The 57,671-nt window shown below is 45.9% G+C and carries 54 protein-coding genes (2 of these 54 cut by a window edge); 28 read left to right on the plus strand and 26 right to left on the minus strand.

The window, feature by feature from the left end:
- The 4 genes from rlmF to PG915_RS10185 form a co-directional block, all read right to left on the minus strand.
- On the minus strand, window positions 1–948 hold the 5' portion of the coding sequence (gene rlmF, locus PG915_RS10170) for a 23S rRNA (adenine(1618)-N(6))-methyltransferase RlmF (RefSeq protein WP_353496423.1). Its footprint begins 108 nt before the window's first position; only the first 948 of its 1,056 coding nucleotides appear in the window; it begins with the start codon at window positions 946–948; its stop codon lies beyond the left edge, outside the window.
- Entirely contained in the window at window positions 932–1,441 is a 510-nt protein-coding gene (locus PG915_RS10175; RefSeq protein ID WP_353496424.1) for a M48 family metallopeptidase, read from the minus strand. The genes rlmF and PG915_RS10175 overlap by 17 nt, the downstream gene beginning before the upstream one ends.
- A 170-nt stretch (window positions 1,442–1,611) precedes the next feature.
- The gene (locus PG915_RS10180; protein ID WP_353496425.1) at window positions 1,612–2,796 is read right to left on the minus strand and encodes a D-alanyl-D-alanine carboxypeptidase family protein; all 1,185 of its coding nucleotides are present in this window, start codon (window positions 2,794–2,796) and stop codon (window positions 1,612–1,614) included.
- A 233-nt stretch (window positions 2,797–3,029) separates the two neighbouring features.
- Window positions 3,030–4,301, minus strand: coding sequence for a sensor domain-containing diguanylate cyclase (locus PG915_RS10185; protein WP_353496426.1), 1,272 nt, complete (start codon window positions 4,299–4,301; stop codon window positions 3,030–3,032).
- A 264-nt stretch (window positions 4,302–4,565) separates the two neighbouring features.
- On the opposite strand from PG915_RS10185, the gene PG915_RS10190 reads away from it, so the two are divergent.
- The 7 genes from PG915_RS10190 (at window position 4,566) to PG915_RS10220 (ending at window position 10,522) form a co-directional block, all read left to right on the plus strand.
- Complete coding sequence (locus tag PG915_RS10190) at window positions 4,566–4,847, plus strand: hypothetical protein (protein WP_353496427.1); 282 nt, start codon at window positions 4,566–4,568, stop codon at window positions 4,845–4,847.
- A gap of 137 nt (window positions 4,848–4,984) precedes the next feature.
- Window positions 4,985–5,215 carry a hypothetical protein gene (locus PG915_RS10195; protein WP_353496428.1) on the plus strand — a complete coding sequence of 77 codons (231 nt, stop codon included), beginning with the start codon at window positions 4,985–4,987 and terminating at the stop codon, window positions 5,213–5,215.
- Between the two features lie 298 nt (window positions 5,216–5,513).
- Window positions 5,514–6,659 carry an ABC transporter substrate-binding protein gene (locus PG915_RS10200; RefSeq protein WP_418642272.1) on the plus strand — a complete coding sequence of 382 codons (1,146 nt, stop codon included), beginning with the start codon at window positions 5,514–5,516 and terminating at the stop codon, window positions 6,657–6,659.
- A 21-nt stretch (window positions 6,660–6,680) separates the two neighbouring features.
- Window positions 6,681–8,375 (plus strand): ABC transporter permease, encoded by a 1,695-nt coding sequence (locus PG915_RS10205; RefSeq protein ID WP_353496429.1) that lies wholly within the window; start codon window positions 6,681–6,683, stop codon window positions 8,373–8,375.
- Window positions 8,341–8,988, plus strand: a complete 648-nt coding sequence (locus PG915_RS10210) for an ATP-binding cassette domain-containing protein (protein WP_353496430.1) — start codon at window positions 8,341–8,343, stop codon at window positions 8,986–8,988. The genes PG915_RS10205 and PG915_RS10210 overlap by 35 nt, the downstream gene beginning before the upstream one ends.
- Window positions 8,981–9,586, plus strand: coding sequence for a CDP-alcohol phosphatidyltransferase family protein (locus PG915_RS10215; protein WP_353496431.1), 606 nt, complete (start codon window positions 8,981–8,983; stop codon window positions 9,584–9,586). Before PG915_RS10210 ends, PG915_RS10215 begins: the two co-directional genes overlap by 8 nt.
- A 180-nt stretch (window positions 9,587–9,766) precedes the next feature.
- Window positions 9,767–10,522, plus strand: coding sequence for a hypothetical protein (locus tag PG915_RS10220; RefSeq protein WP_353496432.1), 756 nt, complete (start codon window positions 9,767–9,769; stop codon window positions 10,520–10,522).
- Window positions 10,523–10,633: 111 nt separating this feature from the next.
- Here the strand turns inward: PG915_RS10220 and PG915_RS10225 are convergent, their stop codons facing one another.
- Window positions 10,634–11,584 carry a helix-turn-helix domain-containing protein gene (locus PG915_RS10225; RefSeq protein ID WP_353496433.1) on the minus strand — a complete coding sequence of 317 codons (951 nt, stop codon included), beginning with the start codon at window positions 11,582–11,584 and terminating at the stop codon, window positions 10,634–10,636.
- Window positions 11,585–11,677: 93 nt separating this feature from the next.
- On the opposite strand from PG915_RS10225, the gene PG915_RS10230 reads away from it, so the two are divergent.
- Window positions 11,678–13,054: a serine hydrolase domain-containing protein gene (locus PG915_RS10230; protein ID WP_353496434.1), complete on the plus strand. Its 1,377-nt coding sequence runs from the start codon at window positions 11,678–11,680 to the stop codon at window positions 13,052–13,054.
- Window positions 13,055–13,203: 149 nt separating this feature from the next.
- The gene (locus tag PG915_RS10235; RefSeq protein WP_353496435.1) at window positions 13,204–13,551 is read left to right on the plus strand and encodes a YajD family HNH nuclease; all 348 of its coding nucleotides are present in this window, start codon (window positions 13,204–13,206) and stop codon (window positions 13,549–13,551) included.
- A gap of 121 nt (window positions 13,552–13,672) precedes the next feature.
- Here PG915_RS10235 and PG915_RS10240 read toward each other — a convergent pair whose 3' ends face one another.
- Window positions 13,673–14,440 (minus strand): hypothetical protein, encoded by a 768-nt coding sequence (locus tag PG915_RS10240; protein WP_353496436.1) that lies wholly within the window; start codon window positions 14,438–14,440, stop codon window positions 13,673–13,675.
- A 142-nt stretch (window positions 14,441–14,582) separates the two neighbouring features.
- On the opposite strand from PG915_RS10240, the gene PG915_RS10245 reads away from it, so the two are divergent.
- The 4 genes from PG915_RS10245 (at window position 14,583) to PG915_RS10260 (ending at window position 18,626) form a co-directional block, all read left to right on the plus strand.
- Window positions 14,583–15,491 carry a LysR family transcriptional regulator gene (locus PG915_RS10245; protein ID WP_353496437.1) on the plus strand — a complete coding sequence of 303 codons (909 nt, stop codon included), beginning with the start codon at window positions 14,583–14,585 and terminating at the stop codon, window positions 15,489–15,491.
- 226 nt (window positions 15,492–15,717) lie between these two features.
- Complete coding sequence (locus tag PG915_RS10250) at window positions 15,718–16,704, plus strand: putative oxygenase MesX (RefSeq protein WP_353496438.1); 987 nt, start codon at window positions 15,718–15,720, stop codon at window positions 16,702–16,704.
- 43 nt (window positions 16,705–16,747) lie between these two features.
- Window positions 16,748–17,758 carry a methionine synthase gene (locus tag PG915_RS10255; protein ID WP_353498706.1) on the plus strand — a complete coding sequence of 337 codons (1,011 nt, stop codon included), beginning with the start codon at window positions 16,748–16,750 and terminating at the stop codon, window positions 17,756–17,758.
- A 55-nt stretch (window positions 17,759–17,813) separates the two neighbouring features.
- On the plus strand, window positions 17,814–18,626 hold the full coding sequence (locus tag PG915_RS10260) for a sulfite exporter TauE/SafE family protein (RefSeq protein ID WP_353496439.1): 813 nt from the start codon (window positions 17,814–17,816) through the stop codon (window positions 18,624–18,626).
- 74 nt (window positions 18,627–18,700) lie between these two features.
- On the opposite strand, the gene dkgB is transcribed toward PG915_RS10260, so the two are convergent.
- From dkgB to PG915_RS10300, 8 genes are all read right to left on the minus strand, one after another.
- On the minus strand, window positions 18,701–19,507 hold the full coding sequence (dkgB, locus tag PG915_RS10265) for a 2,5-didehydrogluconate reductase DkgB (RefSeq protein ID WP_353496440.1): 807 nt from the start codon (window positions 19,505–19,507) through the stop codon (window positions 18,701–18,703).
- Window positions 19,508–19,659: 152 nt separating this feature from the next.
- Window positions 19,660–20,019 carry a hypothetical protein gene (locus tag PG915_RS10270; RefSeq protein ID WP_353496441.1) on the minus strand — a complete coding sequence of 120 codons (360 nt, stop codon included), beginning with the start codon at window positions 20,017–20,019 and terminating at the stop codon, window positions 19,660–19,662.
- Between the two features lie 231 nt (window positions 20,020–20,250).
- The gene (gene gnd, locus PG915_RS10275; protein ID WP_353498707.1) at window positions 20,251–21,699 is read right to left on the minus strand and encodes a decarboxylating NADP(+)-dependent phosphogluconate dehydrogenase; all 1,449 of its coding nucleotides are present in this window, start codon (window positions 21,697–21,699) and stop codon (window positions 20,251–20,253) included.
- A gap of 95 nt (window positions 21,700–21,794) precedes the next feature.
- Window positions 21,795–23,297, minus strand: coding sequence for a glucose-6-phosphate dehydrogenase (zwf, locus tag PG915_RS10280; RefSeq protein ID WP_353496442.1), 1,503 nt, complete (start codon window positions 23,295–23,297; stop codon window positions 21,795–21,797).
- Window positions 23,298–23,457: 160 nt separating this feature from the next.
- Window positions 23,458–24,459, minus strand: a complete 1,002-nt coding sequence (locus tag PG915_RS10285) for a LacI family DNA-binding transcriptional regulator (RefSeq protein WP_353496443.1) — start codon at window positions 24,457–24,459, stop codon at window positions 23,458–23,460.
- A 190-nt stretch (window positions 24,460–24,649) separates the two neighbouring features.
- Window positions 24,650–25,753, minus strand: coding sequence for a porin (locus PG915_RS10290; RefSeq protein WP_353496444.1), 1,104 nt, complete (start codon window positions 25,751–25,753; stop codon window positions 24,650–24,652).
- 146 nt (window positions 25,754–25,899) lie between these two features.
- Window positions 25,900–26,916 carry a nuclear transport factor 2 family protein gene (locus PG915_RS10295; protein ID WP_353496445.1) on the minus strand — a complete coding sequence of 339 codons (1,017 nt, stop codon included), beginning with the start codon at window positions 26,914–26,916 and terminating at the stop codon, window positions 25,900–25,902.
- Window positions 26,917–27,045: 129 nt separating this feature from the next.
- Window positions 27,046–28,341 (minus strand): MFS transporter, encoded by a 1,296-nt coding sequence (locus PG915_RS10300; protein WP_353496446.1) that lies wholly within the window; start codon window positions 28,339–28,341, stop codon window positions 27,046–27,048.
- Window positions 28,342–28,678: 337 nt separating this feature from the next.
- Between PG915_RS10300 and PG915_RS10305 the strand changes: the two genes are divergently transcribed.
- Window positions 28,679–30,220 (plus strand): sodium:solute symporter family transporter, encoded by a 1,542-nt coding sequence (locus tag PG915_RS10305; RefSeq protein ID WP_353496447.1) that lies wholly within the window; start codon window positions 28,679–28,681, stop codon window positions 30,218–30,220.
- 14 nt (window positions 30,221–30,234) lie between these two features.
- Window positions 30,235–31,605: an L-serine ammonia-lyase gene (locus PG915_RS10310; RefSeq protein ID WP_353496448.1), complete on the plus strand. Its 1,371-nt coding sequence runs from the start codon at window positions 30,235–30,237 to the stop codon at window positions 31,603–31,605.
- 52 nt (window positions 31,606–31,657) lie between these two features.
- Here the strand turns inward: PG915_RS10310 and PG915_RS10315 are convergent, their stop codons facing one another.
- The 5 genes from PG915_RS10315 to PG915_RS10335 form a co-directional block, all read right to left on the minus strand.
- The gene (locus tag PG915_RS10315; RefSeq protein WP_353496449.1) at window positions 31,658–32,131 is read right to left on the minus strand and encodes a DUF2947 domain-containing protein; all 474 of its coding nucleotides are present in this window, start codon (window positions 32,129–32,131) and stop codon (window positions 31,658–31,660) included.
- An 8-nt stretch (window positions 32,132–32,139) separates the two neighbouring features.
- Entirely contained in the window at window positions 32,140–32,730 is a 591-nt protein-coding gene (locus PG915_RS10320) for an HD domain-containing protein (protein ID WP_353496450.1), read from the minus strand.
- Window positions 32,727–33,305 carry a ribosomal protein S5-alanine N-acetyltransferase gene (rimJ, locus tag PG915_RS10325; protein WP_353496451.1) on the minus strand — a complete coding sequence of 193 codons (579 nt, stop codon included), beginning with the start codon at window positions 33,303–33,305 and terminating at the stop codon, window positions 32,727–32,729. The genes PG915_RS10320 and rimJ overlap by 4 nt, the downstream gene beginning before the upstream one ends.
- Window positions 33,305–34,846, minus strand: coding sequence for a transcriptional regulator TyrR (gene tyrR / locus PG915_RS10330; RefSeq protein WP_353496452.1), 1,542 nt, complete (start codon window positions 34,844–34,846; stop codon window positions 33,305–33,307). Before tyrR ends, rimJ begins: the two co-directional genes overlap by 1 nt.
- Window positions 34,847–34,966: 120 nt before the next feature.
- Window positions 34,967–35,296, minus strand: a complete 330-nt coding sequence (locus tag PG915_RS10335) for an STAS domain-containing protein (RefSeq protein ID WP_112461056.1) — start codon at window positions 35,294–35,296, stop codon at window positions 34,967–34,969.
- A gap of 187 nt (window positions 35,297–35,483) precedes the next feature.
- Between PG915_RS10335 and PG915_RS10340 the strand changes: the two genes are divergently transcribed.
- A complete protein-coding gene (locus PG915_RS10340; RefSeq protein ID WP_353496453.1) occupies window positions 35,484–36,350 on the plus strand; it encodes a DMT family transporter in 867 nt (288 codons plus the stop codon).
- Between the two features lie 33 nt (window positions 36,351–36,383).
- Here the strand turns inward: PG915_RS10340 and glpD are convergent, their stop codons facing one another.
- Window positions 36,384–37,916, minus strand: a complete 1,533-nt coding sequence (gene glpD, locus PG915_RS10345) for a glycerol-3-phosphate dehydrogenase (RefSeq protein WP_353496454.1) — start codon at window positions 37,914–37,916, stop codon at window positions 36,384–36,386.
- Between the two features lie 266 nt (window positions 37,917–38,182).
- On the opposite strand from glpD, the gene glpK reads away from it, so the two are divergent.
- The 3 genes from glpK (at window position 38,183) to PG915_RS10360 (ending at window position 41,757) form a co-directional block, all read left to right on the plus strand.
- The gene (glpK, locus tag PG915_RS10350) at window positions 38,183–39,673 is read left to right on the plus strand and encodes a glycerol kinase GlpK (protein ID WP_353496455.1); all 1,491 of its coding nucleotides are present in this window, start codon (window positions 38,183–38,185) and stop codon (window positions 39,671–39,673) included.
- Between the two features lie 194 nt (window positions 39,674–39,867).
- Window positions 39,868–40,314, plus strand: coding sequence for a hypothetical protein (locus PG915_RS10355; RefSeq protein ID WP_353496456.1), 447 nt, complete (start codon window positions 39,868–39,870; stop codon window positions 40,312–40,314).
- Between the two features lie 141 nt (window positions 40,315–40,455).
- Entirely contained in the window at window positions 40,456–41,757 is a 1,302-nt protein-coding gene (locus PG915_RS10360; protein WP_353496457.1) for an alpha/beta fold hydrolase, read from the plus strand.
- Window position 41,758: 1 nt separating this feature from the next.
- Here PG915_RS10360 and PG915_RS10365 read toward each other — a convergent pair whose 3' ends face one another.
- Entirely contained in the window at window positions 41,759–42,655 is an 897-nt protein-coding gene (locus PG915_RS10365) for a LysR substrate-binding domain-containing protein (protein WP_353496458.1), read from the minus strand.
- Window positions 42,656–42,759: 104 nt separating this feature from the next.
- Here PG915_RS10365 and PG915_RS10370 point away from each other — a divergent pair, with 104 nt between their 5' ends.
- Window positions 42,760–44,007 (plus strand): D-amino acid dehydrogenase, encoded by a 1,248-nt coding sequence (locus PG915_RS10370; protein ID WP_353496459.1) that lies wholly within the window; start codon window positions 42,760–42,762, stop codon window positions 44,005–44,007.
- Here PG915_RS10370 and PG915_RS10375 read toward each other — a convergent pair.
- Window positions 44,004–44,669: an HAD family hydrolase gene (locus PG915_RS10375; protein ID WP_353496460.1), complete on the minus strand. Its 666-nt coding sequence runs from the start codon at window positions 44,667–44,669 to the stop codon at window positions 44,004–44,006. The two genes, PG915_RS10370 and PG915_RS10375, sit on opposite strands and share 4 nt — an antisense overlap.
- 195 nt (window positions 44,670–44,864) lie before the next feature.
- Between PG915_RS10375 and PG915_RS10380 the strand changes: the two genes are divergently transcribed.
- Entirely contained in the window at window positions 44,865–45,887 is a 1,023-nt protein-coding gene (locus PG915_RS10380; RefSeq protein ID WP_353496461.1) for an AbrB family transcriptional regulator, read from the plus strand.
- Between the two features lie 27 nt (window positions 45,888–45,914).
- On the opposite strand, the gene PG915_RS10385 is transcribed toward PG915_RS10380, so the two are convergent.
- Window positions 45,915–47,036 (minus strand): PfkB family carbohydrate kinase, encoded by a 1,122-nt coding sequence (locus tag PG915_RS10385; protein WP_353496462.1) that lies wholly within the window; start codon window positions 47,034–47,036, stop codon window positions 45,915–45,917.
- A gap of 227 nt (window positions 47,037–47,263) precedes the next feature.
- On the opposite strand from PG915_RS10385, the gene PG915_RS10390 reads away from it, so the two are divergent.
- Window positions 47,264–48,409: an HD-GYP domain-containing protein gene (locus tag PG915_RS10390; protein ID WP_353496463.1), complete on the plus strand. Its 1,146-nt coding sequence runs from the start codon at window positions 47,264–47,266 to the stop codon at window positions 48,407–48,409.
- Between the two features lie 6 nt (window positions 48,410–48,415).
- Here the strand turns inward: PG915_RS10390 and PG915_RS10395 are convergent, their stop codons facing one another.
- Entirely contained in the window at window positions 48,416–49,165 is a 750-nt protein-coding gene (locus PG915_RS10395) for a DeoR/GlpR family DNA-binding transcription regulator (RefSeq protein WP_353496464.1), read from the minus strand.
- A gap of 30 nt (window positions 49,166–49,195) precedes the next feature.
- A complete protein-coding gene (locus tag PG915_RS10400) occupies window positions 49,196–49,948 on the minus strand; it encodes a glycerophosphoryl diester phosphodiesterase (RefSeq protein WP_353496465.1) in 753 nt (250 codons plus the stop codon).
- A gap of 244 nt (window positions 49,949–50,192) precedes the next feature.
- On the opposite strand from PG915_RS10400, the gene ugpB reads away from it, so the two are divergent.
- The 5 genes from ugpB to PG915_RS10425 are packed head-to-tail and all read left to right on the plus strand — an operon-like array spanning window position 50,193 to window position 55,187.
- Window positions 50,193–51,500: a sn-glycerol-3-phosphate ABC transporter substrate-binding protein UgpB gene (ugpB, locus tag PG915_RS10405; RefSeq protein ID WP_353496466.1), complete on the plus strand. Its 1,308-nt coding sequence runs from the start codon at window positions 50,193–50,195 to the stop codon at window positions 51,498–51,500.
- 57 nt (window positions 51,501–51,557) lie between these two features.
- The gene (gene ugpA / locus PG915_RS10410; protein WP_353496467.1) at window positions 51,558–52,439 is read left to right on the plus strand and encodes a sn-glycerol-3-phosphate ABC transporter permease UgpA; all 882 of its coding nucleotides are present in this window, start codon (window positions 51,558–51,560) and stop codon (window positions 52,437–52,439) included.
- On the plus strand, window positions 52,439–53,287 hold the full coding sequence (gene ugpE / locus PG915_RS10415; RefSeq protein ID WP_353496468.1) for a sn-glycerol-3-phosphate ABC transporter permease UgpE: 849 nt from the start codon (window positions 52,439–52,441) through the stop codon (window positions 53,285–53,287). The genes ugpA and ugpE overlap by 1 nt, the downstream gene beginning before the upstream one ends.
- Window positions 53,288–54,391 (plus strand): sn-glycerol-3-phosphate import ATP-binding protein UgpC, encoded by a 1,104-nt coding sequence (locus tag PG915_RS10420; RefSeq protein WP_353496469.1) that lies wholly within the window; start codon window positions 53,288–53,290, stop codon window positions 54,389–54,391.
- Window positions 54,384–55,187 (plus strand): HAD-IIB family hydrolase, encoded by an 804-nt coding sequence (locus PG915_RS10425; protein WP_353496470.1) that lies wholly within the window; start codon window positions 54,384–54,386, stop codon window positions 55,185–55,187. Before PG915_RS10420 ends, PG915_RS10425 begins: the two co-directional genes overlap by 8 nt.
- A 42-nt stretch (window positions 55,188–55,229) precedes the next feature.
- Here PG915_RS10425 and PG915_RS10430 read toward each other — a convergent pair whose 3' ends face one another.
- Window positions 55,230–56,603 (minus strand): nucleobase:cation symporter-2 family protein, encoded by a 1,374-nt coding sequence (locus PG915_RS10430; RefSeq protein ID WP_353496471.1) that lies wholly within the window; start codon window positions 56,601–56,603, stop codon window positions 55,230–55,232.
- Between the two features lie 251 nt (window positions 56,604–56,854).
- Here PG915_RS10430 and PG915_RS10435 point away from each other — a divergent pair, with 251 nt between their 5' ends.
- Window positions 56,855–57,671 carry the 5' portion of an acyl-CoA desaturase gene (locus tag PG915_RS10435; protein WP_353496472.1) on the plus strand. Its footprint extends 323 nt past the window's final position, so the window shows 817 of its 1,140 coding nt (coding positions 1–817); its start codon is at window positions 56,855–56,857; its stop codon lies beyond the right edge, outside the window.

Raw genomic sequence — 57,671 nt, forward strand, 5'->3', positions numbered from 1 at the left:
TGTCGCACCCAACTTTTCTAGGCGTTTTTGTAATGGACGAATATTGTCCTTCTTGGAAAGAAGGGTCGAGAACCAAATTACTTGATGTGCGAACTTCTTACTCTCGTTTGCCATATTCAGAACAAATGCTTCCTCACCACCTGGACACCAAAGCTCCGCATTCTGGCCGCCAAAATTGAGCCCTTCACTCTTTTTAGCTGGCTGACTCTTTTCCTGAGACAGATCGCCACGCTGTTCTCTATTTTTCGCTAGATTGGCATTCTTGCGCTCAGTCCCCTTCTGGGCATCTTCCGCAGACTTATGGAATGGAGGATTGCAGGTTGTCGCGACGAACACATCACCATGTTGAATCACGCCTTCGAAAATATGTTCACTTTGGCTTTGGTGTCTTAACTCAATTTTTCTCGTCAGTTTACCATTGAGTGTGACATTGTTTTTTGCGCTTTCTAGCGAGCCTTCATCGACATCGCTTCCTACCCAGTTCCAGTGGTATTGCGTCGCACCAACAATCGGATAAATACAGTTTGCGCCAACACCTATATCCAAAGCTGTCACTTTAAGCCGTGCCCTTGCTGGACGTTCTTGCATTAGGTCGTATTGGAGCCATTCGTTGAGTCGGTGAATGTAGTCTGCACGTCCTGGGATTGGTGGACACAAATATCCATTTGGAATATCCCAGTGGCTTAAACCGTAATACGTTTTTAGCAGCGCCCGATTGAGCACTTTTACTGACTCGGGATTAGAAAACGCAATGCTCATATCGCCATGTGGGTTTTTCACCACATGGTCTGCCAATCCAGGTTCCGCTTCAATCAGGCGCTTAAAGTCATAACGGCCTTGGTGTTTGTTGTTTGCATGAAGCCCACTCGCACTTCGCTTGTCGACAACCATTGTCGAGGACTTATCTTGCTTACGAGGTCGTTGGTTAGATTTATTTTGACGAGTCATTGAGAAGTTCTTTATAGATCATAAAAAGGCGCGCATCGAACTCAAGCTGATGGTAGTCAGGTTCCATATGACAACATAGTTGATAAAACGCTTTATCGTGGTTCTTTTCTTTGATGTGGGCGAGTTCATGAACCACCAGCATACGCAGCAGAGGCTCTGGTGCATCTTTAAACACGCTAGCGATGCGGATCTCGTTCTTTGCTTTAAGTTTGCCACCATGTGCGCGAGAGATATAGGTATGCAGACCAAGCGCATTGTTGATGAGATGGATCTTATTGTCCCAAATGACTTTCGAGATAGGCGGCGTTTTTTTCATGTAACGCTGCTTAATGTCCATAGTGTAATCGAAGAGTGCTTTTTCGCTCTTAATTTGATGACGTTGTGGAAAGCGGTTTTCAAACCATTGAATAAAACGCCCCGACGACACCATACCATCGATCTGCTCGACAAGGTGTTGAGGATAACCTGAGATGTACTTGAGATATGGGCTCATAACCATTGCGGTGTTGCTATCAAAGAGCACGCTATTCTAGCGAGGCTAAGAGTTGAAATAAAGAACATATGTAATTGGTCACGAACATTAATGTCGAAACACGCTGCGAATAGATCCCCGCCTGCGCGGGGATGACGGACTTTATAATGCTTACGTCCTATTTGTCTGGACTACTGCTCCCAAAGATCCTTAGCATCAGTGAATAGCGACTTAAACCAAAGAACAACCGTATCCCACACCCGCTTGAAGATAGAGCCTTGTTCCACCGTCGATTTAGCGACTAAAGGTTCCGTGGCAATGTCATCGCTACCTACTTTCCAAGTGACACTGCCGATAATGTCTCCTTGATTGATTGGCGCGATTAGAGGGGCAAATACCTCGACCTCCTTAGAAACGCCACGGCTATTCCCTCGAAGGTAGGTGGCGTAGACGTCTTGTTCAAAGCCTAAAGGAATCGCACTACTTGCTCCCTTCCAGACTTTTGCCGTCACTTCAATCGCATCCGATTCTGCGAGCTGGTCAGTCTCATAGAAGCGGAAACCGTAGTTAAGCAACTGCCTTGATGCTTCAACACGAGTCTGAGCGCTTGGGGTACCCATCACTACCGAGATAAGTCGCATTTGTCCTTGGGTTGCAGAGCTGACCAAACTGTATCCTGCTTCGGAGGTATAACCGGTTTTCCCACCATCCACATTGAGTGAGTTGTCCCAAAGCAATCTATTTCGGTTGTACTGCTTAATGTCTGCCCATACAAATCGCTTCTCGGAGTAGATCTTATAGACCTCTGGCACATCCTCGATAATACGCCTCATCAATATCGCCATATCTTGCGGGGTGGTGTGGATGCCTTGTCCATCCAAACCGTGTGCGTTGATAAACTGAGAACTATTCATTCCTAAGTTAATAGCCCACTGATTCATCAGTGCCACAAAGCCATTTTCAGTCCCAGCAATATGCTCTGCTAAAGCAACCGCTGCATCGTTACCCGATTGAACAATCAACCCTCGCATCAAATCGGCAACCGTTACATCATCACCTGGCTTAATGAACATCTTTGAAGAGTCTGGAAACTTAACTGACCAAGCATTTTCACTAACACCAACCTTGCTATCCCATGCTGTTCGACCAGATGCTATCTCCATACCGACGACATAAGCCGTCATCAGCTTGGTTAAACTCGCCGGTGCGAGTGCAGCATCTTGATTGCCTCCAACGATGATCTCTCCCGACTGATAGTCCATTAGGACATAGCCTTTGGCATTCAATGAAGGTGGGTTCGGTGTGACCAACGCGAAAGCCGTCGCCGATGAGCAAAGCGCTAACGACGCAAGCAAAACAGACATTGGTTTTCTCATCTCACGGACTCCTTATAGTGTGAGTACTTCGCCGTCTCTGCTGGCTTGAAAGGTCAAGCCTCGCCGCCAAATTGGTGGATAAGAATGCAGCAGGATGCGAAGCTAAAAATTGATAACCTCTACCCACAAATTAGAATAAAAACGGCAACTTGGCTTAGTTTTTTTGTAAGAAATTCTGCATCTAGAGAATAAAGTGCAGTTTAAGGAGAGACACCACTATTCGTAGTCTTGCTTCAGTCGCTATCTATATCGAGAAAATAACAAGCGGACCCTTCGCGCGTTTTAGCGACGTACATCGCTTTGTCCGCAACACTCACTGCACGGACACAATTGAGTTCTTGGCTATCACAAAGGGTTGCGCCCAAGCTGACATTAATAGGAATAAGTTCAGACTCACCGATATCAATAGGGTGTGAGGTGACTTGTAGAATATGATGGGCAATGCTTAACACATGTTCACGACTGTTAAGTCCTGGCAATACTATTAAAAACTCATCACCGCCCAAACGGCCGACCAAGTCGGATTGCCGAGTAAAGTCTTGCAATCGCTTAGCGAACTCGGTCAGTATTTTGTCACCCACTACATGACCATGCTGGTCGTTTAAAGATTTAAAGTTATCAATATCTACATACATGAAAGCTATTTTCTCGCCCTTTTTACGGCACTCACCTGCTAGCTGCTTGAGTTGAGACTCTAACAATCGCCTGTTTGCCAGATTGGTGAGTGGGTCGAGGTTTTGCGCTTCAATAGCTTTGAGCTGTTGCTCTTTACGCTCGGAAATATCTCGCACAATCGCTATCAAGTACTGCTGTCCATCAAAGTCAACCATATTCACGCTGGCTTCAATAGGGATCTCTTTTCCATCCTTACGTCTGTGTGTCGCCTCAATGCACGCCTCTCCGTTTAGTCGCATCCGGCTAACGTGCTCGCTCCACGTCGTCTCCTCGCAAAAACGAGGGTTAATATCAATCACCGATAGCTGAAGCAGCTCTTCTTTACTGTAACCAAGTCTCTTATACGCAAGCTCGTTACAATTAAGAATGTGGCCATATTCCATTTCTGCAACATAGATTGCATCTGAGCCCTTTTTGACCATATGGTTCAAGAGTAATTCCGCCGCATGAGACTTCCTCATCGCTGACATATCAACGATCTGAGACACAAAATGATGCACCCTTCCGACTTCATTAACATCAGCAGCAATGTTGAGCTGAGCAACAAGGGTGTAGCCTTTTTTGTGGCGATAACGTTTCTCAATCTGTATTGGAGTGAAAGGCTCTCGACTCAATTGGCTACGAATGCGCTGATTAAGCGCTAAATCATCAGGGTGAGTCATCATCACATCGTTAGACATTAATTCATTGCGTGAATAACCAAGAAATTGGCAAAGTGCAGGGTTAGTATAGAGTAAACGGCCTTTTGGGCAGGTAATGGCGGTTGGAATCGGCGTCACGTCGAACAAACGCGATATAGACTCATCGAGTCTCGCAATAGGCTTGTCCATAAGCTCCCTCCTTACCGCACGTGGACTACAATCATAGTAGCCGAATTGTGCTTTCCTAAACGACAATCGTGTAGCTCCACATCTTTAATCCATTACATATTGCATCAGTTTCAAAAGCTTCTCCCACTCAACAAAGCCGTTATTAACTAAATACTCAAAATTGAGACAATCTCAAACAACTGTTAGTTTTAACTCCAAAGGAGAATATTTTCATCAGTGTCGATCGCCTATGATGTCGCTATCATTTCTTCTCGGTTACTCTGTATGAGTCGCAAACCAACCCTAGCAGAAGCGACACAGCTTCTGATTCAACAAGTCAAAGATGAACTGCCTTTGTATGATCAAGACACCTTCGTTTGTGGACCCAACAATACCTGTATTGGGTGCCCTAAAAAGTTATTGGAGTTGGTGGAAACCGATGTCAGTTATTGGGAAAGTGCATTGGTGCGCAGCATAGCACCAAACTTTGAGCAGTTTCGCCGCTTCGCTAAACTTTGCACTAGCGTAAGACGCGGCCTCGTGCGCAATGGAATTGTCGAGAAATAATCACTCCGACACATCAGATACTATCCACTGAAATTTTTTCTCTCTAGCTCTGGTCTTATATTTCTGCTTCATCGTATCAAGTTCGATAACGCCAAAACCAGTTTCGTCTCATTGAATCAAGGCAAGGAGCACAGAGTATGTCAACTAAGGTCAAACTTTATTCCGGGGAGAGCCGCTCACCACTCTGTCAAGCCAGCCTTGAGTTTTATCAACTCAGCATGCTACTCGACGAGCTTTCATCTGAGACTGAAGTGCAGGAGTGTGACTACGCACGCGTTGATGTTTATGAAGGCGGACATTTAGTACGTTCTTATCGTACTTGTTCAAAAACGCGAGTCGAACGTCTTTTACACCATCATTGGCAATAGGGCACCTAGTGCCATCTCATTGTTTCCCAGCGACAAGTCATTACAAAAAAGCCTTGCTGCTTATTGTTATAATGTTTTTTAACAAATCTTGAAATTTTGCATATCATGCAACGGTCTCGTTCGTTGAATCTAATTTTGTGATAGCCCTATTGTTCGAGCAAAGGGTATTGATAAACGTGCTCTAACCTTTACTATCATTTACTTACACCTAAATGGTTTGTTCCATTTTTTGGCAAGGTTAGCCACACACTATAAAGATACGGACACCAGCATGAAAAATTCTATGTTCAACACGTCAATGTTTTCTTCCGCCGCGTTAATTGCCGTAGCGCTCAGCACATCCAGCGCTTTCGCTGAAGAAAAATCTTGGGAAAACATCGTCAAACAAGCGGAAGGTCAATCCGTTTACTTCCACGCTTGGGGAGGAAGCCAAGAAATCAACCGCTACCTTCAGTGGGCAGGTAAAGAACTAAAGGCTCAATATGGCGTAGATTTCAATCACGTCAAAGTTACCGATATCTCAGAAACGGGTTCACGTTTATTAGCAGAAAAAGCAGCCGGTAAGAGCGACGGTGGCAGTGTCGATATGGTGTGGATTAACGGCGAAAACTTTAAATCTATGAAAGATAATGCCTTACTTTACGGCCCATTTGTATCCACGCTACCAAACTGGCAGTACGTAGACAAATCTCTCCCTGTCGATAGCGATTTCTCTGAACCGACTGAAGGGTTGGAAGCCCCTTGGGGTGTCGGCCAGCTGGTTTTCATCCACGACACGCAAAGCCTGAATAACCCACCAGTGTCTTATTCCGAAATGCTCAATTATGCTAAGGCATTTCCGAACAAGTTAAGCTACCCTAAACCACCTGAGTTTCATGGCACCAGTTTTCTAAAATCGCTATTAATCGAGCTCACCGACAACGATCCATCCTTGGCTAAGCCGGTTTCAGAGGCGGATTTCGAGATTGTCACCCAGCCGCTTTGGAACTATCTAGACGAATTTCATAAAGTCGCTTGGCGCGGTGGTAAGCAGTTCCCTGCAGGCACAGCAGAAACCATTCAATTGCTTGATGATGGTCAGTTAGATCTTGCTCTCACATTTAACCCTAACGCTGTTTTTTCCGCTCAAGCTAGCGGGAATCTAAGCGATACGACAAGTGCTTATGCAATGGAAAGTGGCGCTTTATCCAACATCCATTTCCTTGCGATACCATGGAATGCCAATGCCAAAGAAGGGGCGTTGGTGGCGATTAACTTCTTATTGAGTCCTGAAGCGCAATCTCGTAAAGGCGACATCAACATTTGGGGCGATCCATCTGTCCTCAATAAACAGTACCTAAAAGGAAGCGCCGCTAAGACTCAACAATTTAAGTCAGTAGCAGAGCCTCATCCGAGCTGGCAAAGCGCACTTGAGCAAGAGTGGCTCAAACGTTACGGCAGCTAACGGAAGATTAAGTTAACGATTATGCTAAGGCTGTTGTACGCCATCTTGGTTGTTGTCTGCATTCTCCCTACCATACCCGGTTTGGCGGGTGTGGTAGTGACCTCGCTCGGTTATATTCCTCCGCTCAACCAGAATGAGTTTACCTTTACCGGATTTGAGAGTGTTTTCGCGTGGCAAGGTGTCGAGAAGTCCATCACACTCACTTTCACCACTGCTATTGTGAGCAGCTATTTAGCTTGTTTCCTCTCTTTTTCCATTATCGCAGCAAGTTGGAACAGCCGTTGGTGGAAGAAGATTGAACTGGCGCTATCGCCACTTCTAGCACTGCCGCACGTCGCGTTTGCTATCGGCTTTGCATTTCTGTTCGCACCAACAGGATTTGGAGCACGCATACTTGTCGAGATCTTTGGAATTAGCAGCCAATCTGCGCCTTGGTTGGTAAAAGATCCCTACGGTATCGGCCTGACCTTGATGCTTGCCATCAAAGAGGTTCCCTTTCTTCTTTTGATGAGTATTCCTATATTGCGCCAACTGAAGGTGTGTGAATCATTGAAGATCGCCTCATCGCTTGGTTACTCCGAAGCCGCTGCATGGTGGAAAATCATCCTGCCTCAATGGTTTGCCAAAATTCGTTTTCCAATGCTCGCTGTCATCGCGTATAGCTTGTCTGTAGTGGATGTAGCCTTGATTATTGGTCCGACTAACCCGCCCACGTTTGCTGTTCTTGTATGGCAGTGGTTTAACGATCCCGACCTCAACCTACTTCCAAGAGCCAGTGCAGGTGCCGTGATTCTGTTTGTCATTGCGTCACTGCTGATAGGGTTGGCTAGACTGGTCGAGTTTATCGTCGTCAGATACGCTAATCGCTGGCAATACTCTGGACGTTACGCGATTCGTCTTCCAGGAAAGTCACTGTTTGTGGTTATTGTTGGCATCGTCACCGTTATGATACCGCTCACCATCCTTTGGACCTTTGCTCAACGCTGGCGCTTCCCTGATCTATTGCCATCTCGTTATACCATGAGGTTTTGGGAGTACGAATGGGAAGGAATGACCAGCGTAGTCAGCCAAAGTATGACGATCGCTATAATATCAGCGTCTATTGCACTAATACTTGCCATCGTTGGTCACGAGTATCGAAACAAGTATCGACTGCAAGTACCCGGCTACGTTATTGCGATTCCAATGCTACTTCCACAGCTTAGTATTTTGTTTGGCTTGCAAGTAGCGACCTTGATGCTCAATGACAACGCTTATCTATTGTGGGTGTGTTGGTCTCACGTATTTTTCGCCTTTCCATTTGTTTATTTATCCTTAGATGGACCTTGGCGAGGGTTCAACGACCAGCTTACAAAAGCGTCCATGAGTCTGGGTAAAAGTCCACTCTACACTTGGTTTCACGTCAAACTGCCATTATTGCTTCCTGCCATAATTTTTGCTTGGGCGATTGGTATTAGCGTGAGTCTAGCTCAGTATTTACCAACACTAGTGCTCGGTGCAGGGCGTGTAGCGACCATTACAACCGAAGCCGTTGCTCTCTCAAGCGGATTCGATAGACGTGTCACTGCGATATATGCCCTATTCCAAGCTCTACTGCCTCTGCTCTTTTTCACCATTGCGGTGCTGGTTAATCGCCTTCACACCCGATATCGCCGAATTAAAATTAAAGGATTGTTAGTTAATGACGCTCTTGCTAGAAAACCTCGCCATCCGTAAGTGTGATGGTGAGGTGCTGTTTTCTAATTGCAACTTCTCTATCGACTCAGGAGCTATTCTGACTTTGATGGGACCTAGTGGCTGTGGTAAGTCGACCTTGCTTGATGTCGTCGCCGGTCACCTTGCTCCTGAATTCACATACTCTGGAAAGATCCAACTCAACGGACAGCGAATCGACACCTTGCCTCCTCACAAACGTCGCGTCGGCATACTGTTCCAAGACGATTTGCTGTTTCCTCATCTTAATGTGTGGGAGAACCTAGCGTTTGCTCTGCCTAATCAGATCAAAGGTTCAAATCGTAAGGATCAAGCGATGGAAGCACTGAGTAAAGTCAAGCTTTCTAAGCTTGCCGAGCAATACCCCGAGCAACTCTCCGGAGGTCAACGAGCGCGAATCAGCTTAACCCGTATGCTACTAGCAAAGCCCGAGGTTGCTTTATTAGATGAACCATTTAGCAAGCTTGATAAGGAGCTGCGCGTGCAATTTCGAGACTGGGTAATGGATCAGTTAAAACAAGCCAACGTCCCTACTCTAATGGTGACGCACGATGAAGATGATATCCCTCAAGGGAGCCAAGTGCTTAAATGGCCATGGGAGATTACTCATGCTTGATCGTTTAAGTATCAAAGTCATTCGTTGGCCATTATCGCAATCGGCGAGAGTATTAAATAAGGCTGGCGTTACCGCAAATCAAACTACGTTGTTCGGCTTTGCTCTTGGCTGCCTAGCCTTCCCTGCTCTTGCTTTTGAGCAATATTCACTCGCGCTTGCCCTCATTATTCTTAATCGTGTTTGCGATGGCTTAGACGGTGCGCTTGCGAGAATTCAAGGAATCAGTGATGCCGGAGGCTTTCTCGATATCAGTCTCGACTTCTTGTTTTATTCGCTGATTCCGTTTGGTTTTGTCATCGCGAATCCTGAACAAAATGCTATCGCTGGAGCGTTTTTGATATTTTCATTCATTGGCACGGGTACCAGTTTCTTAGCATTTGCGGTGATGGCAGGAAAGCGAGGTATTGAAAACCCGATTTATAAGCATAAATCGCTTTACTACATGAGTGGATTGACCGAAGGAACAGAAACCATCGGCTGTTTTGTGCTGCTTTGTTTATTCCCACAGCATTTTTCGGCTATTGCATTCGTCTTTGGTACTGCTTGTTGGTTTACCACGTTTACACGTATTTATTCTGGATTCCATACATTACGGTAGAGCCTATCGCAATGTATCAGTCGAGGTATTAGAGCGTCAGAGTTTCTCTGGCGCCCACCTTAGGCACTAAAGCAATTCAAGTAAGCACAATTTCTCTCTCATTCTCAATGGCAGAAATTGACCTATTTAACAATAGTCACATACTCTATAGTCCCGCCCTTAATACAATAAGGGTGCTACATGAGAACTTTAACTAAAAAAATCGTCTTAACATCAATGTGTTGCATGAGTGTCCATGCAACTTTTGCAAATGAGACAGAAGCGAAAATCGATCCTTCGGATATTACTGCGGTCAATACCTCCGGCTACTTGGGTCTCAATAATCAGGGCGATCTCAAGTTATCTACTTCGATAAGTTTAACTAATGGTGGCAGCTCAAGTATGTCCATGGGTACACTCGAGGCCAGTATTGATAATCAAGGAAACTATAAAGACAGTCGCCTCCAGTATTTCCAGGTTTTTAGCACCACTAATAGCGTTGCGCCTAAAGTGGCCGCATCGATCGATATTATCGATAATCAAAACTTCACAACAGGTGCATTAGGTGCCGTTTCAATGGTTAATCCTGGTGTCAAAAACTTAATGGGTTTTGCTCGTGTCGGCTTACTCGGCGGTAAATACGATTCAGATTTCACGCGTATGATGGGAGAATCCGATGAAGGTATCGTTGGTGGTATGGCTGCTATTTACCTAAGTTATAAGACCGGAGAAGATGGCACGTATATAATGCTCAATCCTGAATACACGTATCTAGACGGTAGCATTGACACATCCATTGTCAAAACGTCCCTCATTCTTGGCACGCCAATTTCTAGTGACGGGAAAAATTGGGCACAATTCAAAATAGAAAACTCAAGTGGGCATATGACTTCTTCCAGTCAAAAAATCGACATCAATGACACCGTTACTTGGGCATTTTTCAAAGCTTATTTCTAATCTCTGTTTGGCAGATTTCATCGTAAAATTTGGTTGAAGCATAGCGATAACATGGACGTTTCGTTTGTAGCCCCATCAATCATTCTATTCACGACATCCCTATCTTACTCATCAAAGTTTTCTTTTTCTAAACTGCGAAGGCGTGCAATCATTCCACGATTTGAAGGCTCGATTAAAGTTTGATAAATCATTGTACCCACAACGCCAAGCGACATCTTGAGGCATCAACCGCTCTACGACTAGCAAGCGCTTTGCATGTTGATTTCTCACTTCATCTCTCAAGGCCTTAAATGATGTTCCATTGAGCTCTAGCCGGCGATGCAGTGTTCTAGTAGAGAGCCCTATCAAATGACCGAACCATTGAACGGTAAAACAGGGTAATACCGCATAGGTGGCAGATAGCCTTCGTATCCGAGTTATCCAGTCTAAGTCTCTTCCATCATCTCGAACAGGTGTAAAGTTGCTGCTCAACGGCACTTGAATAGCACCATTGGGATGATTAAATGAATAGATATTGTTATCAACGGCGTTGTTGTCAGCTAAGTGAGCGGGAAAGCTCATAAATACACGCTTGGGCACCCACGCTTCGTTTATAAATTGGCGGCACAGTGACACGAGTGCAAACGTTCGAAACCACTCTGATTGATCATATCCCACCGATTTTGAAGAGTACGCACTCCGATGACACAGAAACCATAACCCATCTATTTTTTCTGTCCAAACAACCACATGGCTGTTTAACTGGGGCATAATATCGATCAGCTTATGCATGCAAGCTTCGATATCACCACACTCACTGATTTCTCTATCTAGAGCTGGAGAAATATCAACAAGTGACAGTGACTTCCCGACTTCATAACCAAGATTTTTTTGTGTCATGCGGTTCATTTCCAACAGAAAATTCATCACTTGGTCTGATGGCAACCAAAGCGAATCCATGACCCCATCAATCGGTATGTTGTGTTTATCTGCTGTCTCTGTCCAGTAGATACCATGTTTATCAAAATACTCGATAAAGGGACGTAAGTTTTCCGAAAGCGTCGTATTAATTTGATTGTGCATTCCGTCAACTCTCCTCGATGGCAGTAAATGACCTATATCCAATAGTACTCCAACATTATAGTAGCGGCATACTAATTACTCAGGAACATGAAGATGAAAGTTAAACCAATCGTACTTGCACTGACCGCTGCTATCACATTATCGAATACTGTACTGGCGAATGAAAACACGACAACATTAAACCCAGTCGAGGCAGCCCTTCAGGTCGAAGGAGCACTTGTTACCGTTCCTGTAAAAGAGGCTAAAAGTGCTGCAACGCCTGCGTTCACTGAAGCAGCTCGAAACGAGTTTAATAACTTCCACTGGCAAATGGGTGGCGACCACGCTCTTTACTACAACATGCACATGAGTGAGTTCATGCCAACCGCGTTCGCCGCACCAAGCGAACACTACAAACCGTTAGTTAAAGACATTCAAAGTCAACTTGGCGACCTAAAAGTTAACACAGAAACCAAAGGTGAATTGACCATGGACGAGTACCTTGCTGATGAGCAATTCCGTACTCAGGGCTTCATGCTCATCCACCATGGTAAGATCGTATACGAGGTATACCCAGGCATGAAACCTACAGATTCGCATATCTGGGCATCAGCAGCGAAAACCACAGTCGGAACCGTCGTCGCGATGTTGGTAGAAGAAGGTAAAATTGATCCCGAAGTGAGCATCACAAAATACGTACCCGAACTAAAGGGAACAAATTGGGACACGATCACTGTTCACAATGTATTAAACATGGCGACCGGCCTAGATAATGAAGAGACTCTTCAATCTATCCTTAATCCTGACTCAGATGTCGTGCGCTTTTTCGCCGCTTCGTTTAACTCTCCCAGAGCTAAAACGGGTGAGCTCGAAAGTTGGATGAATGTCGCCAAGGGTGCACAAAAGCTCGAAGGTGAAGAACCGGGTGACCATTTCCGTTATGCGTCTATCAACACTATGGTTCTCACCAAGATGGTAGAAAATGTTGAGAATAAAACATGGACTCGTGTATTCGAAGATCGTGTTTGGTCGAAAGTAAATGCTCGCCAATCAATGAAATTCAATCTAACACCTGATGGGATGGCTATCGCAGTAGGACTGGTTTCTACCACGGTCGAAGATATGGCGAGATGGGGTACCTTATTTACACCAAGCTGGAGCGCCGTGGCAGACGAACCTGTTGTTTCACAAGCCGTGATTGATCGTATTCGTAGCAGTGGCGACAAAAAAGCATTTGTTGGCACAGAAAAAGAAACCTCATCTATCCATGCTTACAATGAGAAAGCCGATTACAATGCTTATCAGTTCGACTTTATTTTCGATGATGGTGCGATGTCTAAGAGCGGTAACTTAGGCCAATTTATTTACATTGACCCTGCACGTGATTTTGTTGGCGTCATGTTCTCAACGAACCCATACCATTCTGGTTTCGGTGAGAATAAAGGGCCTGCACTTATGCGCGCAGCTGCGAAAACCCTTGCTGACAAATAGATAGCTTATTTGTTATCACCCGATTAAGACAGATTCTGTTGTTTCTCTCACTACTCTTCATAGGCTCTAGAAGCAAGCTTTAGTGGTTCAATCAAAACACTATGGTATTATTTGAACTATTAAGCCTAGTACTGTTATGAGAGTGAAGTATGTCGTCAGATTTTTATGGAAGCAGCGCTGCCTACGCGCGCAAAGAAAGTGATTACCGCGAAAAAGCGCTCAAGCTCTACCCTTGGGTGTGTGGCAGTTGCGCGCGCGAGTTTGTGTACTCCAATCTACGAGAACTAACTGTTCACCACAAAGATCACGATCATACTAACAACCCTGAAGACGGCAGCAACTGGGAGTTGCTGTGCCTTTACTGTCATGATCACGAGCATTCAAAGTACACCGAACACGATTTGTACGGTAGTGAGGTGAAACCGGGAGAGGACAATCATCAGGCGGCGACGCACAATCCATTTGCCGGTCTTGCGAATATGATGAAGAAGAAGTAGTGGCTCATGTAAACAAAAAGAAAGAGGCGCAGTCCTCTTTCTTTTCGTCATGATCTTTATAGTAAATAGGCTCTATCCAAATCTATTCATGCCCGCCTTTGTTGCTCCCCTATTCTTCGTACTAAAGTCTCGGTGCAAATTCAAATACGTCTGAGTAACAACTCGCCTCTTCCAAGCCGTTAGATTTAAGCTGGTCAATTGTGCCGTAAACCATTTTTTCCGAGCCACACAAATAAACACTGGCATCTTTAAGATCTGAAAAATCTTGTTGTATCACTTCATAGAGAAAGCCCACCCTTCCCGTCCAGCCTAACTGTGCAGATTCTAAAATCTCGGTGAATCTCAAATTTTTATATTGCGTTGCCCAATCATGAAACAGTTCTAAAAGGAAGAAGTCCTCGCGGCTGCGATTAGTCCAATAGATATCAATAGGTGTTTCGGGACTTTTATGTAAAATTTCTTCGGTTATACATTTAATTTTCGATATTCCTGAACCCGCCGCCACCAGCAGATGAGGCGTGTCGAGTTCGGTCTGTAGAAACGCTTTTCCCATAGCCAGCATGATGCTTACTGGCTTTTGGTTAGTTTTCAGTGCAGCCAAACAGTCAATAACTTTACCAGAGAACTCGCTAGTACATTGTATAATCAAGCACACCCGATTTGGCTGTTCAGGATCTAGTCGGCTGGAGATGGTGTAAGAAAGCCATAGCGGTTTATCATCTTGATTCACATCAAGTTCAAGCTTCAAGTATTGCCCCGCTCGGTAGTCTAGCGATGTTTCCTTTGGCGCGAGAAGTTCAATTAAGTAGGTGTGCTTATTCAATGGCACAATATCCGTCACACTGACTGAGTGACGCGCAATGGGGAGCTCTGTAGTTTCATTGTTCATAATTCTCTGTCCTAGAAATCACTTTCCTTGAAAGCTTGTCCGTTAAAGTAAGCCATTCGATTAACGGACAGACTAGAGCAGTTTTCAGATGATCAAAAGTGATATAATATAAACAATCGATTACTTTTATTCATAATAAAATATGCTAGAACGTATTCATCTTAAAATTATTCATGCCGTCCATCAGCACGGCTCACTGACTTCCGCTGCAAAAAAACTCTGTGTCACACAGTCCGCATTAAGTCATACAATGCGTAAACTGGAAGCCAATCTCGGGACAGAAGTTTGGGTACGTGATGGGAGAAGCCTAAGACTGACCCAAGCCGGCCAATACCTCCTCAACATTGCCAATCGCGCACTTCCTCTCTTAGTAAGTGCTGAAGAACGACTCAAACAAATCGCTTTGGGCGAACGAGGCACATTGAGGATTGGTATGGAGTGCCGCCCCTGCTATCAGTGGCTTCTCAAAGTAGTATCGCCTTTCTTAGAGACGTGGTCAGACGTAGATGTCGATGTCATACAGAAATTCCAATTCGGTGGCGTTGGCGCGTTATTGGATTATGAAATTGACCTTCTGGTAATTCCGGATCCGTACTACAAGTCTGGCCTAGTTTTTGAACCCGTATTTGATTACGAACAAGTGCTTGTTGTGCCCACTGATCACGCGTTAACTTCCCTTCCGTATGCGACAGCTGAAGATCTTCGTGACCAAGTATTATTTACCTACCCAGTCGAAAAAGATCGCCTTGATGTTTACGCTCAGTTCCTTAACCCGGCTCAAGTTGTCCCGAAACAACACAAAACCGTTGAAACCACCGATATCATGTTGCAAATGGTTGCATTTGGGCGCGGTGTAGCGGCACTACCACGCTGGCTCGCAGAAGAGTATTGCAAAAAACTGCCATTGTCGGTTGTTCGCTTAGGGGAAAATGGTATCGCCAAACAGATTTATCTAGGTCGTCGTGAAGGCGACAGCAACATCGACTACCTTACTGCCTTCATAAAAACGGCGCGCAGTTATAACCATCCGACGGGCAAAATTGATAAATAAGTTAATACCCATCGTCTACCACTAATCCCTCTCAATGGCGCACATTAAAGTGTTCTAACACGTTAAGGTGCGCCATTTTGCTAACTGGTCACCACTACCCGCGACAATCCATGAGCAACACTCATGGATTAATAAAATTAAATCAATATTCATCATAGTTAATTCAACCTAGTATTGACCTAAGACATTTTCCCAAGCTTTTATCAACTTTGGGTATTAGGCAATTATGAGTAGCGTTTTCATTTATTCCATTCAATCTGTTCGATTTGATGAACACTATTCACCATCGAGCAATACACGTCTTACGACAAACTTTGCTAACTTGGCTCGCGGGGAAGCTCGCCAAGAAAACCTTCGTAAAGCAATCAACATGATTAATAACTGTTTCAACAGTCTGGCACATTGGGACAACCCAAATAAAAACCATTATTCCGATGAGCTTGATATTGTGCACGTCGATATTGACGTTGAGGGTAATGGTGAAACCTTTCCCACTATCGAGGTGTTAACAACCTACATTGTCGATAACCATACGAATAAACGCATTGAAGGTATTGTGGGGAATAACTTTTCTTCCTACATCCGTGACTACGATTTCAGTGTGGTATTGCGCAACCACAACCAAGGTCAAGATCACTTTTCTGTACCCGCTAATTATGGTGAATTACACGGCAAAATGTTCCAAGACTTTATAAGCTCCAACGCTTACAAAGAAAACTTCAGTAAGCCCCCCGTGATTTGTTTGAGTGTATCAGACAACAAAACCTATCATCGCACGAGTAATCAACATCCTGTTCTTGGTGTTGAGTACAAGCCCAATGAGTCTTTATTGACAGAGCAATACTTCAAAACAATGGGCATGGATGTGCGCTATTTCATGCCGCCAAACAGTGTCGCTCCGTATGCGTTCTTCTTCTTTGGTGATTTGTTGAATGACTACAGCACGCTCGAATTGATCAGCACGCTGAGCACCATGGAAACCTTCCAGAAAATATATCGCCCAGAGATCTATAACTCAAATGCCGTTGCGGGCGAAGTGTACAAGCCGAGCCTTAAAAACCTAGATTGCTCCTTAACACAAGTGGTTTACGACCGAGGGGAACGTAATCGCCTAGCTGTTGAACAAGGTAAGTGGTGTGAAGAGCACTATATTCAAAGGCACCAACTGACTCTAGAAAAATGGGTGGCCAACTTTGCTGAGCCTGCACTCTAACTTTAAGGTATAGAAAGAATTGATGATGAAATAACTATTCCCAATCTCAACCGCCGGAAGCCTACCAAAACCAACTTGGTTGGCTGAACCTGAAACACTTTGGTCACCTTGGAAGTTAGAGGGAGACGAGCTGATTACCGGTAAACAAGATGCGCTGCGCGTCACACTCCAAGAGCAAGAAACATCAGGTATTGATATCGTCAGCGATGGCGAACAAAGCCGCCAGCACTTCGTCACCACCTTTATTGAAAATTTGAGTGGTGTTGATTTTGAAAACAAGAAAACAGTGAGAATCCGTCACCGATACGATGCCAGTGTGCCTGGCGTTGTCGGCTCCGTGAGCCGCCAAAAGCCGGTCTTTGTAGACGATGCCAAGTTTTTGCGCACACAGACAGATCAACCGATAAAGTGGGCTTTACCTGGGCCGATGACAATGGTGGACACACTTTATGATGATTATTACCAAGATCGTAGAACGCTTGCTTTTGAGTTTGCCAAAGCGCTAAACGAAGAGGCCAAAGAGCTGGAAGCCGCTGGCGTTAATATAATTCAGTTTGATGAGCCGGCTTTTAATGTCTTTCTCGATGAGGTTAATGATTGGGGCATACAAGCACTAGAAAAAGCCTGTGAAGGCTTAAAATGCGAAACTGCGGTTCACATCTGCTTTGGCTATGGAATCAAAGCCAACACTGATTGGAAAAAAACACTAGGCACAGAATGGCGCCACTATGAAAGAACATTTCCAGCGCTCCAAAAATCGACTATCGATATTATCTCTTTAGAGTGTCATAACGGTCGAGTGCCATTTGAAGTCCTTGAACTCCTAAAAGGCAAAAAAGTGATGGTCGGTGCCATTGATGTGGCCACGAATAACATTGAAACGCCCGAAGAAGTCGCGGCAACGATTCGCGAAGCGCTAAAGTATGTTGATGCCGATAAGCTATTGCCTTGCACCAACTGTGGCATGGCGCCTCTTTCAAGAGATGTGGCAAGAAACAAGCTACAGGCTTTAGCAGCTGGTGCTGAAATAGTCCTAAAAGAGCTCTGCGCTTAACATCTCGTTTGTTGGTTTTTATTTGTAATCATTTTAACGTTATCGATTTTTGAATATGATTGAGTTTCTAAGCAACAATATTTCAACACTTATAGCTCTAATTGCAACGGGCGCATTTGCAGGCGTCTTAGCGGGATTGTTAGGGGTGGGCGGAGGCATCGTTATCGTACCCGTCTTGTTCTTCATTTTTCAGAGTTTTGGTGTATCGCCAGAATCCGCGATGGTCGTGGCAACAGCGACCTCTTTGGCCACGATTATTCCAACTTCAATCAGTTCTATCCGCTCCCACAAGCGAAAAGACAATGTCGACTTCGATCTTTTAAAGCACTGGGCGATGTTTATTTTTATTGGGGTTTTGGCTGGAAGCTGGCTGGTAACGCGCATGAACGGCACGTGGCTTGGCGCAATAGCAAGCATGTCTGCTCTTAATATGCTATTTCGAACGGGTAAGTCAGCGATGTTTCAATCATTACCCGGTAAAGGCGGACAAGTGGCTATGGGCACTTCTGTCGGCTTTTTTAGCTCAATGGTTGGCATCGGTGGTGGCACTATATCCGTTCCGCTTCTGACACTTTACAATTACCCCGCTCACAAAGCCGTTGGCACAGCAGCTGCTATCGGATTAATTATTTCTCTACCTGGCGCTGTCACTATGCTTATTTTAGGTCAATCACCTGCCGACGCCCCGGTAGGGACATTTGGTCTTGTCAACCTATTGGCGTTCCTATGCATTGTGCCTCTGACAGTCTTGTTTGCACCCATAGGGGCTTCTCTAGCCTCGAAACTGGACGCGAATAAGCTCAAAAAAGTGTTTGCTGTCGTACTGCTAATTACCGGAGTACGTATGCTAGTGCAATTGCTTTTGTAGGTACGGCGGTCATAAAAAACGTCAGGCAAATACCTGACGTTTTTCTTTCATCCTTCGCAGCTAACTCACCAAATCTAGTCCCAATCTGGTGCGAAATCTGGGTTTGCCAAACGATGACCTCGATCGAGATGGGCAATGGTCTCCATATCTTCATCGGTTAGCATCACATCCACGTAGCCAAGATTGCTCTCGATGTTAGCCTTCTTAGTCGATGATGGAATGGTCACGAAGCCCGATTTCGCCATCCACGCTAACACAACTTGTGCAGGTGTCGACTGATGTTTCTCTGCAATGTGTTTAATTGAGCCGTCCTTCAGTACGTCACCGTATGCAAATGGCATATAGCCGGTTACGATGAGACGGTGCTGCTGACAAAAATCGACAACCTGACGGTTCTGCAGATAAGGGTGAACCTCAACTTGGTTGGTGTAGAGAACGTCCTCGCCTAAAATAGCAATCGCCTGCTGCATTTGCACGACGGTAAAGTTAGATACGCCAATATGACGAGCAAGACCCGTATCCTGCGCGTGTTTAAGTTCCTGTAGATACTCTTCCATTGGGACTGCATCGTCTTTTAGAGGCCAGTGGATCAATAGCAAATCAACCTGCTCTAGCTGCAAGTCTTTTAGACTCTCATCAAGGCTTGGAATGAAAGACGCTTTCCCCAGCTTGTCCATCCAGATTTTGGTGGTGACATACAGCTCTTCACGCGCAATACCCGAATCCGCAATAGCCTGACCTACTTCTTTTTCGTTACCGTAGATCTGCGCGGTATCAATGTGACGATATCCCGCCTCTAACGCCATTTTTACCGAATTGTAGGCATCCTCGCCTTTCAAACGAAATGTACCAGCACCAAGCGTTGGAATTGAAAGGGACATGATTTCTCCTTAGTTTTGATTGTTATCCATTCAGTCTACCAAGTTGCCGGATGACAATTTATTACCAAAGTCACAAATGTCTTTTGTCTTATTTGCAAAAGTCCCTCTTACTTAATCTCATACTGTAAATGAGAGAAGTACTGATAAAAGGCCTACAGGCTTAGCTGATGCGTTTCAGCAATCAACTCATTTTGATAACGCCGTGAATCCCCATTATCACTTGAAAACTTAAGTAATACCCGCGTGATCCCATTGCGATAGTGAACTAATGCGCTGTCTGCACCTTGTTGATGAGTATCTGTATATCGATAGTAAATATCCTTGTCGCTCGCCTGCTTTGACAATCGCTCTAAGATCGAGTGGTTATCTAGTTTTGGCCCAAAGTAAGCAACACTTGGCTTACCATCTAGAGGTGGAAGCTCAATAAGGTCAACGTCCGTAAGTTGTGGAGCCTGCGTCACTATGTCAAATAACGCAGCGTCAGCAGAGAGAATATTGAGATATGAGCTCATGGCGTTTCCTTCTTAAGTAGTCCTTTTGATAACTGTCCAATGTTATCTATGAAAGTCGTTCCATTATGACAGACGGTCACCTTTGTCGTGCGTTAGAAGGTATCTTATTTTCGAATAGGTCTCGCAGTGATGCGAGAACACTGTGACCTGCTTCTGTTTCTTGCCATTGGACGAAAAAAAGCCTCGCTAAATAGCGAGGCTTAATATTCGTTGTTCTAGATGTCGAACGGATTACACGTCGTAAGTTGTAGACGCTGTATCGCCGCCTGTACCAGTCCAGTTAGTGTGGAAGAACTCACCACGTGGACGGTCAGTACGCTCGTAAGTGTGAGCACCGAAGTAGTCACGTTGAGCTTGAAGCAAGTTCGCTGGCAAACGCGCTGTTGTGTAGCCGTCTAGGAAAGACAGTGCCGAAATCGTACATGGCATTGGAATGCCTGCTTCTAGAGATTTCGCTGCTACTTTACGCCATGCCGCTAGGCTGCCTTTCAGGATGTTTTTGAAGTACTCATCAGAACCTAGGAACGCGATATCTGGGTTCGCTTCGTATGCATCACGGATGTTACCTAGGAACGCGCTGCGGATGATACAACCACCACGCCACATTAGTGCTACGTTACCGTAGTTTAGATCCCAACCATTCTCGTTTGACGCTTCACGCATTAGCATGAAACCTTGAGCGTAAGAGATGATCTTTGATGCTAGTAGTGCTTGACGAAGTGCATCAACCCACTCTTGCTTGTCACCTTCTACTGGTGTGATTGTCTTACCGAATAGAGACTCAGCTTCAACGCGTTGGTCTTTAAGAGCAGACAGACAGCGAGAGAAAACAGACTCAGAGATAAGCGTTAGTGGAATACCTAGGTCTAGTGCGTTGATACCTGTCCATTTACCTGTACCTTTTTGGCCGGCAGTATCAAGGATTTTCTCTACTAGTGGCTCACCGTCTTCATCTTTGTAACCAAGGATGTCAGCCGTGATTTCTACTAAGTAGCTGTCTAGTTCTGTCTTGTTCCAATCTGCGAATACAGCCTGCATTTCGTCAGCAGACATGCCTAGACCATCTTTCATGAACTGGTACGCTTCAGTGATCAGCTGCATGTCACCGTATTCGATGCCGTTGTGTACCATTTTAACGAAGTGACCTGCACCATCGTTACCAACCCAGTCACAGCAAGGCTCACCAGCGTCAGTTTTTGCAGAGATACCTTGGAAGATAGGCTTAACCGCTTCCCAAGCTTCAGCCGCGCCGCCTGGCATGATTGAAGGACCAAAACGAGCGCCTTCTTCACCACCAGAAACACCTGTACCAATGAAGTGAATGCCTTTCTCACGACACTCAGCAACGCGACGGTTCGTATCTGGGTAGTTTGTGTTACCGCCATCAATGATGATGTCGCCTTTGTCTAGTAGGGGTACTAGTGCTTCGATGAACTTATCGACAACGTCACCAGCACGTACCATTAGCATCACTTTACGTGGCGATTCTAGCTTCTCAACTAGCTCTTCTAGTGAGTATGCGCCAACAATGTTGGTACCTTTCGCTGGGCCTTCTAGGAACTCGTCAACTTTTGCAGCAGTACGGTTGTGAGCCACAACTTTAAAGCCATGGTCATTCATGTTTAGGATAAGGTTCTGACCCATTACCGCCAGACCAATTACACCAATATCACCTTTCATCATTCTCTCCATCAATTCGGCAACTTAACTTGCTGCTTTGAAATTTTTGGTCGCGCCAAGTTGTGCAGCTCTCCTAGCGCGACATAATTCTTTGATTACAGTTCGCAGTAATCTGTGTCAGTCAGGTTCTTACAAGGGAAGCGCCATGCGCGACCGTCGTTTTGAAGCAGCTGATCACACTCTTTAGGACCCCAAGTACCACATGCATAGCCAAAGAGCGCTTGTGGATCTTGTTTGAAGTCCAGAATTGGTTGTACAAACTCCCAACATGCCTCAACCGCATCACTTCGAGCGAACAGCGTAGCATCACCATTTAGCGCATCAAGAAGAAGACGTTCGTATGCTGTAAGCATTTGTGTTTCTTGCAATGACGCGTAGTGGAAGTTCATCTTCACTTCTTTGGCATTGAAACCTGCGCCTGGCTCTTTTAAGCCAAAGCTCATTTGAATGCCTTCATCCGGCTGAATACGAATGATCAGTTTGTTTTCTGGCGCATCTTTACCAAACACTGGGTGCGGCGTTTGTTTAAAGTGAATCACAACTTCAGTCACACGTGTTGGCAAACGTTTACCTGTGCGCACATAAAAAGGCACGCCATTCCAACGCCAGTTGTCGATAAACATCTTCAAACCAACGTAGGTTTCCGTACGCGAGTCATCCGCTACGCCATGTTCATCACGATAGCTAGGCAGGAACTGCCCGCGAACGTTTGATTCTGTGTATTGACCCAATACAAGGTTGTTTCGCAAATCGTCATCAGATAGCGGACGCAGACATTGCAGCACTTTAACCACTTCGTTGCGAATCGCGTCAGCATTAATTTGTGCCGGAGATTCCATGCCTACCATTGCTAGTACTTGTAGCAAGTGGTTTTGGAACATATCGCGCACCGCGCCAGAGCCATCGTAATAGCCACCACGCTCTTCAACACCGAGGAATTCCGCGCCAGTGATTTCGACGTAGTCGACATACTGGTGGTTCCAAAGCGGTTCAAACATCGCATTTGAGAAACGCAGAACAAGTAGGTTCTGAACCGTTTCTTTACCAAGGTAGTGGTCGATACGATAGATTTGGTGCTCTTGGAAGTGCTCGTGGATCTCTTTGTCGAGTTTACGTGCAGACGCCAAGTCATAGCCAAATGGCTTTTCGATAATGAGGCGTTTCCAGCCTTGGCTTTCATCATTAAGGCCGTGAGCAGCTAGGCTCGCAGGGATAATGCTGTAAAGGCTTGGCGGCGTCGCCAAATAGAATAGCGTGTTACGTTGTTCAAAACCGTATTGGTTAGCAACGTCATCAAGGCGGGTTGCGAGTTTCGCGTAGTCTTGAGTATCTGAGGTATCAATCGCTTGATAATGAAGATGGTTACAAAATGCTTCGAGCGTTTCTGGCTCGGTCTTTTCCATCTCTTGCAAAGAAGTTTTCAACTTCTCGCGATAAGACTCATCACTGTACTGAGTACGGCTGACACCAAGAATAGCAAATGATTTTGGTAGCTGGTCGCTAGCGTACAAATGGTAAAGAGCAGGGATCAACTTACGGTACGTAAGGTCGCCTGAAGCACCAAAAATCACGATGCTACTGTTTTCAGGTATTACCATCTTTTTTCCTTAGACAATGGGGCAATTGTTTAGCGGACGCAATGTTAACAGCGTGCTAGATAAAAAGAAAATAAGTTTTGCCTATCCAAAGGATAGGCAAATTCACTCGAATGATAAGGTCTGACCACGTCTAGTATAGACGCAGATAAACAAAGCGAGGTTACTTGGTACTATTTCGCTCAATAAAGCGCACCGGCACCATCAAACGCACTAAGCTAGAGTCTTTCTCTTTTATCTGATTTGAAATGATTTTTACCGACTCGCGAGCAAGACGGGCGAAGTCTTGACGGAAGGTAGACAGCTGATAGCTTAGCCATGTTGCTTGAGGAATATCATCAAAGCCAATGACCTGCACATCATTTGGCACATCTAGATTGAACTCAAAACGGGCGATATCCATAAAGGCCATTGCTAAATTGTCAGTTGCACAGAATACGGCTTGAGGCGGCTTCCCAGCGCTCAGCAGTGTGCGGATCTCGTCAAGCGAGCCACTATAGTCATAGTTTGCTTCAATGACTCTCGGTGACTTACCGGTTAACGTTTGAAACTCGTCGCAAAAGCCATTGACGCGCTCTTGGTTCGTAAAAGTCGGTACTTCACCAGTTAAATACACCACATCATTGAGTGCGCTATCAGCAAACTTTTGAGCCGCAATTTGACCTGCCGAGTAGTTATCACTAATCACGTAGCTACTCTTAGTCCCTTCGACCACTCTCGCGTACTGAACGATAGGAATATTAAACTCTTCACACTCTTCATACAGCGCGGTATTGAACGTTGCCGATGCGGCGATCACCCCATCGACACGATACTGGAAAATATTAGGAATCGAATGACTATCACCATCGACTTGCCAGGGTATCAACACCGCTGAGTAGCCCAGCTTTTGCAGTTCACTACTGATAAGCTGTAACGTTTTCATATGGATTGGATAGTCTGCATCGGGGAAAACTAAACCAATCAGCTTGGATTGATTCGTTGTTAAGCTGCGCGCGAAAGCGTTTGGACGGTAGTTCAGCGCTTTAGCTGCTTCAAATACCTTTTGTTTCGTTTTTTCAGATACCGAACTGCCCTCGACAAACACTCGAGAGACCGTAGACTGCGAAACGCCGGCCAATTTAGCGACGTCTTTGGATGTGACCGTTTGTTTTGGGATATTCATTTATAGTAATCATTCACCTAACCGATGGCGCACAATGTATCATAAAAATGGTACGTATGCATAAACAGAAAAGCCTTACATCGTTTAAATGTAAGGCTTTAGCCGTTAACAATAATCTAAAATGGGTTGTACCCATCAACCCGCAACAATTACCTGTTCCCAAATTGCTACAGGTTGAGGGAACACTTCATTAGAAGTAGTAACGAATACCCGCAGAGAATTGGTTGTCGCGGTTATCGTAGTGATCTTGCACATATTGGTCGTTACCTTGATCAAACTGGTATTCTGCCCAAAGAAGGAAGGTATTCTTGGTGAAGTGATACTCTAAGCCAGGAATAACCGTTTGACGCTCATACCCGCTACCATTGTCATCAGTGCTGGCCAAGTAGTTAAGGTTAAGTGTTGGGCGCAGACCATTATCAAAGTGATAGTATGTGTAAAGCTCAGCACCGCGTGAGTCATAGAACTCGGCGTTGTCATTGACTTCCCAGTTTGAACCTTGGCTGTATGTCGCACCAACATAGAAACCACCTAGCGAGTAGTTTGCACCCAACAGCGCGATACGTTGGATGTCACCATCACTGATATTCGATGCATTTTCGATATCCGTGAGCTCATTCTGGTGATAAGCCAGACCAAGCGTCAACCCATTCCCAAATGCATAAGATGTCGACGCTCCTATACCATTTTTCAGCGTAGCGGTTGCGCTGCCAGCAAGTGCCACATCGTTTCGTGTGGTTTGGTAGGTAAAGCCATATTTCCAATCACCACCGACGTTGTTACGGTAAGTGATAGAGTTTTCCGCGCGGCCCGTACCAGAGGCAATACCCCAGTCCGCCAAGTTGTAATAACCCGTACCGCGAGAGCCATACGTACGACCCAAGTCGGTGTACCAAGCTACATCGTAGAATGTACTCCACTGTTTAGTACCAGCGGCAATCTTACCCCACTTCTCGTGTTCTAAACCTGCGTATAGTAGACGGCTATAGATATCATTGGCAGTCGACGAAGAGTTGTAGCCCCACTCTGCATGACCAAAGCCTTGCCACCCGTTATCTAGTTGCTTAACACCTTTAAAGCCGAAACGGGAACTACCACTGTTGAACTCATCACTGCGCGCTTCATAGTCACCTGCGCTGTTATTAAAATCACGCGCTTTGTTTTGGTAACGAACTTCAAAACGGCCATCAATTGTTAAGGTGTCACCATTGTCATTGGTAAAAGTGTGTGCGGCCATCGCAGACGCAGAAGTCAGTGCGGTTAATACAAGTACACTTAATGCAGACTTTTTCATTTGCTTCCTACTTTACAGGCAATAGAAAGCCTCCGTGCCTAACAGCCCGTTAAAAATAATCATCAGGGAATATGATGCCACGTCCTGTGGCATCAGTTGGGAGCTGGCTTGAGGTTGAGAGGACACTCAAGCCGTAGGTTTTGCTTTTATAGAGAAGGGTTAAGGATGCTTGAAGTACGCTCGAACACGTCTAGACCTTGCTGTTTTAGCCAGTAAGGTAGATCGATCAGTACCCAGTTCTCAGATAGCTTGTCGCCATCACGGTAGTAAACGTCCACTACTTGCATGTCCGCACGAACTTCGCCGCCAGTCATACCGAGGAAACCACCGATTGGCGTGTTAGATAGGTTTGGCCAGCCGAAGAAGCAAGAGAAGCTACCCTCTGCGAAACGACATACGTGGCCGTTAAACTTCTTGTCTTTTAGGTTGTTACGGAACGGCAGTTGGTGCTGCTGTTGGTAACGTGGAATCGTGTAAGATGCGCCGATACCACATGGGCCGTACCAGATCATATCTTCAGACCAGCTCTTCGCTAGAACTTCTGGCGGACAACCCATTGCACCGCTATCGTTAAGTGCGGATAGATCATCAACCATCTTGTTCACTAGTGCGAGTGTCGCCACACCCTCTTCTGGTGCTGCATCTTCAAACAGTAGACCGTCGTGATTGCGAGGGCCAGGGTAAGTAAAGTGCTTACCTGTTGACGGTGGAAGTGGGTAGCAGCCTGCTTGATCCATCACACCTAGTAGGTCTAGGAAAAGACCGGTTTTAGTAATTTTGCCGTTCTCTACGCAGTTGAATTCAGCGTAACGGATGTTCATGATTTTGCCTGTTGGACGCATACCTAGGTATTCAGCGTCGAATAGACCCATGAAGTGACCCATGCTCATCACCCAGATCTCGCCAGAGGTGACTTCGTTCTCACCACCGATAAAGATATCTTGGCGACGCTGCATGCGAGTCATAGATTTCATCAAAGGAGCCCAGAAAACGTCAGCCGCTGCTTGTGCACCCTCTTGCTCACGGAACGGGTAAACACCGCGCCATAGGTAATCTTCTGAAGTGTGAGCTTTTAGTACTTCTGCAACATTTTCATGCGTTGCGTTTTCCATTGCGTCGAAGTAGTTACGAACAACGCGTTTTGCTTCTTGATAGTTAGACATAATCATCTCTCTTATTAATGATGAGTCAGTTTCGGAACAGGACTCGTAATATATGTTAGGTGGTCAGCAAGTAATTGCGGTATTGGAGAGCCTCTACCCGCCGACCTTGTTCTTTCCAGCCAGTACTTTTTAAGCGCTCGCTTGTTGTACTTTTTTCTCTTTGTGGAACACGCCGCCTTTTAGAGTCTCTGGCAGAGTTAGCCATAGTAGACCTGCGATGATCCATACGATTGGTGAGCCCCACATTGCAGTTTGTAGGTCGGTACGTTCTTGGATAAAGATAAGTACCATTGGCGCCCACATACCCAGGATACGACCACCGTGGAACAGTGCTGCACCGTAGCTGCGAAGGTGTGCAGGGAATAGCTCCGAGAAGTAACCACCCCATACGGCCGAGGAAGACAGGCCAAAGTTGTAGATTAGGCCAAGGATAGCCAACATGTTTAGGCCACCAATCACCATGTCACCAGGTGCGATGAAGAAAATCGACACCATGATACCGGCTAGAATGAAACCAAATGCGTTCACTTTGCGACCGAATTTGTCTGCTGCCCAACCCCAGAACCAAGCTCCAAATAGAGAGCCAAATGCTGAGATAGAGAAAATAAGACCGATAGTGGCACCATCAAACATGCGAACTTCGCGTAGATAAGTCGTTACAAAACCACCGAAGAATTGGAAACCGTAGAAGTTAAGACCAGCAAGCAGCAAACAAGTGATAGTAATGGTACGGTTTTGTTTGTTTAACATCTCGCCCCAAGAACCTTTCTTCGCAGGAACATTGCCCTTTTCTGCTTCAGCTTGTTCTTCTTCACCGTAAGCGATCACTTTTTTATCGCTTGGCAATACAAATAGCATCACAACTGCCGCCACTAAAGGAGGAATACCACCCACCCACATTAGGCTTTCCCATGGAGCATCGATACTTGAGATGAATGCTGCATACGCACCCATTACCATCAATGCAACAGAGAACATTGATGAAGCAAATGCCGTCAACTTACCACGCACTGTCGGTGTAAATAGCCCAATCATCAGTGATACCGCCACTGTGAAATAGCCACCAAGTGATAGACCGATGATGAAACGCATCGCAGCCCAAGTCGCGTAGTCAGTGAACATCATATTGATGATGGTCGCTCCGCCATTTAGAGCTGTAATGGCAATCAAGGTATTCTTTTTACCAAATCGAGTGGCGAACCAAGCACAGCTTAGTGCGCCGATTAATGCACCTACCGACTGCCAAGTATAGAACTGAGCGGTATCTGATAGGCTAATGCCGTCGTACGCTTCAACGATGTAGGGGCGTACGTAGTCAATAATTACAAAGTTATAACAGTAAAAGAAGTAACCCACTAAGATAGCAAGATAGGCTGCTACCCTTTGGAACATTGGTACTTCACTCATGTGTTTTTTAGCGGTCATAGCCGTTAAACCCCTATTTTAATTAGGTATCTTATTTTGATGGGCGATTACAGTTTGGAATAGACTCTCTTAACTGTCCCCCTCCTGCGAGACGAATATTACTTTTTTTGCCGCTAAAAGATCCGTGATCCATATCAAAAACCAATGAATACGCACCCAAAGTGTATTTTTTGGTGATTATGATCACACAAACCATCAAAATCCGAAGGAACGCTGCTAATTTAATCGATTTAGTCGATAAATCTCACATTTATTGACCCAAAACCGTATCACTCACCTACAATCACGATAGAATCTCCGTGAATTCGAAGTAATAGATGTTTTGGAATACGCAATAATGGTTACGTACTCAAGTTTCATTGTAATCGCTCTTTATATTACAACTACTTTATTTATCAGCTACTTAGTAAATAAACGACTGAAGACCGGTGGAGATTTTTCAACAGGGGGACGTCAATTCGGTTGGTTTACTGCAGGCGTATCCATACTCGCGACTTATATAAGCGCGATGACGTTTATTGGTATGCCCGGATGGGTATATGGCACAGGGATGGAAGCAATGGCCATCCACCTTAACTACCCTTTAGTGATATTTTTTGCCGTGGTGTTCTTCGTGCCTGTCTTCTACAAGCTCAAGCTCACATCAATCTATGAATATTTGGAGATGCGCTTCGGTATTTACGCTAGAACCATCAATTCTATCGTGTTTTTGATGGTTCAATGTATTTCTGCTGGGGTGATTTTGTATGCTGTATCGCTGATTTTGGTTCAAGTGATGCCAATTACTATTATCCAAGCCATTCTGTGTATTAGCATATTTACCGCGATTTATACCTATGCCGGTGGTATCTCCACAGTAATTTGGACTGATATGCTTCAATCACTGATCTTGGTGATAGGCACTATCGCAATCTTCGTGATCCTGATCTTTGATATAGATAGTAGCGTCAAATCAACACCTGAAATGCTGAATGTAATCAACTTGAGTCTGGATCCAAGTGTCGATACCACCCTTTGGGCAGGACTGGTCGCCGTAGCGTTTTTACACTTAAGTGTTTATGGCACCAACCAGTTGATCATTCAGCGTACGTTAGCAACCAAATGCGTCAACACTGCACAAAAATCCATGCTGCTTTGCGGTTATGGCGCATTTTTCATCTATCTATTATTTGCGATTCTAGGTGTGCTGCTCAACCTCTTCTATGATGGACAAGCATTCGATAATCAGAATGAAGTCATCTTGGATTTTGTATTTAACCACACTAACCCCATTGTGGTTGGATTGATCATTTCTGCTCTAGCCGCCGCAGCAATGTCAACGCTAGACTCAACGTACAACTCGATGGCGACGGTCGCGACATTTGATATCTACAAACGCTTTATTAATACCGATGCAACTGATGCTCATTACGAGGGAACCGCGCGCAAAATGAGTTTGGTCGCAGCAGCTTCTGTCGTGATTCCGGCAATTTTGGCCGTATCAAATGAATCAGTATTGAAAACAATCGCTAGTCTGACCTCAATTTTTGTAGGTATTCGTTTAGGCTCTTTTGTGTTAGGAATAGCATCTAGTAAAGCCAACGAAAAAGGCATTATTCTCGGAAGCATTGTTAGCATGGTCGCTGTGTTTGCCGCTAAAGGAATGGACATCGCGTGGCCGTGGTTTGCACCAATAGGGACATTGGTATTTTTGGTCGTAGGATTGGCCACTAGCTATAAATGGGGCGAAATAACGCCCGAGCAGCTAGACTTTATTCATAAACAGAAGCACTTGATCGCTAAGCCGAAAGCCAGTCATTACGGGCTATTTGCCTTCGCGGCGTTCACGGTGGTTATTTGTCTCTATATCCCTGACTGGCTCGGTTCAGTACTGCTGTAAAAAGGTAATAGAATATGTTGTCCATTTTCGACATCTACAAAGTTGGCGTCGGCCCTTCAAGCTCACACACGAATGGTCCAATGATCGCTGGTTATCAGTTCACAACATTAATTGCAGATCAACTCGATCGCGTTCGAAGAGTTCAAATCGACCTCTATGGTTCGCTCTCTTTAACGGGCATTGGTCACCATACTGATCGAGCCACTATCCTTGGCCTACTTGGCAACAAACCGGACACTATCAAGATTTCAAGTGCTAACCAAGCCATGAAGAAAGCCATTAATGATGGCACACTGCCTCTCGCTGGTACGCACAACATCGGATTCAACTACAAAACCGACATGCTGTTTCATGAAGAAAACCTCCCTCTCCATGAAAACGGCATGACGATCTCCGCGTTTGATAGCGAAGGTAATCGTGTTGGTTTCGAAACTTATTACTCAATCGGTGGCGGTTTCATCGCAACGGAATATGAGCTACAACATGGCAAAGACGAGCAAGAAGTCAGCGTTGAGTATCCATTCACCAACGCAGATGAAATGTTAGCGCTTGCCGAGAAGAGCGGCATGAGTCTTGGCGGTATGGTGCTTCGTAACGAACTCGCGTTTAAAGACATCGAATATATAAACGCAAAAACGGAACAAATTTGGCGTGTAATGACACGCTGTATGGAACGTGGCTTTGAAACAGAAGGTATTTTAGACGGTGGTCTAAACGTCACACGCCGCGCACCTAATCTTCTTAAGAAGCTCGAAGCGAACGCCGCAATAGAAAACGATCCAATGGAAATCATGGATTGGATTAACTTGTTCGCTTTTGCTGTCAGCGAAGAGAACGCGGCAGGTGGTCAGGTAGTTACCTCTCCGACTAACGGCGCTGCCGGCGTCATCCCAGCGGTTCTGATGTACTACCACAGATTCATCAAAGAGCTCGACACCAAACAGCTTAAAGACTTCCTTGCTGTGTCTGGTGCTATTGGCATCTTGTACAAAACCAATGCCTCTATCTCTGGTGCTGAAGTGGGCTGTCAGGGTGAAGTTGGTGTGTCCTCTTCAATGGCAGCGGCAGGCCTAACAGCACTTCGCGGTGGCAGCAACGAGCAAATGTGTATCGCGGCAGAAATCGCAATGGAGCACTCGCTCGGTATGACTTGTGACCCTATCGGTGGTTTGGTTCAAGTTCCATGTATTGAACGAAACGCCATGGGTGCGGTGAAAGCCATTAACGCTTCACGTATGGCGCTTAAGCGCACAAGCAAGTGCTTAATCTCTCTGGATAAAGTCATTGATACCATGTACCAGACGGGTAAAGATATGAATAAGAAGTATCGTGAAACCTCTCAAGGTGGTTTAGCACTGATTCACCTTGCTCCACCTTGTGAATAAACTTTGTTTGCAAAAACAGCAGCCGATGGCTGCTGCTTTTATTGAGAACATCTTACTTGCGCTTGCCGAGTTTCACGGTGCCGTTGGTTGAGAACCACAGAGCTTCAGAGCGGCGTCGGCCTAGCAGGATTGGACCGTCATCGTAAAATAGAAAGTTTTTCCAATAACGTTTAAAGGTCGACCATTTCGTTTCAATTACGTTGTACTTTTCGTAGCAGAAGTAAACGGTAACGTCATCTTGCCAGTCGATAAACTGCGCTACTGCTTCTGGCAGATCGTTTTCATCCGCTTCCCACGCCTGCATCCAATCAACTTCATCCCACCAGTTATTGTCTTTCATCGGCCAGTCTTGGCTACTGAGACGCTCTGCATCCGGACTTTGCGCGCTGATGTTTTCTTTCCAAAACTGCGCAGCTCGTGCTTGCGTCATCGGTTTGATTTGCGGCCAATCAACTTCTGGTACTGGCATTGATTGATGAGTAAAAATCCATTTTCTTTGGTATTCATCCAAAGTTGTGTACGACATTCAGTTTCCTAATTCTTTAACCAGCCATTTTCAACGGCTTCTTCAATGAGCGATTTTGCTTTATCCCAAAGCACTTGTGAACCTTTTTCTATCTTTTGATTCACCTGAATCGCTTGAGTCTCCGTTACTTTGTTCTCAATCCAACTTTGTCCCTGATTGTGATAGTTAAGCAACATCGGTATTAGTCTATCTAGCGCTTTAGCGAACTTGGCTTCCGAAGATTCAGCTTGTTCAAACTCACGCCAAATAGTAAACAGCTCTTCACCTTGATCTTCAGGTAGCATGCCAAACAAACGCTCGGCCGCTTCAAGCTCTTTTTGCTCTTGCAATTGAGATGCCTGGACATCGTAGACAAAGGTATCTCCAGCATCAATTTCGACAATATCGTGCAAAAGCAGCATCTTAATGACTTTTGTTATATCCACTGGCTCATTGGCATGCTCTTGAAACAGCAACGCCATCATGGCGACATGCCAACTGTGCTCCGCACTATTTTCAAAACGGCTTTCTGCACTGCGAATACGGGTACGGCGCAAGACAGACTTCAACCTGTCTAACTCCATCAATAAGTTCAGTTGCTGCTCTAGTCTATCGCTCATGATTCCTTCCAATTGGGATTATGAAGCGCCGTCAGTATGTGATCTTCCCACTGGCCATTGATCAGCAAATAATCTTTAGCAAACCCTTCTCGCTCAAATCCCATATGCTGCAACACGGCTTCACTTCGCTTATTGTGAGGCATATAGCTGGCAGCTATGCGATGCATATTTTGAAACTCAAACATGTAAGGGATGGCCATAGACAAGGCGCGGCGCATGTACCCTTGCCCTTGCGCATCTTGAGCCAGAGAGTAGCCTAAATTGCATGAATGGAAGGGAAAGCGAACTAAATTGCTAAACGAAACCGTCCCCTTCATTTCTTTGGTGTCCGCATCAAATACCAGACAGTAATAAGCCAAACCTAATCGGTGCAACTCTTCCAGTTTGAGCAGTTTATTCGCCCAAGTATCCACTTGGAAGAAACCGGGTTCACGCTTTGGCTCCCATGGCTCTAAAAATTCACGATTGTCACGAAAATACTGAGCCACGGTGTAAGCGTCTGAGGGCGCTGAACTTCGAACCAGCACATTGCCCTCACAGCGATGCAATTGCACCGCTGAGCTTCTGTCTTCCATTAATTCTTCCTGATGTTGTAATCGCGCAGCTTGTTAGCAATTGAGGTGTGAGAAACATTCAATCGCTTGGCAAGCTTACGGCTGGATGGAAACGACTGATAAAGCTTTTCGAGTACCTTTGACTCGTAGTCTTTCATAATGTCATCCAACGAGCCATCAATGTTCAGATTCACATTTCCTGCACTCACCGCTTCCAGTTTCGGTAAGTTGAAATCTTCTAACTTCAGTCTTGCACCACTCGCTTGGGTGAGTGCGCGCAACACCATATTATCAAGCTGTCTCATGTTGCCAGGCCAAGGGTAATTGCTGAGCGCATCCAGAAGTTCATCGTCAGCTTCTGGTTTGGTGATGCCCAGTTTAGCGCTGTGCTTGGCAACGAACAGCTCAAGCAGTGGGGCGATGTCGCTCGCTCGCTCTCTAAGCGGCGGTATCGTCAACGTCAGTACATTGAGTCGATAATAAAGGTCTTCCCTAAATGCGCCCTGCTCTGCCAAATCCGCTAAGTTGTGACGAGTTGAAGCAATGATTTTGACATCGACATGCACTTCGTGTTCTTCACCGACACGGCGGAAAGTGCCGTCTTGCAAGAAGCGCAATAGCTTGATTTGTAGGTGCGGACTCATCTCACCAATTTCATCAAGTAACACAGTGCCGCCATTAGCCTGCTCAAAAATACCTTTATGGCCGTGTTGGTGATTAAACGAGCCTGGCGCATGGCCAAACAGCTCTGTTTCCGCCACATCATCCGGCATAGAGGCACAACTAAGTACCAAAAATGGCTGAGAAGCGCGATGAGAGCGGTTATGACACGCCTTCGCTAACATCTCTTTGCCTGTACCAGTCTCACCTTCAATCAGAAGTGGCTGGTCAAGCATGGCAAGCTTTTTCGCTTGGCTCATTAGTGCTTTGTGACGATTTGAGAGACCAACAAAGTGCTCAAAGCCTAACGTGTTACTGTCCGCCAACGACTCAGTTGTCATGGCGTGAGTGGTGGGATGAATACTCATTACAGCACTGGCGAGCACCGTTTCATTCGACTCACCAGTAATATAAACCGGCAAGATCTCCATGGTATAATCCAAGCCGTCGATGACAATCGCTTGTTTTTGTCTAGTGATATCGCCTTCGATCCATTTGGCAAAGTTAAAGCTTGGCAATACATGGGAGATAAGCTGACCCATGGCCTCATCTTCACTCTTTGCGAGTAGTTTGAGCGCCGCATGGTTTGCCATATCGATGGCGCCCTTAAGATCAATGGAAAGTACCGGATATGGTAAATTAGTCAGCAAAGACACCAACTCGGTGTTGTGTCGCTCACTAGGCATAAACTGGATTTTTCGTACGTCTTTCACCCCTGAAATACGGCGGATTTCCGCCATCAGGTCGCGAAAAGTTTCAAAGTCTATATCGGGGCAATTGAGATAAATGATGCCCGTGATATCGATTTCGATACCACGTAAGTCGATACTATTGGATGCCAAGATATCGAGCAGCTCTCGAGTTAACCCGAGTCTGTCTTCGCAAAGGACTTCTAAACGCACTTTGTGTTCCTGTAGAAAGTGTCACGAATTGTTGACACTAAGTGTGTATGACTCAGCGAGAGTCGTCAACAAAAACAGAAAGTTGCATGAGCGAAATGCGTTGTTTTTAAGCGTAAAAAGTTAACCAGCCAAAATAGCTTGCTCTAAATCACTGTATACCTTAACGATTTGATCGACTTTAGTAACTTTGAAAAGCTGCAATACCGGCGCACTCTCTGTAACGACAGAAATGTCCGATTGTTGGTGGTGCTTCTTAAATGCCATCAGTACCCCAAGGGCACTACTGTCCATAAAACTCACATGGGTCAAGTCGAGTAATATGGGTTTATCGCCTGTCTCTGGCATATCATCAATAAAATCACGAAACTGGGTGACCAGTTTGGCGTCAAACCTAGCGGACTCGACCTCGATTACGGTCAGCGAGTCATTGCTGTACGTTGCAAAAGTCATAAACACCTCTCGCCAAGATGTGTGCGGTACATTTAGTCTAATTTTTATTTATCTTCACTTATGAATATAGTCGCAATTCATTATTCGTACAGCATTCGACAACAAACAGTCCTTGTCGTCAATATTGATGTAGCTAAGACACGTTTTTTGGCGCAGAATACACAAAAAACATAAAGACCATACGATTTTGAACTATCGCGCTGAATTAATTTTAGTTTTCACTACACTGCTTGCTGGTGCCGGATGGGTATTCTCTAAAGAAGCCATTGTCGGATTGCCACCTTTCGGCTTTATTGGGTTGCGCTTTGTCTTTGCGTCGCTATTACTTCTGCCATTTTGTCTAAAAGCGCTTAAAGCGGCTCCTCTCGCCGACTGCTTACGAGCCCTCAGCGTCGGTGGATTTTTAGGCTGCGCCATTTTTAGCTGGATCTATGCGATTTCTATTAGTGACACGCTAGGTGAAGGCGCGTTTATCATGAGCCTTTCTATGCTCATCGTGCCGATCGTGGCTTGGATGCTGTTCAAAACTAAACCTATCCGTGCGTTTTGGCTATCACTACCTATCGCCATGGTTGGTTTATTCTTATTATCGTGGAAAGGAAGTTGGACATTTGATGCGAGCCAACTGTGGTTTTTGATTTCCGCCATCGGACTTGCGGTGCATTTTAACTTCAACAGCAAGTATTCAGTTCGGCTCTCACCGATCCTACTTGCTACGTTACAGTTATTTTCTACCGGCGTGCTTGGTCTGATCCTGTCCTACTTTACCGAGACTTGGCCAAGTGAAATTTCGACAACGACTTGGAAATGGTTTGGGCTTAGTGTCGTCCTAGCGACAAGCCTGCGTTACTTAATGCAGACCACAGGTCAGAAGCTGGCCAACCCAACCAACGCAGCGCTGCTGATGCTATTAGAGCCCATTTGGACGCTGATTTTGAGCGTGATGATATATCACGAGCCTATGCCGTTTAACAAAATACTTGGCTGTTCACTACTACTTGGCTCGCTCATTTTTTATCGACTCAGTTCTATGATTCGCTTGCGAAAACGCTAACCAAAAAAAAGCGCGCCTTGGCGCGCTCACCGTCTACTCTCCCGCACATTTCAGTATTGTAAGTCTTCGCGCAGAGATACATGTTGCGATGTACGCTGCAAGCTTCTCAGTTTGCAGTTCCGAGAACTCTAGTCCTAGCTTAGTTCTTCGCCACAATACATCATCACAGCAGGTTGCCCATTCATTTTGCATCAGGTAATCAACTTCCGCTTGATAGAGTCCATGACCAAAATGTTCACCAAGCGCTTCATTTTCCGAAGCCCCAGCAACAATTTTCTCCAAGCTTGTACCGTAAGCCCGTACCCAGCGATTGATAAGATCAACATCAAGCCACGGATAGCGTTTCGCGGTTTTTTTCGCTAAGGCTTCTCTGGTAGAGAAGTTTCCGCCCGGCAGTATCGCCTCTTTTGTCCAAGGCGAGCCCATATGCGGGAAGAATGGCGCTAGCTTATCCACCGCCGCCTGTCCAAGTTTACGATACGTTGTGAGCTTGCCGCCAAAAATCGATAGCAATGGAGCGTCATCAAGCTCATCATCGAGCTCAATCGTGTAATCACGAGTTACCGCTTGCGGATCATCTGATTCATCTTCGCACAGTGGTCTTACACCAGACCAATCCGACACTATGTCTTGTTTGTTGATTTTTGTTTTGAAGTGTTGGTTCACTATTTCACACAAATAGTCCGTTTCGCTGTCATCAATCACCACCTTGCTCGGGTCGCCTTGATAATCCACATCCGTCGTACCAACCACAGAGTATTTATCCATATAAGGGATGACGAAAACAATACGCTTGTCCTCGTTTTGCAAAATGTAGGCGTGATCGCCTTGGTACATGCGGGGAACAACAATGTGACTCCCTTTGACCAATCGGATGCTTCTTGGAGATGGTAAAGCCAGTTGGTCATCAAAAAAGCGGTCAACCCACGGGCCAGCTGCGTTAACTAAGGCTTTAGCTCGTAACGACTGAGTTTCTCCAGTTAGATCATTACTGGTTTCAACAAGCCAGCCGTCTGCCAATCTGCGGGCTCCTGTGCATTTGGTTTGCGTCAATATCTCGGCTCCTTTCTCCGTTGCCAGCATGGCGTTAGCGACAACCAAACGCGCATCATCAACCGCACAGTCAGAGTACTCAAAACCAATTTTCATCTCTGGTAGAAGTGGACTTTCATCGCCAGAAAATTTAACGCTATTGCTGCCAAGTAAAGACACTCGTTTTCCTAAGTGATCGTAAAGGAAAAGCCCAGCGCGTATCATCCACGCTGGACGCAGATGAGGGCGATGAGGTAACTGGAAGCGCAATGGGGCAACTAAGTGGGGAGCGTTTTTCAACAGCACTTCTCTTTCAGCTAATGCTTCTGACACCAAACGAAACTCGTAATGTTCAAGGTATCTAAGCCCACCATGAATGAGTTTACTGCTGGCTGATGACGTAGCCGAAGCAAGATCGTTCATCTCAACCAGAGCGACATCCAATCCGCGCCCCGCTGCATCTGCAGCCACAGCCACACCATTAATACCGCCGCCTATAACTATTACGTCGTAATTGTTGTTCGATTCACCCATCCCCGATTGCCTCCGTTAGTTTCGCCATTCAATGAGCACATACGAACAATATAATGTTCGAAAACGAACAATGCGAGCATTTTGATAGCAAAATGTTAAATTTGTTCATTTCTATCACTTTGCTCACACATTCTTCGTCCTGCTTTGAATATTATTATCAACACCACTATTATCATCCAATATTGTTCTCTGTATCGCTTTCGACTCATGGTCGAAAACGAACAGATTCTTTCATTAACACTCATCGATAGATAGACGGATACTCTATGAATAACAAAAACGTCATCATCGCTCTCGACCAAGGCACCACCAGCTCACGAGCGATCGTCTTTGATCATGACGCCAATGTCATCACAACTTCTCAACGCGAATTCACTCAAATCTACCCGCAACCAGGTTGGGTTGAGCATGACCCCATGGAAATTTGGGCAACACAACGCTCATCGCTGACCGAAGCCCTTGCCCAAGCAGATATTGGCAGTGATCAAGTCGCCGCAATTGGCATTACCAATCAAAGAGAAACCACTATCGTCTGGGATAAAAATTCCGGACAACCCATCTACAACGCTATCGTTTGGCAATGTCGCCGCACTGCTGATTACTGTGACAAACTCAAAGCCAATGGCCACGAGCAAATGATTCAAGACAAAACGGGCTTAGTCGTGGATGCGTATTTCTCCGCATCAAAAGTGGCGTGGATACTGGACAACGTAGAAGGTGCGCGCGAAAAGGCCGATAACGATGAACTGCTCTTCGGTACGGTCGATACCTGGTTAGTTTGGAAACTTACCCACGGTAAAGCGCATGTGACTGACGTGAGTAACGCTTCAAGAACCATGCTATTCAACATTCATACCCTAGACTGGGATGAAGAATTACTCGACCTCTTTGATATTCCGCGAACCATGTTGCCAAGTGTAAAGTCATCGAGCGAAATCTACGGCCATACACAAATAGGCGGTGGCAGCCATGCTATTGCCATTAGTGGTATCGCCGGGGACCAACAAGCTGCGCTGTTTGGCCAGCAATGTGTCAAAAAAGGCATGGTGAAGAACACCTATGGCACGGGTTGCTTTTTGCTGATGAACACTGGGAGCAAGCCAGTTAAATCTCAACATGGTCTACTCACTACAGTAGGCTATCAAATCGGCGATGAAGTCACGTATGCCCTTGAAGGCAGCGTATTTATGGGTGGTGCAACAATTCAATGGCTGCGAGACGAGTTAGGGTTGATTCGTGATGCCAAAGACACGGCGTATTTTGCCCAGCAAGTGGACAGCTCAAACGGTGTTTATTTAGTGCCAGCATTTGTCGGGCTGGGTGCGCCTTATTGGGATCCTCATGCGAGAGGCAGCTTAGTTGGCTTAACCCGAGGGACTAATCGCAATCACATTATTCGCGCAGCACTGGAAGCTATAGCTTATCAAAGTAAAGATGTGTTACTGGCAATGGAAGAAGACTCAGGCATCAAACTCAATCAAATACGAGTCGATGGCGGCGCTGTCGCCAATGATTTTTTGATGCAATTTCAATCCGACATCATGGGTAGCAAAGTGGTTCGTCCAATGGTTCGTGAGTCAACAGCTCTGGGAGCTGCCATGCTTGCTGGACTCGCCGTTGGCTATTGGAACAACCAAGAAGAACTCGCTGATAAAAAGGAGATCGAGCGAACCTTTAGTCCTGAATTAGAACGCGAAAAACGTGAGACCCTTTACGACGGTTGGTTGACGGCTATTGGGCGAACGAAAACTCATTAGGCTTAGCCCTACAATAATAACGCACCGCCTGGTGCGTTTTTTTACGCCTCTGCACCTGATTCAATGCCTATCTTCGAACCAAAAATGCATAAACAACAGTTGCAAACGCAACTATTGCAATGTAGTATACCTGCTATTAAATGATGACCATGGTCATCACTTTCTATTCAACAGTTATAAGTGGGACGATTGGCATGAAAAAAACGCTATCAATAATACACCGCACTGCGGCTTTAACGGCCTTTCTTTTGATTTCGTCATTTTTTCTAAGCACGGTTATGGTCGAAATCTTTGGTGGATACAACGCCATTCTAACGGTTAAGACCTACATTTGTTACGCGGTGTGGCTACTCATCCCAGCTATGGCGACAGCTGGAATTACTGGTACGAAACTGGCTCCAAAAGCAACAAAAGGACTCGTTGGTGCCAAGAAAAAGCGTATGCCGTTTGTTGCGGCTAATGGTCTTCTGATTTTACTTCCTGCCGCTATCTATCTTCAGCACCTAGCGAGTATCGGAAGTTTCAATACAACCTTCTACGTGATACAGGCAATCGAACTTGTAGCAGGTCTTACCAATCTTACGCTCATGGGGCTCAACATTCGTGACGGAGTGAAGATGACTCGCGCTCGTTCGGCATAACTATCTGAAAAGAAACTAGAGAATCGGCACTAAACGGTGGTGTTTTCACACGAAAACCGCTAAGTTCAGCGAGCGCTGTCAGAGTAACAGCGCGTCGATTCTATTGTTAAATGTACTGTTATTCTTCACGGATGCTTGAATATGACCCAAACTTCCCCTGCTTTTATTGATGGCGGTTTAAAATATACCCCTCACTACTTTACGGTTCCTCTCGACTACCAAGACTCTGCAAAAGGTTCGTTGCAACTCTTCGCGAGAGAAGTCACTCTCGCCAAAGACAACGCCAAAAAGCCCTGGCTGGTCTTTTTTCAAGGCGGCCCTGGCTTTCCATCTCCGCGCCCCAATGGTCAGAGCGGCTGGCTAAAACGGGCTTTGCAGGACTATCGCGTATTGCTGCTTGACCAGCGGGGCACAGGGAACAGTAGTGTTGTTAGTCACCAGACCTTGGCACACCTTTCTCCAAGTGACCAAGCTGACTATTTAAGCTATTTCCGTGCAGATAACATCGTTCGGGATGCTGAATTTATTCGTCAGGCTTTTGGAGTTACCCAATGGTCTATCTTAGGGCAAAGCTTTGGCGGTTTTTGCTCTCTGACCTACCTGTCACTGTTTCCGGACAGTCTGAGCCGTGCCTACATAACTGGCGGCGTACCCTCAATAGAACGACATCCTGATGATGTCTACAACGCTACGTTCAAGCGTACCAAAGAGAAAAACCAACAGTTTTTCCATCAGTTCCCACATGCCCAATCGCTCTGCAAAAAAATTGCTAACCATCTGGCGACAAACAAGGTGACTTTACCGAATGGGCAGGTTTTCACCGTGGAACAATTTCAGCAAATCGGGATTAATTTTGGAGTCAGCGATACCTTCCTTCCAACCTATTACTCTCTTGAAAATGCGTTCATTGAAGTGGATGGAAAGCCAACATTACGTTACGAATTCCTGAATGAAATGCTGGCGCAACAGGCATTTCAAACCAACCCTATTTATGCGCTTTTGCACGAGTCCATTTATTGCCAAGGCTTTGCATCAAATTGGTCTGCTGATCGCGTTAGGCAACAGCACGATGAGTTTAATTGCCAACCGGGCGACGACTGTTTCTATTTCACCGGCGAAATGGTATTCCCGTGGATGTTTGAGCAATACCAATGCTTAGAACCCCTTAAAGATGCCGCCAACCTACTCGCAGAAAAAGCGGATTGGGGCTCGCTATACAATGCAGAAGTATTGGCAAACAACCGAGTTCCCGTAAGTTGCGCCGTGTACGCTGACGATATGTTTGTTGAGATGGATATCAGCCGGGAAACACTCGCTAAAATCCCCAATTCAAAAGCTTGGATCACCAACGAATATGAACATAACGGGTTGCGAGCAGATGGCGAGCGCATTCTAGACAAGTTGATCGAAATGGGTGATCACATCCATTACTGTCAGCAATAGGCTAGTTCAACGTCGACTGGCTCTGTTCTTTAAGCCAGTCTTTGAATAATCTTGTATACGGGTCGTCGAATTGGGTAATGATAAAGTACCCAGCATGAGCCGCTATCGGTGCAAAAGGGGCGATCAGTCGTCCCTGTTCGATCTCATTCCCTAGTAACGCTTGTCTCGCTAACGCAACGCCTACACCCGCCTCCGCTGCTGACATGGCCATATCGGTTCGATTGAAAAAGTGTCCTTTATTGGTCTCGATGTCCAGTCTTTGTTCAGAAGCCCAGTATTGCCATTCATAGTCCTTTGGCACTCCCTGCCACGGCATTATGTCGTGGAGTAATGTCACCTGCTGCCATGCCTCGCTCCCTTGCTGCAGCCCTGGGTATTTAGCCAGATAATCGCGACTCAACACAGGAATTAGCCACTCCTCCATCAGCAGTTCAGCCTCTGAACGCTTATAGGGCATCGGCCCATAATCAATAGCGATATCAAAGTCCCGATTGTCGCTGTCCACCAGCGCCCCTTCTGCTAAGGTATGGGTCTGGACGTCTGGATAGCGACGATGAAAGTCCTCGAGTCTGGGCACTAACCACTTAAAAGCAAACGAGGGAGTTAATTTGAGCCTGATCTGTTTACGTTCAGAAACACGAGTTAGTTGGAATACATTTTCCTCAATAGCGGCTAAGTGATGACTTGTGGCTTCCACTAACCGATTACCCTGCTCCGTTAATCGTATTCCACGAGCATGGCGTTCAAATACACTAAAACCTAACTTATCCTCTACCTGTTGCAATTGCTGACTTACTGCACCGACTGTTAGATTGAGTTGCTTTGCTGCACTGGTAATACTGGTATGTCGAGCAACAACACAAACTAAGTTCACCCCATTTAACAATGCTGACTTCATTTCGAGCCTTTAATATTTCTAAAATCTGCTATTAATTCTTATCGATTGTTAACCAAATGTAAATTAACCATTCTAGGTAAAATTTAAAAGTGCGAGAAGCGATAGTGAAAGTCATTGTATTGGGAAGCGGAGTCATTGGACTCACTAGTGCGTGGTATTTGTCTCAGGCAGGCTTTGAGGTAACGGTTGTCGACAGGCAGTCTAGAGCTGGCGAGGAAACCAGTTTCGCCAATGCAGGACAAATTTCCTATGGGTATTCTTCACCTTGGGCTGCACCAGGTATTCCCTCCAAGGCCATTAAATGGCTATTTGAGCAACACGCGCCACTTAAGATAAAACCGAGTTTGAGCCCAGAGCTTTTTCGCTGGGCAACCCAGATGCTGATCAACTGTCAGCTGGGCAGGTACAAACTGAATAAATCCCGAATGCTGACCATTGCCAATCGAAGCCGTCGATGTCTGGCGCAGCTAAATCAAGACCACACTCTCCAATACCAAGGGCGAACACAAGGAACATTACAAATTTTCCGCTCTCAACAGCAACTTGATGCCATTGAGAAAGACATAGCGCTATTGACTGAAAGCGGAACTCGATTCCAGCTGTTTGATACCCAGCAGTGCTTGAAACAAGAGCCGGGGCTCGCAAATATGCTTGGGGATTTGGTTGGCGGACTTTACTTGCCCGACGATGAGACGGGCGACTGTTACCTTTTCTGCCAGCAACTGCAGAAGATGGCGGAGCAATCAGGTGTTAAATTCCTATTCGATACCCACATCAACACCCTAATAACTGAGCAGCGCCGTGTCGTCGGTGTCACCACCTCAAACGGTACCATCACTGGAGAGCACTTTGTGGTGGCACTCGGCAGTTACTCAAAGGCTCTACTGCAACCCCATGGTATTGATCTGCCCATTTATCCGGTCAAAGGCTACTCATTAACTTTACCAATCATCGAACCAAGCCACGCGCCGTCGTCGACCATCATGGATGAGACCTTTAAAGTAGCCGTCACCCGTTTTGATGACCGAATTCGCGTTGCGGGCACTGCAGAGTTAGCCGGATTTGATCCCGCACTTCCCGACAAACGTTTAGCGACTCTAAACCACGTAGTCAGCGACTTGTTTCCTCAAGGCGTAGATTTGGCGAGCGCAGATTACTGGACAGGGTTTCGCCCGATGACGCCAGACGGAACGCCAATCATCGGTAAAACTCCGCTGACCAACCTTTATACGAATACCGGACATGGCACATTAGGTTGGACGATGGCCTGTGGTTCCGCCGATATTCTCACCGAGCTGATTGCTTCAAATGGAAAACAAGAATTACCCGAACTGAGCATCGAGCGATATTAGCGGGTTAGGTAACTACCTGACAGCTCTTGGTATACCTCAAATAGTGAGGTTCTAGTTTGCACATTCAGTGCTTTAACATCCTCACATGGTGCAACCAAGTCTGGCACTTGGTAAGTATGCATAGCTGCCGCCACGGCGGCTTTGACGCCGTTATTGGAATCTTCAAACGCCAAACAATGCTCTGAAGCAACGCCAAGTCGCTTAGCCGCTAAGTGGTAGATTTCTGGATCTGGTTTGCCACGCGTCACCTCACATCCAGTCGCTAAACAGTTAAAGTAGCCGTCCAAGCCCGCGAGCTTAAGTTTCTTTTCAGCGACATCACGATGAGTAGAGGTCGCAACAGCAATTGGAATGTTCTTGGAGGCTAACCAATCTAGCAGCTCAATAACGCCGTGCTTTTTGGGAATTGCTTGATGGAATACAACGCTTGTGTAACGCTGGCGCCACTCTTCATTGATCACTTTATAGTCAATAATTCCAGCATATGCCTCGCCTAATTTGGCGTGAATGGTTTTTGAATTACAGCCGATAATCGACAAATACTTCTCTTCAAGAAATGGCACCCCTAACGCTTCACAAGCTTTCTCAAAGATACCTTTGCAGACGTTTTCTGTATCCAACAGCAATCCGTCCATGTCGAAAATCGCAGCTTTAAAATTCATTTCTCTCTCTTTTTCCAATGCATCCAAATAAGGCCAACACCTTTATCTGAGCGCATTGTGCCGTATCCGAGTGAATATTGCCAAGTAAATAGCGGCACAGATTCGTGTAAGGATATAACCAAGTATCCTCGCTGCACGCATGGACTTCAGTATATAATCGACATGAAAAAGGTACATTGAATCAAAGGAATAGTTATGGCGGTATGGAAAACCATCTTGATAGGTTTGGCTGGAGCATTGCTCGCGAGCCCTATCCCACTGCCATTGTCTGAACTGTTCGCTGCAGCGTTTGCAACCATCGTTTACCTGCGGTGCAGTCATCAAAACATCAAGCTTCCCGACTTCATTCTCACTCTCATCCAATTGATACTTGGTCTGAGTATTGGAATCACGGTTCCCGTCGCTGAGCTAACTGGTTCATTCTCCCTGCCGCTGTTTTTTGGTTTGGTGCTATGCATGCTTTCACAAACAACCGTAAACTTTCTCTGGCTTTACAAACGAGAAAAATGGACACCTTTTGAATCCTTGCTCGGCGCAATCCCAGGCGCCATGGCTGCAATATTGGTAATAAGTGAGGGGCAAGAAAAACCGTCTCCTAAAATTGTTTTTTCGCATTCTATTCGCCTATTGCTACTGGTGGTATTGGCGGGAGTCATCGCTTCAACAGGCGAAGACAGTGCCTCAACACTTAGCCAATCATTTAGCATTGCTCTGATTGGACATCTCGCGTTTCTCGCTGTCACAAGCTTTTTAATCGGTAAACTATTGGGAAAATTTGGGATACCTGCGCCCTATTTGTTGACCAGCCTAATCACGGCAGCGATCTATCATAGCGCGCTGCCAACACTCAATTTAAACGTTCCAGAGTCTCTGATTATGTTTGCTACCGCTATATTGGGCGTACTGATTGGGGGGCGTTTGGCACCAACAACGTGGCGAGAAGCGCTGAGCTATTCTAAGGCAGGATTTATTGTGACGTTACTAGGTGTGAGTGTCACATTATGCTTTGCTGCCGCTTTCCACACCTTTACGGGCGTAGATTGGCAGGTGCTATTGCTTGCTTGGGTACCAGGGAGTGTGGAAGCGATGACCGCCGTGGCGCTGTTATTGGGGCTTGAGCCTGCCTTTGTCGCGATAAACCATGTTATGCGGTTGATGATGTTGTACATGATGCCCGCTGCGTTAAAATCCCCTCTGATACGTCTAAGTAGAATGTAGCCAACAGCGGGTCTACTATGAAATAGTCTAGTCGTAATAAAGACCTAAATCTGCATCCTTTTCAAACGTTCGTGTGGCTCGAGGCTGCGTAGTTTGTCGTCCTTGTCGCTGCAAATAAGCATGTTCACTGTTCGATGCAATGCCCGCTGCAACCATTCCAAATTCGACACTACGTTGCCAATTCGCACTTTGTAAGTAGCCATGTACTAACCCGGCTAACAGCCCTTCTTGTCCGTCGGTTTTAAGGCTCAAACTAGAGTCACTGCGATTGTGAAAGTGTCCCTTTTTTTCCTGACTTGAGTACACGCCCTGCGCACCAAGATTTATTACCAGTTGCTTAACTCCCATCTCATGTAACTTGTGGGCAATTTGGGGCAGTCGAATTCGCTTGGAAGAATCTACGCCTGCTAGCAGTTCCGCCTCAGCCAGTTCCAACTTCAACGTATGTATGCACGATAAGTAAGGCTTAATTTTTTCTGCTTTCAATACCGAAACAGGATCGACAAAAATAGGCTTCGAAGCTTGAGTTTGAAATAGATATTCCAACGCGGAATCACTTAAATTTGCATCGATAGCAATGACAGTAGCACGGTTTAGCAACGGTGCTCGCTTTGCTAGTTGCTGAGCATTGAGTTCGTTAAACAGCGACATATCGTTGAGAGCAAGCTGCAACGTGCCATCTGGCCCGTGAATTGAAAGATAGGTACTGGTAGCTTGGTTCGATGTCACCAAACAGTGTTCTATCCCTACATCCGCATCACGACAGGAGTCTAGTAGCTGTTCACCCCACGAATCATCGCCCACGGCACTGACAAACTCGACTTTAGTTCCGAGTTGCGCAAGACTTTCGGCTATGTTCCTTCCAATGCCTCCTGCACTGGCAGTAAGAGCCCCCGGATTAGAGCTGCCCATCACCAAATCCGAGGTAGCGCGGCCACATAAATCCATATTCGCGCCACCAATTACAACAGCAAAACGATCAGGGGCAATCAAATACCCTTTACCTTGTATGAACCCTTTTCTCGTCAAGTTCATGATATGCCCTGCTACGGCACTTCGACTGATGTTGAGCATATCAGCTAAGGTACTCTGAGCGATCATGGGATCAAGCTTGATTAATTCTAGTATTTGTTGTTCGCGCTCAGTCATTAGACACTTGTCCGATTATATAAACATTTATTTGCATATTATTACTCTCAAACACAAACGGAATCAACGCCTTACTTATAAATAGGCAATCTTTTCCCATTGGGTATTGCATCAATACCACAGATATTCACGCAATTGCATCCATAGCTGTGAAACCGATCACTTGTGGGAATCCACTCACACTCGCTACTATTGAGTAACCATATTAAAACTAATGATAATAATGTATGGACTATATAGATTGTATTGCCAGCACGAACAGAGCATTGAGTTGCCGCAACGGTATTGATGATCTGTTTCACACCCTAAGAACCAAGTACCCGCATCTATCGAGATTGTGTCTCTCAGTGACGTCTGCGGATCACCTAGAGAACTTCCACGTCATCGACTTTCAAGATGATTCCGACAAGTTCGACGTTATCTCAATGCATTCGGAGCGCTGCGCTCCTTTGATTAAAATCATCGAGAATCAGGAAATTAGGGTGGTCGACGATCTTTATGAGCTAAAGCCAAACACCCAAAATAAACGCCTTATCGAACTTGGTCACCGAAGCAGTTTTACCATGGGGTTAAACATAGAGAGCGGATTCGGTGCAGTACTCTTTCTAAATTCAACCCAAGTAGATTACTTCAGCGATGGCGCTTTGCACTCAGACCTTTTGTTTATTCGAGAGGTCATCATAAGCCTGCTTTGCCACGACCGTTACAAGCACCAAATGTTCGTCCAAGCTTTGAAGCTAGCATTAAAGATAAGCCACAAACGTGATCCAGAAACAGCGGATCACCTGCAGCGGATGAGCCAGTACAGCAAGCTTCTCGCCGAACTTCTCGCTCACAAGCTGCCCGTCGATCATCGATTTATCCAATGGATAGAGCTTTACTCACCTTTTCACGATATCGGCAAATACCGGATCCCTGACCATATTCTGTTTAGCCCCAACCGCTACACGCCAGATGAGCGTGCCATCATGAACAAACATGTTGATTACGGGGTAGACATTATCGACGAGGTCATCGAAAACATTGACGTGGTCAGTGCGTCCAGTGCTGAGGTCTCTTTCTTGAAGAACATTATCTATTTCCATCATGAACGCTTTGACGGAGTGGGTTATCCCACCAAGATTGGCGGGATTGATATTCCGTTAGAGGCTAGGATCATCACCATTGCCGATGTGTTTGATGCCCTGCTGAGCAAACGCACCTATAAGCAGGCATGGAGCCTTGAAGACACCCAGCATTATCTTGCTGAACAAGCGGGCACCGCGTTTGATCCATTGTTGGTAGAAACACTGCTTAGCAACCTAGAGCGATTCAAGGCGATCTATCATACGTTTCCACCGCAGCCAGAGTCAGAAGCTCATCTGGCTAAGTAAGTCATGCTACCCGGCAGGGCGACCATACACTCGGTCAAAATAGGATAAAGGGGCAACGCGAGCGCTCGCTTTGCTTTGCCACTTTGTGCTGTTAGCAACCAGCCACCTTTGCTGCGAACCTGCCAAAATCGCTTGACTGATCGCCGCCTCGCGAAGCTCATGCTCCAAAGCAAACTCTTCTTTTTGAGGCTCCAAAACCGGTTGCTCCGTAACGCTCGACGCAAGATTCACCGCCGCGCAGCATACAATTCCAATATCAGCAGAGAACTGCCCGAAAAAGTTGGCAACATGCTCCCCGACCACATCGCCATCATTGGTGCGCATTCGTCCACCTGCAATCCAGGTTTCCACCTGTTCAAACTGCGCCAAGATATGCGCAGCCTGATAGTTATTGGTGACAACGCGAAGATGCTTGTGGCCACTTAAATGCTCTGCAATCGCTGCTATCGTAGTACCGATGCCTAAAAACAGCGTGCAGCCATCAGGGATATTGGTAACTACCTGTTTGGCAATCTGCTGTTTTTCCGTCAAGTTGGTTGCACTACGTGAGGTAAAGCTGCGATTGCTTAGCGTGGTCGGCAAACCTACTCCACCATGATGACGACGAGCAAGGCCGAGGCTGCAAAGTTCATTAATATCACGACGAATAGTCTGAGTCGTAACATCAAAGTGGCTCGAAAGCGCCTCTATGGTGCAATATTCTTGAGTATGTATCAGGTCAATAATACTTTTTTGTCGCAAACTGAGATGGTGCATGATGGTCGTTACCTACTCCTCTATTTCAAATTAGGCATCAACTAAATCTTGCGGTTTTGATGCTGATGACTGTCTTTGATAATCCTGAGGCACGTCGCTTATCATCATATCCACGCCCCACCCCCAAAATGACTCAACCAACACCGGATGATTCGGCGTGTAACAATAGAGCTGGTAGCCCGCCGATTTTATCCATCGAGCCGTTTTCTCATCGAGAAAGTGAAAGTCGCAATGTACGCTGTAAGCATCTAATTTATCGAGAATAGCTAGCGCGTTGTCCGGTATTTGTTGCCACAGTTGCCCACGGCGTATGGACGGCATAATGCGCTGCATAACCGTCAGTGCCTGCGTACTAAAACTAGAGAATAGAACCTGCTCCGTGGCAACACCTAGCTCGGTCATAACCAACTTAACTTGCTGACACAAAAGCTCAATATCATCACCTTCATAATGCTTTAGCTCAACATTGACCGTCAAACCATGTCTTTGAGCCAACATTAGGGTCTCAGCTAATGTTGGAATGCTCTCACCTTCATAGGCATCACCAAACCATAGGCCAGCATCTAAGGCTTTTAACGCCTGAACACTCATATCGGCGACGCGACCACGACCATTAGTGCAGCGGTTTACGGTACGATCATGAATAACGACTGGCACCTTATCTTGACTAAGCTGAACATCAATCTCAATCCATTCTAGTCCTAACAGAGCCGCCTGTTCAAAAGCGGCTAACGTATTTTCTGGTGCGAGGCTAGAGACGCCACGATGCGCTGTGATTTTCATTGATTCCTTTACCATTTTCATTTGCATTCAAATGAAAGGATTGCAACTCTCCGTGACACTATTATTGCCGTTTTATTGCGTTTCCATGGCCATAAAATGTTTCAAATAAGTTCATTTAACTGTCACCCAATCGTCATTTGCTCAGTTTAACTTTCACTTGAACATTTTAAAGCAGTGGCTCTACACCAAGTGAACGTCTGCTTTTGAACTGAAAACCAACATTTTCACATTTAAGGGAAACAATATGTCTATTAAACACCTCACAGGAATGGCGGTGGCAGTGGCGCTAATGAGCACAGGAGCTCAAGCGAAAACTGAGGTTGAGTGGTGGCACGCTATGGGCGGCGCTCTGGGTCAAAAAGTCAATGATATTGCTGCGGATTTCAATGCAAGCCAAGACGAATACGAGATCAAACCGGTTTACAAAGGTAGCTACGCAGAAACCATGACCAGCGCTATCGCTGCTTTCCGAGCAAAAGAGCAACCAGCCATTGTTCAGGTGTTTGAAGTGGGTACAGCGACCATGATGGGTGCGAAACAGGCAATCTACCCAGTTTACGAACTGATGGAAGATACCAAAGAACCGTTTAACCCAGACAACTACCTGTCCGCTGTGACAGGCTATTACACCACCAATGACGGTCAGATGCTGTCAATGCCGTTTAATAGCTCAACACCTGTGATGTACTACAACAAAGATATGTTCGCAAAAGCAGGGATCACCTCAGCGCCAAAAACCTGGAAAGAGATGGAGCAAGTGTCACGCAAGCTGCTTGAATCCGGCGCGCAATGTGGTTTCACGACAACGTGGCAATCGTGGACTCAAATCGAAAACTTTGGCGCTCGCAACAACATCCCAGTCGCAACACAAAACAACGGTTTTGGCGGTTTTGATACTGAATTTAAGTTCAATGCAGCGCCTTATGTGAAACACATTGAGAAGCTCGGTGAGTGGTCAAAAGAAGGCATCTACAAGTACGGCGGTCGCCAATCTGATGGCATGCCACTTTTCTACACCCAAGAGTGTGCGATGACCATGGGATCATCCGCAGGCCTAGCGGGTATTCAAGAAAACATGAAAGGCATCGAGGTCGGTGTTGCCCAGCTTCCATACGATGATGAGCTGATTGCCAAACCACAAAACACCATCATTGGTGGTGCGTCACTGTGGGTACTCCGTGGCCATTCTTCTGAAGAATACAAGGGCGTAGCGAAGTTCTTTAGCTACCTTTCAAGTGCAGAAGTTCAGGCTGATTGGCACCAGTTTACCGGCTACCTACCTATCACCCAACAAGCTTATGAACTGACGAAGCAGCAAGGTTTCTACACAGCGAACCCTGGCACGGACACGGCTGTAGTGCAAATGACCTCGACTGAACCAACAGCCAACTCGAAAGGCATTCGCTTTGGTAACTTCCTGCAAACTCGTGACATCATCAACGAAGAGCTAGAAGCGGTTTGGGCAGGCAAAGCCACGGCAAAATCGGCACTTAACAACGCGGTTCGTCGTGGTGACGAGCAACTACGTCGCTTCGAGCGCACACAGAAATAACCCGTTGTCTTTTTTACGCCGCCACTTCATTTAAGTGGCGGCATGTCGGTATTGTTTATGTCTTCACAAGTAATTTTTAAAAATAAATGGTTGCCCTACGCGCTGATTGCGCCTCAGCTGGTGATCACCCTAGTGTTTTTTATCTGGCCAGCTGGCCAAGCGGTATTTCAATCTTCTCAGTTAGAAGACGCCTTCGGTATAAGTCGAGAGTTTGTTGGACTAGAGAATTTTAGCAAACTGCTAGGCGACAGTTACTACCTTGATTCCTTTTTCACCACCATACAGTTCAGCATTTGCGTCGCTGTTTTGGCTTTGGTGAGCGCACTGATTCTCTCTGCATTTGCCGAGCATATCGTGCGCGGTGCGACTATGTACCGCACCTTTTTGATTTGGCCATACGCCGTCGCACCCGTTGTTGCCGGTTCACTTTGGCTGTTTCTGTTTGATCCAACGATTGGCGTTATTACCGACGTGCTCAAATGGCTTGGCGTTCAATGGAACCCTACCCTCAATGGCACTCACGCGATGTGGATGGTCGTCATTACATCTACCTGGAAGCAGATCAGTTACAACTTTCTGTTCTTTTTAGCCGCGTTACAATCGGTGCCAAAGTCATTGCATGAAGCGGCAGCTATCGATGGTAGTGGTCCGGTGAAGCGATTTCTGACCATCAGTTTCCCACTGATTTCACCAACCAGTTTTTTCTTGTTGGTCGTCAATTTTGTGTACGCCTTTTTTGATACGTTCGCCATCATTCATGCCATGACCCAGGGCGGACCAAGTAACAGCACGTCTACCTTAGTTTACAAAGTCTACAACGATGGATTTATCGGGCTAGATCTTGGCTCATCGGCCGCTCAGTCGGTCATCCTAATGGTTCTTGTCGCCTTACTCACGGTGATCCAATTTAAATATGTCGAAAAAAAGGTGGCGTACTAATGGTAGAAAGAAGACCCCTATTTACGATTTTTTGCCACGTCATTTTAGCACTAGGCATCATCTCTATTGCACTCCCTGTATGGATAGCACTGGTGGCAACGACACATGAAAACACCGCGTTTGCTACGGGTACACCTCTTTGGTTTGGCGACCTTGGATTTAGCGTGTTTGGTGAGCTACTGACTAACCAAAGTTCGTTTAACAACAGCGCTCTGCCGATCACCCACATGCTTACCAACTCGCTGATCATGGCGCTATGCATTACCTTCGGTAAGCTGGTTATTTCGATCATGTCAGCGTATGCAGTCGTGTTCTTTCGCTTTCGCGGTCGAATGGTGGCGTTTTGGATGATCTTTTTCACCCTCATGCTGCCAGTGGAAGTGCGGATCATGCCAACCTTTGAGGTGATCACTAACCTCAACATGCTCAATTCATTCTATGGACTTACGATTCCATTGATTGCTAGCGCAACGGCTACGTTCTTATTTCGCCAGTTCTTCATGACCATTCCCAATGAGTTAGTTGAAGCGGCGAGAATCGATGGTGCCGGGCCGATTAAATTCTTTTTCGATATTTTGCTGCCCCTTTCTCGCACCAATATCGCAGCTCTGTTCGTGATTACTTTCATCTATGGCTGGAATCAGTATTTATGGCCACTACTCATCACCACTGATGCTCAGTACTACACCATTGTTATGGGTATCAAACAGATGCTTGGTGTGGTTGATGGCGTCATCGAATGGAACAAAATTATGGCAACCACCATTATCGCTATGTTGCCACCCGTCATCGTTGTGATTGCAATGCAAAAAGCATTCGTCAAAGGCTTGGTAGATTCGGAGAAATAAATGTCTACACTCACTCTTTCAAACATCGCTAAATGTTACCCAAACGGCTACCAAGCGATCCCAAACATCAATTTGAACATTGAAGACGGCGAAATGGTCGTTTTGGTTGGTCCCAGTGGCTGTGGCAAGTCTACACTGCTGCGCATGCTTGCCGGTCTAGAGGAAATCAGCGCAGGTACGCTGCAGATCGATGAGAAGGTCGTCAACGACCTAGAGCCTGGCGAACGTGACATCGCGATGGTGTTTCAAAATTACGCGTTGTATCCCCACATGACGGTATACGACAATATGGCCTATGGACTAAAAAACCGGAAAACACCAAAAGCAGAGATCAAACGCTTGGTCAGTGAAGCGGCTGACATGCTAGAACTCAACGGCTTGCTGGATCGTAAGCCTAAGCAGCTTTCTGGTGGTCAAAGGCAGCGTGTTGCTATGGGGCGTGCAATTGTTCGCGAACCAAAAGTCTTCTTGTTCGATGAGCCGCTTTCAAACCTGGATGCAAAGCTTCGGGTGCAGATGCGTTTAGAAATAAAGCGCCTTCAGCGCCGACTAGGCACCACCTCGGTTTATGTAACACATGATCAGGTAGAGGCTATGACGCTTGCTGATAAACTGGTCGTTTTGAACAAAGGTAATGTCGAACAGGTGGGTACGCCACTTGAAATCTACGACAATCCAGCCTCACTGTTTGTGGCGACCTTCATTGGCTCACCATCAATGAACATCTTCGATGCCAATGTATCCATTGAAGGTATTGAACTCGATGACGCGCGGCTGAATATCAACACTTCTTCGCTTGGGCTTGGCGATATTAAATTAGGCCTAAGGCCTGAGCATCTAATCCTGAATGAAGACAATCCTTGGTTCCATGTTGAAGTTGAGCTCATCGAAGCTCTTGGTGCCGACTTGCTTCTCTATTGCAAAACACTTGGCCCGCACTCTCAAAAACTTGTCGTACGTGTTGAGGGGCACTCAAAAATCGCTATTGGCGACAAACTTGGCCTTGATATCGATGTAGAACACATCCATCTTTTTGATAGTGAAACATCAAAACGCATTCACTTTGATAGCAAAACGCAACAACAAGAGGTTATGAATGCCTAAGTCTTTAGCAGCGCTGTCTCACGCTCAGGCAAAAGAGATCCAATGGCTACTAACAGATGTCGATGATACTTTGACTTGGCAGGGGCAACTCCCGCCAGAATCACTCGATGCTTTATCGAAACTGCAAAAAGCAGGCATTAACGTTGTCGCCGTAACAGGTGCGTGTGCTGGTTGGTGTGACCAAATTGCGAAACTGTGGCCGCTTCACGGTGTCATTGGCGAAAATGGCGCTTTTTGGATGCAAAAAAAACAGTCTGGGTTCCAGACTCAGTCACTCAGCCCAATGCTCACGATGCGAGCTCAGCAGCAAGCTCTCATTAAACAGCTGACACAGCTGCTACGTGACTATCCAGGGATTGGCTTTGCCAGTGATCAGGACTTTCGCTTTTGCGATGTCGCCATTAATCTTAGACAAGATCGCAAACCTGTTGAAGCCGATGTTGCAGCAAAACTACTCAGTGACATTTGCCAACTGACATTGAATGGACAGAAGGTGAAAGCCACGCAAAGCTCTATTCACATCAATGTTTGGGTTGGAGAGCACAATAAGCGTGTATCAAGTGAGCGCTATCTAAAGCAACAGCCAGATTTTGACACTTTGAGTTTGTCTAATGTGGCTTATATTGGTGACTCACTCAACGATGAAGCCATGTTTGAGTGGCTGCCGGTGACATTTGGAGTAAACAACATTACGCCTTTGCTAGGAAAACTCAGCACGCCACCAAGCTTCGTTACGGCGGGTAACGGGGGTTATGGGTTTGCCGAGTTAGCCAAAATCCTCATCAACGCTCGCTAAGTGGAAACGAAAGAGACATCCCGCTGGATGTCTCTTTTTAGATTATGCCTCAGAAGCTTCAACTCGCTTCGGCAACTTTTCCGATTCGGGAAATAGCGATAGCAAGCCAGCCATTGTCAGCGCCGCAATACCGGACATAGTGACAGGCGACCCCAAGACGGTCTGCACCAATTTAGGTGCCTCCTTCAATAAGTCTGGAACTAGCATGACGCCTAGCCCTAAACCAAATGAGATAGCAATCGTCATAATTTTACGTCTATCGAGTTCTTCATTAGCGATGATTTTAATGCCCGCCGCCGCAACGGTGCCAAACATAACCAGGGTCGCTCCACCAAGGACAGGTTTAGGAATAGTCATCAATACCGCACCCAGTATAGGGAACATACCAAGCACAAATAAAATCCCAGCAATGAAATAGCCAATGTATCGACTAGCAATCCCGGTTAAGTGGATCACGCCATTATTTTGACTGAATGTTGTGTTCGGGAAGGTATTAAATGTCGCAGCAATCAAAGAGTTGATACCGTCCGCCAAAACGCCACCTTTAATCCGCTGCAGATAACCACTTCCACTAATAGGCTGCTTTGAGAACATACAGTTAGCTGTCAAATCCCCGGTAGACTCGATAGCTGTGATCAAATAGATAAACGCAATTGGTACAAAAGCATGCCAATCGAAAGCAAAACCGTATTTAAACGGAACCGGAATACTCAAAAGTGGCTGAGAGGCAAAATCGACCATCGATGCTTTTCCAATCATCAAAGCCACTAACCAACCGACGAGAAGTCCAACTAAAATTGAGGATAGCCTTACCATAATATTGCGGCTCATATTGAGCGCTACGATCGTGCCTAGTACTAAGCTGCCTAGTAGAAGATTGGTTGCAGAACCAAAATCCTCTGCACCGACACCACCGGCTATGTCGGTCACACCCACTTTAATCAAGTAGATACCAATCGTAGTAATCACAATCCCGGTTACAACAGGAGTAATCACTATTTTTAGTTTGTCGATAAATCGTGACAACACTATCTCAACAAAGGCGCCAAAAAAGCAGACTCCGAAAATCGTCGCCAACATTTCATCAGGGCCACCACCATTGGCTTTGACCAAGAACCCCGCACCTAACACTGAGCCTAAAAACGCAAAGCTCGTACCTTGGACACAAATCATGCCTGCGCCCACAGGACCTATACGCCTAGCTTGAATAAATGTACCTACGCCCGAAACCATCAACGCCATACTAATTAAGTAAGGAACGTGCTCGCCCAAACCAAGTACACCGCCGATAATAAGTGTCGGTGTGATAATCCCTACAAAGCTTGCCAGCACATGCTGCAGCGCCGCATAGCTTGCGGCTTTGACTGACGGTTTATCGTCCAATCCATAAATGAGATCGCCTTTGTCGTGTTCCATATGACTTCCTTTCTGTATTTTTAATTGTATACAAACCTACGACAGTATGGTGAGCAATATGCGTGCCATGCATGTGAACCCAATAAAGTCAGTAAGTTACAGAAAATCACTATCCAAGAATGCACTGAAAAGTTGCATGGTTTTTCTCAATTGATGCAAATATCGACAAACAAATTAACATCTTACTCTTTGACTTACACGTGTACGCTGATATTCTAGCGAACAGTTGTAAGCTTAAATGGAGAGAGTTGATGGATACGGTGAAAAAGCCCCCGGTTATTTGGTTAAATGTGACGATATTTCTAGGTACGTTTATTTTGGCGACAGTGGGTGTGATTTGGTACGGCATGGTTGAAGGCTACAGCGCAGCTCACTGGGTTTGGCTCGTGATTGCTTTTATATTTTGCGGCATGTCAATTACCGCAGGCTATCATCGCCTTTGGTCTCATAAGACCTATCAAGCTCATCGCTCACTAAGACTCCTCTTCGCGATTGGCGGAGCATTTGCGCTACAAAACAGTGCGTTACATTGGTCTTCCGACCATCGGGTTCATCACAAGCATGTCGATAACAACGACAAAGATCCCTATTCTGCCAAGCGCGGTTTCTGGTACTCACACATAGGTTGGATGCTTCGAGAATATCAAGCTGAGCGCTACGAAGACTACAGAAACTGTCGCGACCTACAAAAAGACTCGATTGTAATGTGGCAACACAAGCATTATGTATTACTGGCTCTGGCGACGAACTTTGGTATCCCTCTAGCCCTAGGGCTTTGGTACGGTGACGTTTTGGGCTTTTTGTTGATTGTTGGCGCTTTACGTTTAGTACTCAGTCACCACACCACCTTTTTTATTAACTCTCTGGCGCATATCTGGGGCTCTCAACCATACACCAGTAAAAACACGGCTAGAGACAATGGTATTTTGGCCTTTTTCACTTTTGGGGAGGGTTACCACAATTTCCATCACATTTTCGAGCACGACTACCGCAATGGCATTCGCTGGTGGCAATTCGATCCTACCAAATGGTTGATTCGTTCTTGCGCGAGCTTAGGTCTAACCTCAA

It is taken from the genome of Vibrio sp. CB1-14 (assembly GCF_040412085.2).
GTDB lineage: Bacteria > Pseudomonadota > Gammaproteobacteria > Enterobacterales > Vibrionaceae > Vibrio > Vibrio chaetopteri.

Coding starts and splice junctions, on each gene's coding strand:
- PG915_RS10335 (WP_112461056.1), bottom strand. CDS start 35,296: ATGACTTTTGCAACGTACAGCAATGACTCGCTGACCGTAATCGAGGTC.
- PG915_RS10210 (WP_353496430.1), top strand. CDS start 8,341: ATGACGCTCTTGCTAGAAAACCTCGCCATCCGTAAGTGTGATGGTGAG.
- PG915_RS10215 (WP_353496431.1), top strand. CDS start 8,981: ATGCTTGATCGTTTAAGTATCAAAGTCATTCGTTGGCCATTATCGCAA.
- PG915_RS10420 (WP_353496469.1), top strand. CDS start 53,288: ATGTCTACACTCACTCTTTCAAACATCGCTAAATGTTACCCAAACGGC.
- PG915_RS10240 (WP_353496436.1), bottom strand. CDS start 14,440: ATGAACAATGAAACTACAGAGCTCCCCATTGCGCGTCACTCAGTCAGT.
- PG915_RS10200 (WP_418642272.1), top strand. CDS start 5,514: ATGTTTTCTTCCGCCGCGTTAATTGCCGTAGCGCTCAGCACATCCAGC.
- PG915_RS10190 (WP_353496427.1), top strand. CDS start 4,566: ATGAGTCGCAAACCAACCCTAGCAGAAGCGACACAGCTTCTGATTCAA.
- PG915_RS10375 (WP_353496460.1), bottom strand. CDS start 44,669: ATGAATTTTAAAGCTGCGATTTTCGACATGGACGGATTGCTGTTGGAT.
- PG915_RS10380 (WP_353496461.1), top strand. CDS start 44,865: ATGGCGGTATGGAAAACCATCTTGATAGGTTTGGCTGGAGCATTGCTC.
- glpD (WP_353496454.1), bottom strand. CDS start 37,916: ATGGGTGAATCGAACAACAATTACGACGTAATAGTTATAGGCGGCGGT.
- PG915_RS10235 (WP_353496435.1), top strand. CDS start 13,204: ATGTCGTCAGATTTTTATGGAAGCAGCGCTGCCTACGCGCGCAAAGAA.
- gnd (WP_353498707.1), bottom strand. CDS start 21,699: ATGAAAGGTGATATTGGTGTAATTGGTCTGGCGGTAATGGGTCAGAAC.
- PG915_RS10290 (WP_353496444.1), bottom strand. CDS start 25,753: ATGAAAAAGTCTGCATTAAGTGTACTTGTATTAACCGCACTGACTTCT.
- PG915_RS10260 (WP_353496439.1), top strand. CDS start 17,814: ATGATTGAGTTTCTAAGCAACAATATTTCAACACTTATAGCTCTAATT.
- PG915_RS10175 (WP_353496424.1), bottom strand. CDS start 1,441: ATGAGCCCATATCTCAAGTACATCTCAGGTTATCCTCAACACCTTGTC.
- PG915_RS10270 (WP_353496441.1), bottom strand. CDS start 20,019: ATGAGCTCATATCTCAATATTCTCTCTGCTGACGCTGCGTTATTTGAC.
- PG915_RS10390 (WP_353496463.1), top strand. CDS start 47,264: ATGGACTATATAGATTGTATTGCCAGCACGAACAGAGCATTGAGTTGC.
- PG915_RS10230 (WP_353496434.1), top strand. CDS start 11,678: ATGAAAGTTAAACCAATCGTACTTGCACTGACCGCTGCTATCACATTA.
- PG915_RS10385 (WP_353496462.1), bottom strand. CDS start 47,036: ATGACTGAGCGCGAACAACAAATACTAGAATTAATCAAGCTTGATCCC.
- PG915_RS10225 (WP_353496433.1), bottom strand. CDS start 11,584: ATGCACAATCAAATTAATACGACGCTTTCGGAAAACTTACGTCCCTTT.
- dkgB (WP_353496440.1), bottom strand. CDS start 19,507: ATGTCCCTTTCAATTCCAACGCTTGGTGCTGGTACATTTCGTTTGAAA.
- glpK (WP_353496455.1), top strand. CDS start 38,183: ATGAATAACAAAAACGTCATCATCGCTCTCGACCAAGGCACCACCAGC.
- PG915_RS10400 (WP_353496465.1), bottom strand. CDS start 49,948: ATGAAAATCACAGCGCATCGTGGCGTCTCTAGCCTCGCACCAGAAAAT.
- PG915_RS10295 (WP_353496445.1), bottom strand. CDS start 26,916: ATGTCTAACTATCAAGAAGCAAAACGCGTTGTTCGTAACTACTTCGAC.
- PG915_RS10195 (WP_353496428.1), top strand. CDS start 4,985: ATGTCAACTAAGGTCAAACTTTATTCCGGGGAGAGCCGCTCACCACTC.
- PG915_RS10430 (WP_353496471.1), bottom strand. CDS start 56,603: ATGGAACACGACAAAGGCGATCTCATTTATGGATTGGACGATAAACCG.
- PG915_RS10425 (WP_353496470.1), top strand. CDS start 54,384: ATGCCTAAGTCTTTAGCAGCGCTGTCTCACGCTCAGGCAAAAGAGATC.
- PG915_RS10365 (WP_353496458.1), bottom strand. CDS start 42,655: ATGAAGTCAGCATTGTTAAATGGGGTGAACTTAGTTTGTGTTGTTGCT.
- PG915_RS10395 (WP_353496464.1), bottom strand. CDS start 49,165: ATGCACCATCTCAGTTTGCGACAAAAAAGTATTATTGACCTGATACAT.
- zwf (WP_353496442.1), bottom strand. CDS start 23,297: ATGGTAATACCTGAAAACAGTAGCATCGTGATTTTTGGTGCTTCAGGC.
- PG915_RS10205 (WP_353496429.1), top strand. CDS start 6,681: ATGCTAAGGCTGTTGTACGCCATCTTGGTTGTTGTCTGCATTCTCCCT.
- PG915_RS10300 (WP_353496446.1), bottom strand. CDS start 28,341: ATGACCGCTAAAAAACACATGAGTGAAGTACCAATGTTCCAAAGGGTA.
- PG915_RS10245 (WP_353496437.1), top strand. CDS start 14,583: ATGCTAGAACGTATTCATCTTAAAATTATTCATGCCGTCCATCAGCAC.
- PG915_RS10320 (WP_353496450.1), bottom strand. CDS start 32,730: ATGAGCGATAGACTAGAGCAGCAACTGAACTTATTGATGGAGTTAGAC.
- ugpE (WP_353496468.1), top strand. CDS start 52,439: ATGGTAGAAAGAAGACCCCTATTTACGATTTTTTGCCACGTCATTTTA.
- PG915_RS10180 (WP_353496425.1), bottom strand. CDS start 2,796: ATGAGAAAACCAATGTCTGTTTTGCTTGCGTCGTTAGCGCTTTGCTCA.
- PG915_RS10285 (WP_353496443.1), bottom strand. CDS start 24,459: ATGAATATCCCAAAACAAACGGTCACATCCAAAGACGTCGCTAAATTG.
- PG915_RS10220 (WP_353496432.1), top strand. CDS start 9,767: ATGAGAACTTTAACTAAAAAAATCGTCTTAACATCAATGTGTTGCATG.
- PG915_RS10310 (WP_353496448.1), top strand. CDS start 30,235: ATGTTGTCCATTTTCGACATCTACAAAGTTGGCGTCGGCCCTTCAAGC.
- PG915_RS10185 (WP_353496426.1), bottom strand. CDS start 4,301: ATGGACAAGCCTATTGCGAGACTCGATGAGTCTATATCGCGTTTGTTC.
- PG915_RS10355 (WP_353496456.1), top strand. CDS start 39,868: ATGAAAAAAACGCTATCAATAATACACCGCACTGCGGCTTTAACGGCC.
- PG915_RS10360 (WP_353496457.1), top strand. CDS start 40,456: ATGACCCAAACTTCCCCTGCTTTTATTGATGGCGGTTTAAAATATACC.
- rimJ (WP_353496451.1), bottom strand. CDS start 33,305: ATGGAAGACAGAAGCTCAGCGGTGCAATTGCATCGCTGTGAGGGCAAT.
- ugpA (WP_353496467.1), top strand. CDS start 51,558: ATGTCTTCACAAGTAATTTTTAAAAATAAATGGTTGCCCTACGCGCTG.
- PG915_RS10305 (WP_353496447.1), top strand. CDS start 28,679: ATGGTTACGTACTCAAGTTTCATTGTAATCGCTCTTTATATTACAACT.
- ugpB (WP_353496466.1), top strand. CDS start 50,193: ATGTCTATTAAACACCTCACAGGAATGGCGGTGGCAGTGGCGCTAATG.
- PG915_RS10315 (WP_353496449.1), bottom strand. CDS start 32,131: ATGTCGTACACAACTTTGGATGAATACCAAAGAAAATGGATTTTTACT.
- PG915_RS10250 (WP_353496438.1), top strand. CDS start 15,718: ATGAGTAGCGTTTTCATTTATTCCATTCAATCTGTTCGATTTGATGAA.